A 45390-nucleotide genomic window follows, 5' to 3' on the forward strand; every position below is an offset into this window, starting at 1 on the left:
CGGCGTTGATCTGACGGCCGTTGCTGCCGAGTATCAGGTGGTCCCGTCAGTGCTGACCCGTTGGCAGCGGGAAGCCGAAAAGTTGAGGCAGCAAGGCTGGGTTACCTGGGATGGCCGGCACCTGACGTTGACGCCCAAAGCCTATCTTTTATCGAATGAGATCATGGAGCGCTTTCTTCCGTAAGGGGACTATTGACAACTGTAGATCGTGGTGGTATTTTTTATCCAAGAGTGTTAGCACTCAACTCTTGAGAGTGCTAACAGAAGGGGTGAACCGAGATGCAGATGGATGAGCGTAAGCAAAAAGTATTGTGGGCGATCATTCAAGATTACGTGTCTACGGCCGAACCCGTTGGCTCTCGAACACTGGCACGCAAGTACGACATTGGAGTTTCACCGGCAACGATTCGCAATGAAATGTCTGACTTGGAAGAGATGGGCTATATCGAGCAGCCGCATACTTCGGCGGGCCGGATTCCTTCCGACTTTGGATATCGTTATTTTGTCGATTGTTTGATGCAACGTGAAGCACTGCAAGAGTACCAGCGGCAGCAAATCCGCCATACCTTGATCGATAAGCTCCAGGAAGTCAACATGCTGATGCAGCAGACGACGACCATCTTATCGCAGTTGACCAACTATACGGCCATCGTTCTGGGGCCGCAGGTCGGCAAAACAACCTTCCAGCGGATTCAGTTGATTCCGATTCAGCCGAACAAAGTGGTGGTCGTCGTTGTCACTTCCGCCGGGATTATGGAAAGCCGGATCATCGATGTGCCCGATTCCGTTTCGGCCGATGATTTGCAACTCGTAGCGGACCTGATCAATTCCGAACTGGCCGGGCAGACGATGAAGCAAGTGCGCAACTCTCTCTATCGCAATTTGTCGCAACTGCTAAAAAAACAAAAACAAGTGCTGGTGCAATCGCTGGAACTGATCGATCAAGCGATGCAAGCCGAACGTGAAGAACAAGTGTATCTTGCCGGTACGCTCAATATCTTTAAACAACCGGAATTTAAAGATGTCGAAAAAATCCAGAATCTATTGGGTATACTGGAAGAGCATGATCTTGTGCGGAATCTGCTTCGTGGTGTCGAATCGGAAGGTGTTTCGATTAAGATCGGCACCGAAAATCACCATGAAGGGGTACGCAACTGCAGTATGATCACCGCCACCTACCAGGTGGACGGCGAAGTCCTCGGGGTCATTGGTTTGCTTGGACCTACGCGCATGGAATATTCCAAATCCCTGGCGGTTGTCGAAAATTTAACAGAACAGTTGTCAGTGGCGTTAAAGCGTTTGTTTGGTCGCTGATGAGGCTGGGGGCCCCTTAACGGGCCTCCACGCCAGCACGATGAAAGTTGGAGGCAGCACATTGAGTGTCAAACAAGTCAGTAACAATGCAGAAGTCGATGAGCGCTTAACGGCGCTGATCACCAATGCCAACGCGATCCGGGCGATCGCTTCGGCCGTGGAGGGCACCTTAGGTCCCAAAGGGCTCGATACGATGCTGGTCGATAAGTTCGGTGATGTGGTGATCACCAATGATGGCGTGACGATCCTGCAGTTGATGGAAGTCAACCATCCGGCAGCGCGCATGCTGATCAAGACGGCCAAAGCCCAACAAGCCGAGATTGGTGATGGCACAACGACGGCGACGGTGCTCGCCGGCAGCTTGGTTTCCGAAGGCGTAGAGCAGGCCCATAAAGGGGTGCCTGTATCGCGCGTCATCGAAGGACTGAAATCGGGTGTAAAAAGTGCCGTCGACATTTTGGCGCGCCATGCTCGGCCTGTTGAATCGATTGATGATCCCTATCTGAACAACGTAGCCCTCGTTGCCGGTCGGGAGCATACCGATATTGCCGACTTGGTCGTTTCCGCTGCCCGGCTGGTGGGACTGGAAAAATTGAAGGAAAACGGCTTCAAGCTTTCCGATTCCGTCTTTGCCCAAGAAGGTGCGGAAAACCTGGTTTTTTCCGGCGTAATCATCAACAAACGTCCCTTAAGCGAAGACATGCCCAAAGCGCTTACCGATGCGCCGGTGCTGATCATCGATGATGCCCTGGAACCGGAAGAACTGAGCAGTGAGGCCTTGAGCACCGAAGCCGGCTTTGCTTGGTACCGGGAAAAACAGCAAGAGTTTTTGGCCAATATCCGCAAGATCATCGACATGGGCGTTCGGGTCGTACTCGTCGACCGTGGTGTCGAAGACATTGCCCAGGAAATGCTGACCGATGCCGGCATTCTCGTGGTGCAGCGTGTGTCGAGCCGGGAACTGAAAAAAGCGGCCGAGCATACCGGTGCCCGCGCCGTCAAACGAACCGGTCTCTTGCGCGAACCGGCCGACTTGAACCGCTATCTCGGCCGCGCCGGGCAGGTGCTCGTTGATGACAAGCTGGAGCATGTCCGGATCATGGCCGGTCAAGGCAAACCGGTAGCGACGGTGCTTGTCGGCGCAGCCACGGAAGAAGTTGTCGGCGAGCGAGAACGCATCGCCAAAGACGCCGCCTCGGCGGTGCAAGCCGCCGTCAAAGGTGGCCTCATACCGGGCGGCGGCGCCATTGAACTGGCCGTAGCTCGCCAAGTGGAAGAAGTGCGCCGAGACATGCGCGGCATGTCGGCCTATGGTCTTGATTGTGTCGTGACAGCACTGAAGCGTCCCTTTGCCCAGATCGTCGCCAACGCCGGCTTTAACCCGTTGGAAAAGCTTGGCGATGTGATCGCCGCCCAGATGGAGCAAGGCAAAGACACCTTGTCAATCAACTGTGACAACGGTGAAGTGGCCGATATGTGGGAAATGGGCGTCATTGACCCGGCCCTCGTCAAGATTCATGCCTTACGGGCCGCCGGGGAAATTGCCGAGGCCATCTTGCGCATCAACACGATCATCAAAAAGCGGGAACAACGGCCCGAACATATGCAAAATGAATCAGGGGAGGGATCTTGGTGACCATAGAGAAGGATGTCCAGGAGGCGCAAGCCACCGCTTCTGCTGAACCGGCGGAAGTGACCGAAACAACGGAAACTGCCGAAGCGACCGAAGGGATCACTCCCGAGCAGCAGGCACAAATGGATGACGCCATGCGTCAATTTACCGAGTTCATGCAAGACATTCAACAGACCAAAACCGAGTTGGAAGCTGCGCGCAAAGAAGTGGAAGAAAGTGAAACCCGCTATGCGCGCCTGCAAGCTGACTTTGATAATTTCAAACGCCGTACCCGGCAGGAAAAAGAAGATCTGGCCCGCTTTGCCAGCGAGCAACTGATTGTGCAACTCCTGCCCGTTCTGGATAACTTTGACCGGGCCGTTGCCGCCATGGAAGCGCAAGGTGCCCAAAACCTCGTTTCCGGCTTGGCCATGATCCAGCGTCAAGTCCTGGATATCTTGAGCCGCGAAGGCCTGCAAGCCATGGATGCGGTAGGTCAGCCCTTTGACCCCAATTACCATGATGCCGTCATGCACGAGCCGGCCAACGAAGCCTTCCCCGATGGCACCGTCATGATGGAATTACAAAAAGGCTATGTCCTCAAAGACAAAGTGATTCGTCCGGCCATGGTCAAAGTGGCCCAAGACTAATACCCGGCGCAAGTGCAAGTAACTGCCAACGATAACGTGGCTAACTAAACAGGAGGTTAGAATTAAGATGGGTAAAATTATCGGTATTGACTTAGGTACAACGAACTCATGCGTATCCGTCATGGAAGGCGGCGAAGCTGCCGTTATCGCCAACAAAGAAGGCGCCCGCACGACCCCTTCGGTGGTCGGTTTCTCCAAAACCGGTGAGCGCCTGATCGGTCAAGTGGCCAAACGTCAAGCGATCACTAACCCGGACCGCACCATCGCTTCGATCAAACGGCACATGGGCACCGACTACAAAGTCACCATTGATGACAAAAAATACACACCCCAAGAAATCTCGGCCATGGTCCTGCAAAAACTCAAAGCCGATGCCGAAGCGTACTTAGGCGAAACAGTTACGCAAGCCGTCATCACCGTGCCGGCTTACTTCACCGACTCGCAGCGTCAAGCGACCAAAGACGCCGGTGCCATCGCCGGTCTGGAAGTGTTGCGTATCATTAACGAACCAACCGCAGCCGCCCTGGCTTACGGGATTGACAAAAGCGAAGACCACACCATTCTCGTCTATGACCTCGGCGGCGGTACCTTCGACGTATCGATCCTGGAACTGGGCGACGGCGTTTTCGAAGTCAAAGCAACCTCCGGTAACAACCGCCTCGGTGGTGACGACTTTGACGAGCGCGTCATCGACTGGATGGTCGCTGAGTTCAAAAAGAGCAACGGTGTGGACCTCAAATCCGACAAAATGGCGATGCAGCGCTTGAAAGAAGCCGCTGAAAAAGCCAAAATCGAGCTTTCCGGCGTCGTATCCAGCAACATTAACCTGCCCTTCATCACCGCTACCGCTGAAGGTCCCCAGCACTTGGATCTGACCTTGACCCGTGCAAAATTCGACGAACTGACGGCTGATCTGGTCGAAAAAACCATGGGGCCGACTCGTCAAGCCTTGGCCGATGCGGGACTTCAACCTTCCCAGATCGACAAAGTCATCCTCGTCGGCGGTTCCTCCCGGATCCCGGCTGTGCAAGAAGCGATCAAAAAATTCCTGGGCAAAGAGCCCTTCAAAGGTATCAACCCCGATGAAGTTGTCGCCATGGGCGCCGCTATCCAAGCCGGTGTGCTCGGCGGTGAAGTCAAAGGCATCGTTCTCGCCGACGTTACGCCTCTGTCCCTGGGGATTGAAACCCTCGGCGGCGTTTGCACCATCCTCATCGAGCGCAACTCCCGTATCCCCACCGAAAAAAGCGAAATCTTCACTACCGCTGCTGACAATCAAACGTCAGTGGAAGTACACGTGCTGCAAGGGGAGCGCAAAATCGCCGCGCAAAACAAAACACTCGGTCGTTTCCAACTGACCGGCATTCCTCCCGCACCCCGTGGCATTCCGCAGATCCAAGTGAAATTTGACATTGACCGTAACGGTATTGTCCATGTCAGCGCCAAAGATATGGCTTCCGGCAACGAGCAAAAAATCACCATTACCGCTTCCACCGGCCTTTCCAAAGACGAGATCGACCGCATGGTCAAAGATGCCGAACTCCATGCCGAAGAAGATAAAAAACGTCAAGAAGAAGTGGAAGTCAAAAACCGCGCCGACTCCCTCGTCTATCAGACCGAAAAAACCTTAAAAGACTTCGAAGGCAAAGCCGATGAAGCCGATGTCACCAAAATCAATGCCGCCAAAGACGAACTGAAAGCGGCCATCGACAGCAACAACTTCGAAGAGATCAAACAAAAAACCGAAGCGCTGACGACAGTGCTTTATGAACTGACTTCGAAAATGTATCAACAACCCGGCGCCGAAGGCGCACCGGGCGCAGCTGGTGCACCGGGCGCAGGCCAAGCGCCGCAAGACGATGTGGTCGACGCCGATTACACCGTTGTCGATGAAGACAAGAAAAAGTAGACAGTAGAAAACGATGACTGGGGGGCGAAAAGCCCCCCTCTTGATGCTTTTTTTACGGTAAGGGGGGGAACGAGATGAGCAAACGCGACTACTATGAGGTTATGGGCATCTCCAAAAATGCCGATGATAACGAGATCAAAAAGGCCTATCGCCAACTGGTCAAAAAGTATCATCCTGATATCCATCCGGACAAAGAACAAGCGGAAACCATGCTGAAAGAGATCAACGAAGCCTACGAAGTGTTGTCGGATCCGCAAAAACGCGCCCAATATGATCAGTTTGGTCATGTCGGTCCCGGCGGCGGTTTCGGTGCAGGCGGTCAGGACATGGGCGGCTTTGGCGATATTTTCGACATGTTTTTTGGTGGCGGTTTTGGCGGCGGCTCTTCGCCGACCGGTCCCCAGCGCGGCAACGATCTGCGCTTCAATATGGAAATCGCTTTTGAAGAAGCGGCTTTCGGCGTGGAAAAAGAAGTGGAACTGCCTCGTATGGAAGCTTGTGATGTCTGCGGCGGTAACGGTTCCGAACCGGGGACCAAGCCGAACGTTTGTAATACCTGTAAAGGCTCCGGCCAAGTTCGCACTGTGGCCAAGACGATGCTCGGCAATATCCAAACGATGCGTACCTGTCCCGATTGTCACGGCGAAGGGCAGATCATCACCAAGCCCTGCAAACACTGCAAGGGCAAAGGCCGTGTGCGTAAGTCGCGGCGCATTCGTGTGAACATTCCCGGCGGTGTTGATTCGGGCATGCGCATCCGCGTTCCCGGTGAAGGTGAAGGCGGTCAACGAGGCGGCCCGGCCGGCGATCTCTATGTTTTTGTCGAAGTTCGCCCCCATGCGCTTTTTGAACGAGAAGGCGAAGATGTGCTTTGTCATGTACCGATCAATATTGTGCAGGCCACCCTCGGTGGCGAGATCGAAATTCCTACGCTCGATGGCAAAGTTAACGTAAAAATCCCGGAAGGTACGCAAAACGGCACGGTGCAGCGGATTCGCGGCAAAGGCATCAAGCGCCTGCGTGGTACCGGACGAGGTGATCAACGTATTTACTTCCATGTCACCACGCCGACGAAGCTCACCGACAAGCAAAAAGAATTGCTTGAAGAGTTCGGGCGCACACTGAGCGATGATAATGCCAATACGGAAAAAGAAAAATCCTTTTTCCGAAAGGTCCGGGACCTTTTCGTGTAGAACTTATTCCTTATAGCCAACGTGGAATTCATCGTTGACAATTGCAGTACCGGATCGGTAGGAATCGAAACAGGGAAGGGTGTGGCTGGCTTGAAATGGCGCGAAATCACGATTACCACCCGGCAGGAAAATGCCGATGAAATGGCGGAACTGTTCGAAAGTGTCGGTGCCATGGGCATGGTCATTGAAGATCCACAGTTGATCGCTGACTACATCAAGCAAGATCTATGGGATTATCATGACGTGCAAATCCCTGATATTCCTGAAGGTATGATCCGCTTGATGGCCTATTTGCCTGTCGATGAGCGCTTAGGGGAACGGTTACAGCAACTCCAGGAAGAATTGTCGGCACGTGAGCGTTTGCAGGGTTGGCCTGCACATCCTTTGTCCCTGACCGATCTTCAAGAAGATGACTGGGCTCACGCTTGGAAGGCCTATTTTAAACCGGAAAAAGTAGGTCAGCGTATCGTCATTTGCCCCAGTTGGGAGGCTTATGAGCCCGGACCGGACGATGTGGTTTTGACGATTGATCCCGGCATGGCTTTTGGCACCGGAACGCACCCGACCACATCCATGTGCATTCAAGCGCTGGAAGAAGTGATCAATGGTGACGAATTGGTGCTTGATGTTGGTACCGGTTCCGGTGTGCTGGCGATTGCTGCGGCGCTGCTCGGCGCGAAGCAGGTGCTGGCCGTTGACAATGATTTGGTGGCCGTTCAGGTAGCCCGTGAAAATGTGGCCATGAATCATGTCGAAGATAAAGTGGAAGTGCGTCAAAATGATCTGCTGGCCGGTCTGCAAGAATCGCCGGATATCATTGTGGCCAATATTGTGGCCGATGTGATCTTACGCCTGGCGCCGGCGGCGGCGGAGCGTTTGGCACCGGGGAAAGTGCTCATTGCTTCCGGCATCATTCAACACCGCTTGGATGAAGTCAGCGATGGCTTAAGTGCGGCCGGTTTTTCCATTGATGAGTTGATCAGCCACGGCGAATGGGCCGCCATCGTCGCGCGCCGGGGGTAATCGTTCATGCATCGTTTTTGCTTTGATCCGGCCCAAAAAACGGGCAATCAAGTCCTGCTTGATGAAGAGGAAAGTAAGCATCTGCTCAAGGTATTGCGCCTGGAGCTGGGTGCGCCGGTGATCGCCTTTGACGGTGCCGGCCACGAGTATACCGCTGTGGTGCAGGCTGTTGCCAATCGCATGGTGCAGTTGGGCGACTTAACGCCAACAGGGGAAATGCGCGAAGCGCCGGTGGCTGTGACCTTGATTCAGGGCGTGGCCAAGGGCGAAAAGATGGACTGGATTGTCCAAAAGGCGACGGAACTCGGGGTGGCACGGATCGTACCGGTCTGGACGGAACGGACCGTCGTTCGCCTCGATGCTGCCCGTAGCGCCGAACGGGCGGAACGGTGGCAGAAGATCGCCCGGGAAGCGACGAAACAAAGCCGGCGCACCGTCGTGCCTACGATCGATCGGCCGTGCGCTTGGGCGGAAGCACTGGCGCGATGGCCGTCATCACAACCGCTGCTTGTACCTTGGGAAGATTGCCGAGGCACCGGGTTAGGACGGTTGTTGCGCTCGTGGTCACCGGCGCCGGCAGCGCTGGCCCTGGCGATTGGTCCCGAAGGCGGATTGACTGCTGCTGAGGTAGCCCAAGCGGAAGCGCTGGGCGCCCGCGCTGTAACGTTGGGTCCGCGGATTCTTCGCACCGAAACGGCAGCGCTGGCCGGCCTGGCGGCGATCATGATGGAACTGGGGGATTGGCGATGACAGACCGGCAGCGAACGGTCGCTTTTTATACACTGGGCTGCAAAGTCAATCAAGGGGAATCGGCGGCGATGGCTGGGATGTTTACTGCCCGGGGCTATCGCCTTGTTCCTTTTGAGGAGATGGCCGATGTTTATGTGATCAATACGTGTACGGTGACGCATCTCTCCGATCGCAAGTCGCGCCAGATGATCCGGCGGGCTCATCGCCATGCGCCGGAGGCCGTCATCGCCGTGGTAGGTTGCTATGCCCAGAGCTCACCGGAAGCGGTGGAAGCGCTGGAAGGCGTACAAGTGGTGGTCGGTACGGAACATCGCAGTCAACTGGTGGATCTGGTGGAAGCGGCGGCCCAGGCGCAGCAGGGGACGACGCGCTCCATCGTCGGTGATGTGCGCCAGCAGCGGGAATTTGAAGAATTTCCAGCCGTGGCGGAAACGGCACGCACCCGGGCAACCATCAAGATTCAAGACGGCTGCGATCTCTTTTGTACTTATTGTATTATTCCCCATGTGCGCGGTCCTGTGCGCAGTCGCCACCGGGAGCGCGTGCTGGCGGAAGCAGCCCGCTTGATCAATGAAGGTTTTCAGGAGATTGTCTTATCAGGGATTCATCTTGGTGCTTATGGCACCGATCATGGGACCGATCTGGCGTCCCTGATCAGGGAGCTTTGCGCCTTGCCGGGCTTGCCGCGATTGCGCATCGGTTCGGTGGAACCGCAGGAATTTACACCGGAACTGCTGGCGGCCATTGAAGCGCCGCAAGTGTGCCCGCATTTTCATATTCCGCTGCAATCGGGGGCCGATCCGGTTTTAAAACGGATGGGACGGCGCTACCGGCAACGAGATTTTGCCGATGTGCTGGCCAAGGTTCGTAAGCACAAACCGGGAGCAGCGATTACCTCGGACGTGCTGACGGGCTTTCCCGGTGAAACCGAAGCGGACGCCGAGGCCACCTTGGCTTTTTGCCGGGACATGGCGTTTGCGGCGCTCCATGTCTTTCCCTTTTCACCGCGGCAAGGCACACCGGCAGCCACTTTTGCTGATCCCGTGCCGCCGGCTGTTAAAGAAGCCCGGGCAGCCGAACTGGGTCGGCTGGCTCGTGAATTATCAACGGCTTACGCCGAGAGTTGGCTGGGCCGTACGGTGACGGTGCTGCTGGAAGAGCCTGTGGACGCTGGCTGGACGGGGCACAGTGAAAATTACCTTACCGTTCATGTGCCATTGCCGGCAACGGATGCCGGAAATCGGCCGACGGACACCGCGGAACTGCAGGGCAAGCCGGTTACGGTCCAACTGGACAAGTTGCTGCCGAATGGCCAACTGCAGGGACGATGGGTGCCATGACGCTGTAGAGGAGGTGATAAGCATGGACTCTTGTATTTTCTGTAAGATCGTTCGCGGTGAAATTCCGGCGAACAAAGTCTTCGAAAACGACCGTATCGTAGCTTTTCGTGATCTGAACCCGGTGGCACCGACTCATATCTTGATCATTCCTCGTGAGCACATTGCCAGCGTATCGGCCGCCACGGCGGACCATGAAGCGACTTTAGGCGCTTTGTTGCTGGCTGCGCGCACGATCGCCGCCGAACAAGGCTTGGAAGCGAACGGGTACCGTCTGGTGATCAACACCGGTAACGATGCCGGGCAAACGGTTTTTCATATTCATGTGCATCTCCTGGCCGGCCGGTACTTGGAGTGGCCTCCCGGTTAATTTATGCAGAGCAGTAGATTCTCTTGACGTTTGGCAGTTTCCGTTGTTATAATGTACTGTGTGGGTGTATCTCGTTTCATCGGTAGATCTGTTCGCCGCACTAAGCCTGGCCTGGACCCGGCATTATCGATACTAGCGGGGGGAGGGAGAGCGGGATGAGTGAGGTTAGAGTCGGAAAAAACGAAAGTTTGGATAGCGCCTTACGGAGGTTCAAACGTTCCTGTCAAAAATCAGGCGTGTTGTCGGAATGTCGTAAGCGTGAACACTATTTGAAACCAAGTGTAAAGCGTAAGAAAAAGTCAGAGGCAGCACGGAAACGGAAGTTCAACTAAGTTGTAGTTGAATGTAAGTGAAGAAAGGCTGTTTGTTTGTAATGTCACTGAAGGAACAACTGATGGCCGATCAGAAGCAGGCGATGAAAGAAAAAGAGGCGGGGAAATTTCGTCTCTCGGTGATTCGCATGGTTCGGTCGGCGATTCAAAAGGTTGAAATTGATCGGCGACGGGAATTGACTGAAGATGAAGTCCTGGAAGTTTTGGCCAAGGAGGTCAAACAGCGTCGGGACTCCGTCCTCGAGTTTGAGAAAGCCGGTCGTTCCGACGCCGTAGATGCTTTAAACGAGGAGATTCGTCTGCTCGTAGCTTACCTCCCCCAACAACTGACGGAAGACGAGATTCGCCAATTGGTACAGCAGGCTGTGTCCCAGACGGGCGCCCAAAGCGCTCGGGAGATGGGCAAAGTCATGGCGGTGCTCATGCCGAGTGTCAAAGGCCGTGCAGATGGCAAATTGGTCAACCAATTGGTGAAGGAAGCATTAAGCTAAAACCCACATATGTACAACATGAAGCACAAACCCCGGTGGTATAACCACCGGGGTTTTTTGCATATCTCCAAAGTACGCACGCATACATTGAGGACAAGGGATACAGGAGGGGGGCCTGGATCATGGCATGGGAACGGGGCAAGTTGCGCTTGCAGCGGGCGTTGTCAGGGCTGCTTGATATACCGAAAGATGTCATGCTGGATTTGCCGAAGGTGACGCTAACCGGAAATGTGGTCATGGTTCTCGAGAATCACCATGGAATTCTGGAATACGGTGAGAGCCGGTTACGCATTTTGGTGGCCGACGGGCAGATCGAGGTGGTGGGCGAGCAATTGGTGTTAAAAACGATCTTGCCGGAGGAACTGGTGATCGAAGGACGGATTGCTCAACTCAATTATGTGCGTTAGGGAGGGACGGTCATGTTACGGCAGTGGTGGCTTTTTTGGCTGGGTTTTTTACGTATCCGGGTAGAAGGGGAGAACTTGGAGAAATTCATTAACTTAGCGTCGAGCCGCGGTGTGCCGCTTTTTGATGTGTCGCGCAAGGGCGGCGACCGCTTGAGCGGGCAAGTGCGTCTCGATGGCTATCGTTCGCTTCGTCATGTGGCGCGGCGAACGAACAGCCGCATGCGCATTGAGCGGCGATCGGGTTTTCCTTTTTTGCTGGTGCCGTTCAAACGGCGCCGGTCCCTTTGGGTCGGTATGCTGTTGTTTGTGGCCGTGCTTTATGCGTTGGCGTCCCTGGTGTGGTCCGTAGAGATTACCGGAGCTGTTCGTTTGGACAAGCAGGCGATGCAGGAGCAAGTGCGGTCGATGGGATTACGGGTAGGCGCTTGGAAGCCCCTCATCGATACGAGACAAGCGGAGCAAGCGTTGCTGGCGGCCAATCCCGAACTGGAGTGGGTCGGTATCAAGCTGGAAGGTACAAGCTTGATCGTGGAATTGCAAGAAAAAATCTTGCCTTCCGTGCCGGTACCTGGTGCAACGCACATGGTGGCGGCCAAAGATGGCGTGGTACAGCGGGTGTTGGTGCTGGTGGGACAAGGCGTGGTGGAAGAAGGTGCAACCGTTGTCCGTGGCCAGCAGTTGATCGCCGGGGTATTGAAGCAGGAAGCCAAGGAGCAAGAACGGCCCGATCCCAAGGGAAAAGAGCCGAAGGAAAAAGCCGAAGAAATGATCTTTGTCCAGGCCAAAGGGGAAGTTTGGGCTAAAGTTCCCTATCAGGTGCGCTTGAATGAACCGGTGGCGCTGGAGGGAAAGTTACCCACCGGTCAAGTGAGCGGGCATTGGCGTATAAAGTGGGGGGAACGGGAGATGCTAATATATGGATCGGGGAAAAGTCCTTATCCAGATTTTGATCAATCGGTAACGGTGATGCCCCTGTCCATATGGAGGAATCTTCAGATTCCTGTCGAACTAGTCAAAGTCGAATTCCGTGAATTGCGCCCTTTTCGCCAGGAGCGCAGCCGCGAAGAAGCCTTGGCGACATTGACGGAGCAAGCCCGTCAACAAATTCGTAAGTCCCTGTCGCCAGGTGCACGTATTGTCAAAGAAACCGTCGTGACGGAGCCGGCAGCGCTTGGTCACGTGCAGGTAAGAATGGACGCCGAAGCCTATGAGAACATTGCGATGCCGCAGCCTGTGGATCGCTCCGTTCCGCCGGGCTGATCGCGTTACGGGAGGTTGGGTAAGCCGATTGACAGTCAGCCGTGAAGTGCGAATGTATCTGGAGGATAATGGAGAAGCTGTCCGCTTGTTTGGCCATCATGATGAGAATTTGCGCTTGATCGAGCGTATCAGTGGCAGTAAGGTGGTGGCCCGGGGCGCAGAATTGATGATCAGCGGTGAGCCGGCTGTGGTAGAGCAGACGGCCCATTTGTTTGAGCAATTGATCGCGATGCTGCGCGCTGGACAACCGGTGGGCCAAGCGGAGATTGAGTATGCGGCCCAGCGAATTCGTGACGGGCAACGTACCTTGATTGCCGAGGCCCTCGGTGACTATGTGCTGACGACGGTGCGGGGCAAGCAGATCCGGGCCAAAACACTGGGCCAGCATACCTATTTGCAAGCGATTCAACAGCATTCGATCGTCTTTGGCATTGGACCGGCCGGTACAGGCAAAACTTATTTGGCCGTGGTGATGGCCGTAGCTGCCTTGAAGAAAAAAGAGATTAACCGGATCATTTTGACGCGGCCGGCTGTGGAAGCCGGAGAACGGTTGGGTTTTTTGCCCGGCGACTTGCAGGACAAGGTGGATCCCTATTTGCGCCCGCTTTATGACGGTCTTTTTGATACGATCGGTATGGAGGCAGCGCAAAAATATATTGAACGCGGCGTGATTGAAATTGCGCCGCTGGCGTACATGCGCGGTCGGACCTTAGATGACTCTTTTATCATTCTTGATGAAGCGCAAAACACGACGCCGGAACAGATGAAGATGTTCTTAACGCGTATCGGCTTTGGATCGAAAGTCGTGGTTACCGGTGATATTACGCAGGTGGACTTGCCTCGTGGCGCCCATTCCGGTCTGGTAACGATTCAGTCCATTTTACGGGAGATTGATGGCATCTTTTTTCACATTTTTACTGCTGCCGATGTTGTTCGCAATCCCTTGGTTGGTCGAATCATTCGCGCTTATGAAGAGCACGAGAAGGCCCTGGAACGGGGGAAATGAGGTGACAAACGGTGCAGGTACGACGGATTTGGGAACTTTTCCGGCTGGCGCTACTAAAAGCGTGGCAACACGATACGTTGCGACGGGTGACCATTGTCAGCGGCTTTTTTCTGTTGTTGACGGCGATCTTAGCCTTTAATCATTTATCACCGTTAGAGTCGTTGGAAGTCGGTCAAATCAGCACGCGCAATATTGCCGCGCCGCTTAGCAAGGATATTGTTGATGAAGAAAAGACCCATCTGATGCGGGAGCAAAAAGTGCGGTCTACGCCGCCTGTGTATACCCACGATCCCAATGTGTTGGGCCGTACCCGCAACGAGATTGAACAACTGTTTCGCGTTGTCCTTGACAATCAAGGGGGGAGCCCCTGGGGTGAAGGCGGTACGGCCACGCTGGATTTGGCGGGTATCAAAGCCAACTATGGTGAGCGCTTTGAGCAGTTAAAGGCGCAAGTCGCTATGGTTGTTCCGGAAAAGACGCTGGCGTTGTTGGTGCAATTGCGGCCGGAATCGCTGGCTTTTTTGCAGATGGAAACAGACAACTTGATCTCGGAAATTATGACGCTACCGGGGTTAACCGAAAATAATCATGATTGGCCGGAAAATACGCTGGCTACGCGGGCGGCAGGTCGTGTCGTGCCGTATACCGTCAATGAAGCCAAAGCGATGGTGGAAGATCGCATTGATGCATCGAAGCTGCCTGCCGAAGCCAAGCAAGCGCTTCACGATCTGGTTCCGCTGTTTCTACACCCGAACGCGACGCTCGATGAAGATGCAACACGCCGTTTGCGTAACGAAGTGCGCCAGTCGGTGGCCCCCGTTACCATTCAGATTCGCCAAGGTGATCTGATTGTGCGCGAAGGGGAAGTGGTGACGGAAGATCAAGTGCGCATTTTGAGCCAACTGGGTTTGCTGCGCAGCGGTGCTACGTTGCTGCGACCGGCCGGGACAAGCTTGTTGATCTTGGTGAGTATGGCCGTTCTATTTGTTTATTTAAAACAGTTTCGGCGGGAACTGCTGGTGGATGAACGGCGGATGTGGCTGCTTGGCCTGCTGGCGACGATGACTTTATTGACGGCGCGAGTGATCACGTCGATTCGCTTTCATGATCAGCCGGAAGTGTTGCGGTTGATCTTTTATCTGGCACCGGTGGCGACGGGGCCCATGTTGATCGCGCTGCTACTCGATACGCGGGTCGCGATTTTCATGTCGGCTTTGCTCAGTTTGTGGATCGGTTTGATCACCGATTATTCGATCGCCCACGGAATGGTTGCTTTTCTCGGTTCGCTGGTCGGTATTTATGCCGTTTCGGGTTTAAGCCAACGTATGGATTTTGCCCGGTCCGGCTTGTATGTGGCCGCTGCCAATATCACGGGAGTGCTGGCGACGGGCCTGGCCATGGGTATCGATCTTCGGTTACTGCTGACCTATGGGTTGCCCATGGCCGGTCTGGGTGGGATCACGTCGGCGGTTTTTATGATCGGCTCGTTGCCGTACTTGGAATCAGCTTTTCAGATCACCACGTCGGTGAAGCTGTTGGAACTGACGAATCCCAACCATCCGCTGTTGCGCCGGTTGTTGATGGAAGCGCCGGGGACTTATCACCACAGTCTTTTGGTCGGTAACCTCGGCGAGGCTGCGGCGGAAGAGATCGGTGCTGACGCCTTACTGGTGCGTGCCGGTGCTTATTATCATGATATCGGGAAGATTCGCCGCCCGGCTTTTTTCATTGAGAATCAAGGCCGTGGCGAAAATCCCCATACGAAAATTGCACCGACCTTGAGCACATTGATCATTACATCGCATGTCAAAGACGGTGTGGAGCTTTGTACGGAAGCCAAGATTCCCCGTGCCGTTATCGATGTGGTGGAGCAGCATCACGGGGAAACGTTGGTGGCCTACTTCTACCACCGTGCCATGGAAATGGATCGCACCGAGTCGGTGCAGGAAAAGAATTTCCGCTATGAAGGGCCAAAGCCGCAGACGAAGGAAGCGGCGCTGGTGATGTTGGCCGATTCGGCCGAAGCGGCTGTTCGCTCGTTGACGCAACCCACTCATGGGAAGATCGAAGGGTTAGTGCGTAAGTTGATCAAGGACAAGCTCCATGACGGTCAACTGGAAGCCTGTGAGTTGACCTTTAAGGATCTTGATCGTATTGCCGAGTCTTTTTGCCGGGTCTTAAACGGGATTTATCATACGCGTATTGAATATCCGGAGCAAGTATCGAAGGACGCTGAAGGGAGCCGAGGACGTAGTGGAACTGTATATAGTGGATGAACGTGATGTTAATATGACGGAGGAAGAAGTGGAAGCCTGGCAGGAGATGTTGGAACAACTGGCGCTGCTTTGTTTGGAAGAAGTGGGCTATCCGCCGGAAGATGCGGAGATCAGTTTGTTGCTGACGACCGATCAGGGCATTGCGGTGCTGAATCAGCAGTATCGTGGGATGGAAGGCCCTACCGATGTGCTTTCCTTTGCGATGCGGGAAATGGGCGAAGGTGAGGAGCTTTTTGATATCGATGAGTTAAATGAAGACGATATGCTGGGCGATATTGTCATTTCCATCGATACGGCCATGCGCCAGGCGGAAGAATACGGTCATCCGCTGGAGCGGGAAGTGGGCTTTTTGTTTGTCCACGGTCTTCTGCACTTGCTGGGCTATGATCACAAAGGGGAAGAAGATACGGAATTGATGCAGGGATTGGAGCGTAAGGTCTTAAGCAGTTACGGGTTGACGCGGGAATGAATGGGCGCAAGTTAGCGTGGTCTTTCGTTTTTGCTTTCCGTGGCTTGGTTTGGACGTTACATACCCAGCAAAATATGCGCATCCATGGGGTGGCGACCTTTGTGGCGGTGGGGCTGCTTGCTTGGTTACGGCCGCCGCTCTGGCAAACCGCTTGGATTGTGCTTTCGATTTTTTTGGTCTTGGCTGGGGAGGCTTTGAATTCGGCGCTGGAAGCAGCAGTGGATCGCATCGGCAAGGAACAACATCCCTTGTCGGGGGCGGCCAAAGATGCGGCGGCCGGCGCCGTGCTTTTGCTGGCGCTGCAAGCGCTGATTGCCGGGATGGTTGTTTTCGGACCGCCCTTATGGAAGGTGTTCGAACCTCTTTGGTTTGGCCTAGGGCTGTGACGATAAAGCCAGGAGGAGGTGGGGGCACTGTTCACTGATTTGCCGGTAGCGTCAATGATCCAAGCGGCCCGGGAAGCGCGGACGCAGGCCTACGCGCCCTATTCCCGTTGGCAGGTAGGTGCGGCCTTGCTCGGTTCATCCGGGCGAATTTATCCAGGCTGCAATGTGGAAAATGCTTCTTTTGGCTTGACGAACTGTGCTGAACGAACGGCGTTGTTTTCGGCGGTGGCTCAAGGGGAACGGCAGTTTCGCTTGCTCGTGTTAACGTCGGATCAAGCGGCGCTGTTGACGCCTTGCGGTGCCTGTCGGCAAGTCCTGGCCGAGTTTGCCCCAACCATGCCCGTATTGATGGTCAATGATGCCGGTGAACAGCAGGTGATGACGGTGGCTGAACTGCTGCCGGGAGCCTTCGCTTTTACCGCGGCGGCAGGAAAAGAGGCAGAGACAGCGACTGAAAACGCAGCAGAGACAGCGAGTGAAAACGCAGCAAAGACGGCGACTGAAAAAGAAGCAGGGAAAGAAGTATGAGGTGAACCGGTTTTGACTGAAAAATTTCGTTTTGTCCGTCGTTATCAACGACCCAAAACAGTAAAACCCCAGATGAAGCCACCGGCGCCATCGGAACGGGCGGCGGCCCTTACCGGCAGCGGCACGGTGCCGATCGTCGCCCAAGGGCAGGAAAAACTATCGGGCTTTGTGGCCATCATCGGTCGTCCCAATGTGGGCAAATCGACCTTGATGAATGGCTTGATCGGTAAAAAAGTCGCGATCATGTCGGATAAACCACAAACGACGCGCAACCGGATCGTCGGCGTTTTGAATGATCAACGCGGGCAAGCGGTGTTTTTGGATACGCCGGGGATTCATAAGCCCAAGCATAAACTGGGCGAGATGATGGTGACGACGGCCAAAAAGACGCTCAGCGAAGTGGATCTGGTGCTTTATGTTGTCGACGCTACAGCTGAGCCCGGCGGTGGCGAAGCTTTTATTGCCGGCTTGCTCAAAGACATCCAAACGCCGGTGTTTTTGATCGTCAACAAGATGGATCTTTTGACGCAGGAAGCGGCACTGGCCCGGATCGGCACATACAGCCAACTGCTGGCCTGGCAGGAAGTGGTACCCGTTTCGGCGCTCAAAAAGTCCAACCTGGATACCTTGAAGGATCTGATCTTTGGCCGCTTGGAACCAGGGCCGCTTTATTATCCGCCTGATGCTGTGACGGACCAGTCGGAAAAAGTATTGATCGCCGAGTTGATCCGTGAAAAGCTGCTCAAGGTGACCCGTGAGGAAGTGCCTCATTCGCTCGCCGTGGTGATTGAGCACTGGGAAGAACGTAAAAATGGCACGTTAGCCATGTTTGCAACGATTTTTACGGAACGGGACTCGCAAAAGGGAATTTTGATCGGCAAAGGCGGTCAACTGCTCAAACAGATCGGCCAGGAAGCGCGGTTGGAGATCGAAAAATTGCTTGGCACCCAAGTGTTTCTGCAGTTGTGGGTCAAAGTAAAAAAAGATTGGCGCCAGCGTCCCGATGTTCTACGCTCCTTTGGCTTTGATGATCATAAGGATTGAGCAGTGTCTCCAAGGATTAAGCGGTGTCCAAAGGGATGGAGAAAGGAGCGACAGGTTACCGATGGAATTATGGACCAAAGAAAAAGTCGCCCAAATGATCGATCATACCTTATTAAAGCCGGAAGCGACGGAAGGGCAGATCGTGGACCTTTGCCGGGACGCTTGTGCCTATAAAGTGGCCGCCGTTTGTATCCATCCGATTTGGGTCAGTACGGCGGCATCGCTACTTACCGGTTCCGGTATCAAGGTAGCTACGGTCATCGGTTTTCCTACCGGCGCCACCCGCGTCAAAGCGCTGGAAGCGCGCGATGCCTTGCAAGCCGGTGCGCAGGAACTGGATATGGTCATGCAAGTGGGCTGGGCCAAGATGGGCCGCTGGGCCGATGTGGAAGCCGATATTCGCGCTGTCGTGGAAGAAGCGAAGCAAGTTCCGCAGAGCGTGGTGAAAGTGATTCTGGAGACGGCCTTATTGACTGATGAGGAAATCGTCGAAGCGTGCCGGTGCGCGGTGGCCGCCGGTGCCCACTTTGTCAAGACCTCTACCGGTTTTGGACCGTCCGGCGCCACGGCCCATCATGTGGCGCTGATGCGTCAAACGGTGGGTGCCGACGCACAGGTCAAAGCTTCCGGCGGGATTCGCACGGCCGCTGACGCTTTGGCGATGCTGCAAGCCGGCGCTACCCGGATCGGCACAAGCGCTACGGGAACGATTTTGGCTGGCTTTTAAATGCGCGCCGAACAACGAACCTACCGGGCCGAAGGATTGATTCTACGCAGCCGCGAATACAGTGAAGCCGATCATCTCCTGACGATCTTGACGCGGGAACGCGGTAAAATCGGCGCCATCGCCAAGGGGGTACGTAAGCCCTCGAGCCGCTTACGGGCGGGAACGCAAGTGTTGACCCACAGCCAACTGCTGCTGAGCACCGGACGCAACTTGCATGTAGTGACGCAGGCGGAGCCGGTGGAACTTTTTCAAGGCATGCAGGGACAGTTCGATCGCTACGCCTATGCGTCCTACATGGCCGAACTGGTCGATCGTTTCACCATGGAACAGGGCGGTAGCGACTTGTTTGTCTTGCTGTTGACCTGCTGGCACCTCCTGACCGGATACCGACCGGCGTTGGTGGCGCGGCTCTTTGAACTGCGGCTGCTCTTGCACCTCGGTTATGCGCCTGATCTGGCGGCTTGTGGCCATTGCGGGCGTCCACTGCAGCGGGAAACCGGCGTCGATGAAGTTTGGTTTTCCCGGGACCATGCCGGTCTTCTGGGCCGCTGTTGTGCCGCCGGCCTGCCGGGCCGGGAACGGATGATGGAGAACACCTGGTCTTTTTTACGCTACTTGGCAACCATGGATCCCCGCGATGTAGGCCGGTTGCGCGTCGGTGCTGCCGTAATGGCGCAAGCGACGGCCTTTTTGCAAGGGGCGATTCGTTTTCGTTTGGAAGGAACACTGCGTTCTTGGGCGGTGCTTGATGCTCTTTGTTTGGTTGACAGCAACGAGGAAAACTGATACATTTTCACATGATGCCGGCGATGTGCGTTGAAGGAAAAAAGTACGCTTGGGGCCAAGTCAGCGATCCGGGAAGTGGTGAGAGCCCGGTCTTGGGAAGGCAAGCGGAAAGGCATTCCGGAGCCAGGGGAAGAAAGCACGACTGTGCCAGTAAAGCCCTATCGTCGAATGAAGGTGGGCCATCTCGGTGGCCAAACAGGGTGGAACCGCGGGAAAGCAAACTCCCGTCCCTGGTCATAGACCAGGGGCAGGAGTTTTTTTATTGGGTTCCTGGTGCTGGAGGTTATAGTGATTTGGGAAGCTCTTGATGGGTAAGAAGAAGAAGGAGGATCGGTTATGACTTTTCAAGAAATGATCTTGTGCCTGAACCAGTTTTGGGGTGAGCAAGGGTGCATCATTCAGCAGCCTTATGACGTGGAAAAAGGCGCTGGTACGATGAACCCGGCCACGTTTTTGCGTGCCCTCGGTCCGGAACCGTGGAATGTGGCTTATGTAGAGCCGTCGCGCCGTCCCACCGACGGTCGCTACGGTGAAAACCCCAACCGGCTGCAGCATTACTATCAATATCAAGTGATCTTAAAGCCCTCGCCCAGCGATGTGATCGATATGTACTTAGACAGCCTGCGCCGACTGGGCATTGACCCGTTGAAACATGATATTCGCTTTGTGGAAGACAACTGGGAATCGCCCACCTTGGGTGCTTGGGGCCTGGGCTGGGAAGTCTGGCTGGATGGCATGGAAGTGACGCAGTTTACCTATTTCCAACAGTGCGGCGGTATTGACTGCAAACCGGTTTGCGCTGAAATTACCTACGGTATCGAGCGCTTGGCCATGTTTATCCAACAAGTGGACTCGGTCTATGATATTGAGTGGGTCAAAGGCGTTTCCTACGGCGATGTTCACCACCAAGGCGAAGTGGATTACTCGCACTACAACTTTACCGTCGCCAATACGGACATGCTTTTTCAACTGTTTGACCTTTATGAAAAAGAAGCGCTACAGGTCGTGGAAAAAGGCCTGGTGCAGCCGGCCTATGATTATGTCTTGAAATGTTCTCATACCTTTAACTTGCTTGATGCGCGCGGCGCCATTTCGGTGACGGAACGGACCGGCTTTATCCAGCGGGTTCGTAACCTGGCCCGGGCTTGTGCGCAAGGGTATGTGCAGCAGCGGGCCAAGTTAAACTATCCGCTGATCAAAGATCAGGCACTGCGCAAACAGTTGGGCCTCGATCTACCGGCGGCAGAGTGAAGATAAGCTGATTTGGCTGAAGGAGGATATGATTGTGGCAGTTCGTGATCTGCTTTTAGAGATTGGTTTAGAGGAAATGCCTGCGAAATTTATGCCGCCGGCACTGGCGCAACTGCGGGAATTGGCGGAAAAAGGCTTGCAATCTGCGCGGTTAACTTATGGCAAGGTTGAAGTGTTTGGGACTCCGCGTCGCCTGGCTATCCGCGTCGCTGATGTGGCGGAGATGCAAGCCGATGTGATCGTTGAGGCCAAAGGCCCGGCCAAAAAAGTTGCTTTTGATGGGCAAGGACAGCCGACGAAAGCCGCCTTGGGCTTTGCCCGCTCCCAAGGTGTGGACGTAGCCGACTTGACGGAACGGGAAATCGGTGGAGTTCCTTACTTGTATGCTTGCCGGACCGAAAAAGGCGGTCCTGCCGGGGCCGTGCTGACCTCCCTGCTTGCGTCCTGGATTCATGGGTTGACTTTCCCGAAGCCGATGCGCTGGGGTTGGGGCGAGATGCGTTTTGCCCGGCCGATTCGCTGGCTCGTCGCTTTGTTTGGCGCTGAAGTATTGCCTTTGACCTTGGAAGGTGTAACGGCCGGTAACAAGACCTTTGGCCACCGCTTTTTATCAGGTGCGCCGGTGGAAATTGCCGAGCCCACATGTTATGAAGAGGTGTTGGCGTCGGTCTATGTGATCGCCGCGCCGGAAAAACGGCAAGCGATGATCTGGTCGCAGATGCAAGAGTTGGCTGCTTCTGTCGGCGGACAGGTGGCGGAAGACGCCGATCTGTTGCAAGAGATCACTTATATTCTGGAGTACCCCACAGCGCTGCTGGGACAAGTGGATGGGTCCTTCATGCATTTGCCGGAACCGGTTTTGATTACGCCGATGAAAGAGCACCAGCGTTATTTTCCGGTCTACAACAGCGAAGGCCGCTTGATGGATCGTTTTATCGCTGTGCGTAACGGTACAGCGGACCACTTGGCTACCGTTCAGGCCGGCAATGAAAAAGTGCTGCGTGCTCGTCTTGCTGACGCTGCCTTTTTCTACGCGGAAGATCAAAAAGTTCGACTGGCTGACCGCAAACCCAAACTGGGCAAAATCGTTTTCCAAGAAACGCTCGGTACGGTGGAAGCACGGGTGGAACGGGAATGCCGTTTGACGACCTTTCTGGCGGAGCAATTGCAAGTGGCACCGGAAGTGCAAGCACGGGCTGGTCGCGCCGCTTTCTTGGCCAAAACCGATCTGGTCACCCACATGGTCTACGAATTCCCGGAACTGCAAGGGATTATGGGGGAACGCTACGCCCTTTTAGAAGGCGAAGATGCCGTCGTCGCTCAGGCGATTCGCGAACATTATCAGCCGCGCTTTGCCGGTGATGCCGTACCGTCCACGATGGAAGGCACCCTTGTTGCGCTGGCGGACAAGCTCGATGCGATCGTCGGCAGCTTTGCGATCGGCATTATTCCTACGGGATCGCAAGACCCCTATGCGCTGCGCCGGCAAGCCTTGGGGATTTGTCAAATCTTGATCCAGCAACAATTGCCCCTTTCCTTGTCTGCAGCGATTGCCAAAGCCTACGAGCTTTATGCCGATGCCATTACCTTAAAGCGTACGGCAGCGGAAGTGCAAGCTGATCTTGCGGACTTTTTCCAGCAGCGGTTGCGCTTTTTATTGACGGAAAAAGGTGTACGCTATGATGTGATCGATGCAGTTTTGGCCTCCGGTGCCGATGTACCGACCGATGTTGTTGCTCGCGCAGAAGCACTGACCGGATTCCGCCAGGCACCGGCTTTTGCTGCCTTAACGGCCGCTTATACCCGGGCGGCGAATTTGGTGAAAAAAGGCGGCAGCGGCGAAGTCAATGTTGCTTGCTTCCAGGAGTCTGTCGAAGGGAATCTCTGGTCTGCAGTGCAAAAAGCCCAAGCCGCTGTGGCGGCGGCCGGTCAGGACTATAGTGCTGCCTTGAGAGCGATCGCCGAAGTTCGCCCGGCTGTAGATGCCTTTTTTGATGGTGTCATGGTGATGGCCGAAGATGCGACGATTCGTCAAAATCGCCTGGCTTTACTTGGTGCTGTTGTTGGACTTACTGGCGGTATTGCCGATTTAAGTAAAATAGTTGAATAACTTGTCGTTAACATTAATTTTTTATTTTGAATAATCAGCAGGAATAATCGAATGGATATAGTATACATTTATTGTGGTCGAAAACGTATTTAGTATGGCATAATCAAAGTAGCGTAACGCTATACTGGTAGGGTGGTGACAATTATCGAATTGACGGATCGTCAGATGAAGATAGTGCAGATCGTCAAGGAACGAGGACCGATCACCGGAGAGCAAATCGCTGACATACTCAACCTGACCCGCGCTACATTGCGTCCGGATCTGGCCATATTAACGATGTCCGGGATTTTGGAAGCTCGTCCTCGAGTGGGGTACTATTTCAATCGACGATCTGCGAATACGCTGGTGTCACGTGCAATTGCCAAAATCCGGGTAAAAGACATCAAATCACTTCCCGTGATGATCCGAGAATCGCTCAGCGTCTATGATGCGGTGGTGACGATGTTCACCGAGGATGTGGGATCGCTCATTGTGACAAACGAAGACGGCTATCTGGCAGGAATTGTATCGCGCAAGGATTTGCTGAAGATGGCCATCGCAGGCGGCGACTTGCAGAAGATGCCTGTTGGGATGATCATGACGCGCATGCCCAATATCATCACCGTAACCCAGGAAGACACGATTCACATTGCAGCGCAGCGCCTACTTAACCATCAAATTGATGCGCTTCCTGTCGTTCGAACCTATATCATGCCCAATGGGGACGAGCGCCTTGAGGTTATCGGCCGGATCACCAAGACCAATATCGCACGATTGTTTGTGGAGCTAGGCGAAGGAGGTATGGACCATACGTAGCACCAATGGGCTCCGACCGATTGTCTATGTGGTTTCCGACTCCATCGGCGAAACAGCCGAATTTGTAGCACGTGCGGCTGCCAGTCAATTTGACGGCAATGGCGTGGAGATCAAGCGGGTTCCCTATGTGTCTGAAGAACAGCAATTGGTCAATATTGTCGAGGAAGCAAGTGAGAAAACAGCCGTCATCGCCCATACCTTAGTTGTCAATGAATTACGGGAGGCACTGATGCGGTTGGCTCGCGAAAAAGCGATCCCCACAGTGGATATTCTCGGTCCGATGATTCAAGGGATCGAGCTTGTGACCCTACGTGAACCTGTACGCAAGCCCGGTCTGCTCCACCAACTCGACGAGCAGTATTTCCGTAAGGTCGAAGCGATCGAATTTGCTGTTAAGTATGATGATGGAAAAGATCCCCGCGGAATTTTGCATGGCGATGTGGTGCTTGTTGGCATCTCGCGCACATCCAAAACACCGGTTTGCATGTATTTGGCCCACAAGCGGATCAAGGCATCGAATGTTCCCTTGGTACCGGAAGTACCGCCACCGGAAGAATTATTTCAACTGCCACGCCGTAAGATCATTGGTCTTACGATTTCGCCACGCATACTCAATGGAATCCGCAGTGAGCGCTTAAAGACACTGGGCCTGGTAGGCACTGCTGATTATGCCAGCATGGAGCGAATTCTCCGTGAACTGGATTATGCCGAATCGATCATGCGCCGTCTTGGCTGCCCGATTATCGATGTCAGTAACAAAGCTGTAGAAGAAACTGCAGCAAAAGTATTAGAGATATATTTCAGGGGGGAACGGAATGTCTAAAAAATGGGTGTATCTGTTCAGAGAAGGTAACGCCGAAATGAAATCGCTGCTGGGCGGCAAAGGGGCCAACCTCGCGGAAATGACCAATATTGGTTTACCTGTACCGCCGGGGCTCACGATTACGACGGAAGCTTGTAATGCCTACTATGCATGCAATTTGCAGTATCCCGAAGGCATGATGGAGCAAGTCAAAGCAGCCCTTGCCGACGTCGAGCAAGCTTGCGGTAAACAATTCGGCGACAAAGAGAATCCGTTGCTCGTTTCCGTTCGTTCCGGTGCGGTTTTCTCTATGCCTGGTATGATGGATACAATCCTGAACTTGGGCCTCAATGATGAAACGGTCCAAGGTTTGATCAAAGCGACGGGCAATGAACGTTTTGCCCTTGATTGCTATCGTCGTTTTATCCAAATGTACTCCGATGTTGTGCTTGGTGCTTCCCATGCGGAGTTTGAGCGGATTCTGGAAGAATGCCGGGAAAAACAAGGTGTTCATTTCGACAATGAATTGACGCCGGCGTCCCTGCAAGAGCTGATCGCCGCCTACAAAGAAATGGTCCAGCGCACGACCGGTCAAATGTTCCCGCAAGATCCGATGGATCAACTGGAAGGCGCCATCCTGGCTGTCTTCAAATCCTGGAACAATGATCGCGCCAATATCTATCGCGAACTGCATAAGATCCCCCATGACCTGGGCACGGCCGTTAACGTTCAGACGATGGTCTTTGGTAACATGGGTAACGATTGCGGTACCGGTGTTGCCTTTACCCGTAACCCGTCGACGGGCGAAAAGAAGCTTTACGGTGAATACTTAATCAACGCGCAAGGGGAAGATGTCGTTGCCGGCATCCGTACCCCGCAACATATCTCCAAACTGGCCGAAGAAATGCCTGTTGTATTCGAACAGTTCACCAATATCTGCGCTCTCTTGGAAAAACATTACCGGAACATGCAAGATATCGAATTCACCATTGAACGTGGCAAGCTTTACATGCTGCAAACGCGGAACGGTAAACGGACCGCTGCTGCTGCCGTCAAGTGCGCCGTTGACATGGTGGAAGAAGGACTGATCACTAAGTCGGAAGCGATCATGCGTGTGGAACCGGAGCATCTTGATCAACTGCTGCATCGCCGCATTGATCCCAGCGCCAAGCTGAAAGTCATTGCTACCGGCCTGCCCGCTTCGCCTGGCGCCGCTTCCGGTACGGTGGTCTTTGATGCGGACGAAGCCGATCGTCAAAACAAAGCCGGCAACAAAATTATCTTGGTGCGTACCGAAACCACTCCCGATGACATTCATGGTATCATTGCCGCGCAAGGTGTATTGACCAGCCGTGGCGGTATGACGTCCCACGCTGCTGTTGTGGCCCGTCAAATGGGCAAACCTTGTGTCTGCGGCTGTGAAGCGCTGCGCATCGATTATGCCAAAGAAGAGTTCGCTGCCCTGACCACAAGTGGCGAATTGATCGTCGTTAAAGCCGGCGATTTGGTCTCTATTGACGGTGCAACCGGTCGCGTCATCGACGGTGAAGTACCCATGCTTGAGCCGGAATTAACGAATGAATTCCAGAATTTACTTACTTGGGCCGATGAATTCCGGACGATCGGCGTACGCGCTAATGCCGATAAACCATCGGAAGCGGAACAAGCACGCGCCTTTGGTGCTGCCGGGATTGGCCTGACCCGTACCGAACATATGTTTATGGCCCAAGAACGGTTGCCTATCGTTCAAGAAATGATCTTGGCTCAATCGGTGGAAGAACGGGAAGTGGCTTTGGCCAAACTGCTGCCGATGCAACAAGAAGACTTCTATGGCATCCTCAAAGCGATGGCCGGGTTCCCTGTTTGTATCCGCTTGCTCGATCCGCCGCTTCATGAATTCTTGCCGAACCAAGAAGATTTACTCGTTGAAGTGACGAAACTGCGTTGCCAGTTGACCACTTGTGCCGATAGCGAAAAAGATGCGATTTGGGCAACTTTATGTGAAAACGAAGAAATGCTGAAAAAAGTGCGCAACCTCCATGAGTTCAACCCCATGCTGGGCCATCGTGGTTGCCGCTTAGGGATCACCTATCCGGAAATCTACCGGATGCAAGCTCGGGCGATTTTCCAAGCTGTGGCTCAATTGACCCAAGAAGGCTATCAAGTGGAGCCCGAAGTGGAAATTCCTTTGGTCGTTCATGTGAACGAACTGGCAGAACTTCGTCGCTTGGTCGATGCTACGGCTGCAGCAGTTATGGAAGAAACTGGCGTTAAATTCCACTATGCTGTAGGAACAATGATCGAAGTACCGCGCGCTGCGCTGACGGCCGATCAAATCGCGAAAGAAGCACAATTCTTCTCTTTTGGTACCAATGACCTTACGCAGACCAGCTTTGGTTTATCCCGTGATGATGCTGAAGGCAAGTTCCTGGGCTTCTACACGGAAAACAAAATCATCAAAGAAAATCCCTTTATTGTACTTGACCGGGAAGGCGTCGGCCAGTTGATGCAGATGGCTTGTGCCAAGGGCCGCAGCACCCGTCCCGACATCTTGTTGGGCATCTGTGGTGAACATGGCGGGGAGCCGTCGTCGATTGAGTTCTGCCACCTCATTGGTTTGAACTTTGTCTCCTGCTCGCCCTTCCGTGTGCCCATTGCCCGTTTGGCCGCAGCACAAGCGGCGATCCGTAACGCCAAATAAAAACCGAATCGATCGAATCTGTATGGAGGGGTGAAAACCCCTCTTTTTTGCTTATGACTTTGGCTTGGCGGGGCAAACTGTAGCTATGAAAAAATTAATTGATGAGTTAACCGCCATGACTGATGATCCTTTTCAAATGGAAATTCCGGGCGAGCGAACCCCTCTTGTTCAACAAAAAATCAGGAATGAGGAGGTAAATCAGAGAATCTTCGACATTAAGAAAAGAGAGGAGATGTAAGCAGGATTCTTTTTGCCTTCTCGCGAATGTAATTTAGACGCGAATGTAATGTAGAATGGATCGAGCTCACCAACAAGGACGGTGATGCGTAGATACCGGGTTGCAAGGAGGCGATAGCATGATGATCGAAGACGAATATGAAGTTTTTATTCGTAAAGTACACGCAAAAAGCGGACTGGATCTATCAAACTATAAACGCCCGCAAATGGAGCGGCGGATACGGACGCTAATGCGTTCCTACGGTGTTCAAGATTTGCTCAGTTATTTTGCGTTACTTGATCGGGATGCTGAAAAATATCGCAAATTCCTCGATCATTTGACGATTAACGTGTCGGAGTTTTTACGTAACCCCGGTCAATGGGATGTGTTGCGTAATCAGATTTTACCGACTTTGCTCCGAGAAAATTCGCAACTGAAGGTCTGGTCGGCCGGTTGCTCCACTGGCGAAGAGCCCTATAGCTTGGCCCTTACGATGATGGACATGCGTCTTGATTTGCGCCATAAAGTGCTTGCCAGTGATATTGATCCAGAAGTGTTGCGCAAAGCTCAAATTGCTCAATATACCGGTAAATCCTTAGCTAACGTACCACCGACGCTGGTCAATCGTTATTTCAACAAACAAGAAGGCGATGTATACCAGGTCAAAGATGAAGTGAAGCAAAATATTCGTTTTCAGCAGCATAATTTGCTTAAAGATCCCTTTGAAAACACTTTTGATTTGATTTTATGTCGAAATGTTGTTATTTATTTTACGGAAGAAACAAAAAGCCTGCTGTATCGACGCTTTCATCAAGCATTGCGCAAAGGGGGAATTTTATTTACCGGTTCTACAGAGCAAATTTTTCAAGCTAAAGAAATCGGTTTTACTACATCAGCGACGTTTTTCTATCAAAAGATGTAAATTTGTTTTCGGAGGCTGAAGCATGGCTGTTTATCCGCTTGGGGAGCACGTGCCACAAATTGATCCGGATACATATATCGCCCCTTCTGCGCTGGTGGCCGGTCAGGTCACCATTGCCCAAGGGGCGAGTGTTTGGTTTAATGTGGTGATGCGTGCTGATTGCGGTGTGCCGATCATCATCGGCCGAGGAAGCAATGTACAAGACAACAGTGTTCTTCATACCGACTATGTTACCCCGTTGAGTGTGGGGGACATGGTCACCATTGGACATGCCGTTGTCTTGCACAGTTGTTCCGTCGGTGACGGATGTTTGATCGGCATTGGAGCAATTATCCTTGATAACGCTGTAATCGGAGAGCATTCTGTTGTCGGCGCCCATAGTCTTGTGCCGCCGGGCAAGGTCTTTCCGCCCTACAGTTTGATCATGGGTAATCCGGCAAAGGTAGTGCGCACGTTATCGCCGGAGGAAGCACAGCGTTATGGTGCCACTGCCGAGCGCTATATAGCGAAATGGAAAGCTTATTATAAAGGTCATATTGAATAATTGTCATTTCCTTCACCGGGCCCAGACAAGCCGGTCTTCCGGTGGAGAACTGTTTTTCCAAGCCGGTTGAACTGCCGGCGGACTCAACAGATAAACCCGGAGTGATTGACGACCAAAATCGAGAGCCAATTGGTGGTCCGGGAGAAAAAAGTCCATACGACGGCCTTTGATTTTTCCGCCGATATCTTGTGCTTCGAATACGCGGCCCAAACTAGGTACGTAGATCTTGCTTCCCAACGGAATCACATCAGGGTCAACGGCGACGGTATACCACGGCGTAGCTTGCACACCTGTCTTCGTTATTCCGTCCGTTTTGCCGCAGCAAAGAACGCAGGCGTCATAAGCGGTGGCACTGATATCCAGTGGTGCAGAGATGCGGTAACCGAGCATGACGTGTTCGGTCATGGATGGATTCGGTGCTGCCATTGTCCCGCTTGCCGGAAACAAAATCGCGCTCACGGTGATCAAAAGCGGCAACCACCAACGGTACATAATGAATGACCATCTCCTTTATGGAATGTTGCAAGCTTAGTGTGCCCCAAGGCAGTGGGGATTATGTTTTCGTTGCCATTAAGTATCATTTTGGGTGACTACTACCAGAAGTAAGGCTGCAAATGGCAAATAAGAAGTGGGGGTTTATTGAAACATGGATGTTACTGCACGGGATGATCAAAACGGATTAATTTTTGCATTGGATATTGGAACACGGAGCGTCGTCGGTATCGTGGCCCGGCAAGCTGGGGACAAGCTGGAAGTCCTGCATACGGCCCAGGAAGAACACCGCCAGCGGGCGATGCTGGACGGACAAATTCATGACGTTAATCAAGTCGCCGAAGTGGTCCAAAATATCAAGGCCAAGCTGGAAAGTGAACTGGGTCAACCGTTAAAACGGGCCTCCATTGCTGCCGCCGGTCGTTCCTTATTGACGATGCGTGGACGTGCCACACGGCAATCGCCCGTTTACCGGGAGTTTTCCAAAGACGATGTACTGGCCATGGAATTGTCAGCCGTACAAAATGCGCAACAACAATTAAAAGGTAGCGAAGGGGAGTCCATTCGCCACTATCTTTGTGTAGGCTATAGTGTGGTCCAGTACTTCCTGGAAGGCACACCGATCGGTAACTTAGACGGTCACCGTGGCTTGCAAGGTGAAGTGGAAATTATCGGCACCTTCTTGCCCCGTATGATCGTTGATTCGCTCATGTCCGTGCTTAATCGCATCGGCCTGGAAATGGAAAGCTTAACCTTGGAACCGATTGCGGCGATCCAAGTGGTGATTCCGCCTAATATGCGCCAGTTGAACTTGGCCCTCGTCGATATCGGCGCCGGTACATCCGACATTGCCTTAACCGCGAATGGGATGATCATTGCTTATGCGATGGCGCCGATAGCCGGCGATGAAATGACCGAACAACTTTGCCAAAAATATCTCCTCGGTTTTGATGAAGGTGAGAAACTGAAACGGGAGATTCAGGCGTTGATGCCTGAGCGAAATGCGATCTGGCAAGGTGAGCCCCTGCCGGAATGTACGTTGCCGGTCTGTGATGTGATTGGCTTTGAACAGGAAGTACCTTTCAAGGACCTGTTGGAAACGATGATGCCCGGTGTGCAACAGTTATCGCAGCAAATTACAGAACGGATTGTGGAATTAAACGGCAAAGCGCCGCAGGCTGTGATCTTAGTCGGTGGCGGAGCGTTGACACCGATGCTGGCTGATCAGGTAGCAGAAGATCTTTCCTTGGCGAAAGAGCGCGTCGGTGTTCGCGGCCGCGAAAGTTTAAAAGGCCTGACGGGCAAACTTGATCAGATGATGGGTCCGGAATTTGTCACGCCTGTTGGTATTGCTGCTTCTTCGATTGCGCGCCAAACCTTGGGCTATTATGAAGTGATGGTCAACGGTGAAAAGGTTCGCATGTTTAACGCGCACCAGGGTACCGTTGGTGATGCCCTGTTGACGGCCGGTGTTAGCTTGAAAAATGTTCATGGATTACCGGGATTGGCGATGACGATTGAAGTCAATGGTCAATTGCGGATTCTTCCGGGAACGATGGGTGAACCGGCGGTCATTAAAGTCAACGGTGTGGAGCAAAAATTGGACACGATGGTGGCACCAGGTGATGTGATCGAGTATGTTGATGCGCGACCCGGTAAAAATGGCGGCGGTGTCGTCGGGGACATTTTCCCCACGCTGGCGCCGATGAACCTGGTGGTTAATGGACAACCGATTTGCTTGCAGCCTACGGTCCTACTCAATGGTGAGTTGGCTGAGGCGAGAACCCCCTTGATCGACGGAGCCCGCTTAGTTTACCGGCCCATCGCTACGATTGCCGATGTGCTCGATCTTACCGGTGATTTAGTGTCTTTGCAGGAATCAACTTCGATTCGTTATATTTTCAACGGTGAAGAAAAAATCGTAACGATTACGGAACCGGAAATCTTACTTAATGATCTGCCGGCCAGTTTGATGAATGCCATTCATGATGGCGATACATTGGTAGTGCGCATGGGTGAGCCGATCAAAGTGCGTGTGTCTGATGTGGTCGATGAATCGCAGTGGCAAAGCCGCCCCTTAGAGGTAACGGTGAATGACACGCTTTGGACCTTTGAAGGGCCCAAGAAGGTGCTCTTGCTCAACGGCAAACCAACTCACGGCGATGAAATCATTAAAAACGGTGATCGCCTCGATGTGGAAGCGGGCCGCTCTGTTGATCTGATTATGTCGGAACTGTTGATGCGCATCGGCTTTGATCCGACGCCGCCTCCCGGCATGAGCCGCCTGGAAGCTACGGTTAGCGGCTTGCCTGCGGATTATGCCACGCCGATTCCCAACCGTGGTATCGTCGAAGTAAAATGGCGCTAGATTTCTGAAGAAGGTTCTATCGCCAGGAATAACAACTTATATAAAAACTTATTATTAAACTTGTTTATTATAAAAAAAGGATCGAGAAAGAAATTTCTCGGTCCTTTTTTTATGAGTTTAACCGCTTTCAGCTTTGGCAATATTACAATTATAGCCTGTAAGCAGTAACTGCTGAACAGGTGAGGATACCTGTAAAGCCAAAGGAGAGACTATTTTATGATCCCCAATCGTTTTCTTGCTTTAATGGCCTTGCTTTTGCTGACCGGAGCATTAGTGAGTGAAGGTCAATGGGCAAGATTATTGCTAGTTTGGGCAACAATGGTTTTCACAGCAGCATTGGCGGTGACCGTTGCCAATGTGCTTAAGCAACAGGAGATAGCTAGGGCAGAAGCGGCCAAGGAGGCGCTAGTCAAGGCAGAAATGGCAATCGATAAGCCTGAATCGACAGATAATGTATCGACACAGAAGCCTACAGCAGAGAAGACTACAGCAATTACGGAGACCCAAGAGAAGATTGCCGCCGAGCGCAATGAAGCGGCGATGGCCCAGCGCAAGCAACAAAAGAAGTTACTTTCTGGTTTGCTGGGCGTGAGTGTATTTTTGATTGGTTTTGGTTGGTGGTGGGATCTGTTGCCGTACTATGGCAGTATAGCGCTGTTGAATCTTATTGCAGCCGGATGGCTATGGTGGACACAACTCAAAGGCGCCCCGCAGTCAGCGTCCTGATCATCGTAAAAACACCGTAATAAATACAAAAAGCAGTCATTGAGGATAATGACTGCTTTTTTATATTCGATGAACTAGCGAATGCCTGAGGAACTAGCTAATACCGAAAAACCATTGAAGAAAGACATAGAAGAGCCACGTAAGCAACGCAGCCACTGCCAGAGAGATAATATGTTGAATCGGTCCTTGTTTAAAGAAATTCAAATTCATGGTTTGGGCGGACTCCTTTCACCGTAGTGTCTTCTAGTATAAGCTAGTTTTATCGTCTTTTCAAACTGTTCAGGATGCAAAGAACGATTGTTCTAGGATGGGTTAAAATATAAAAGGCTTTTTGCCGAAACAAAAAGCCTAAACTATCTTTATATGGTGGGCGATAACGGAATCGAACCGCTGACCTCTTGCATGTCAAGCAAGCGCTCTAACCATCTGAGCTAATCGCCCTTAATTGGTAGCGGTGGTGGGATTCGAACCTACGACACTACGGGTATGAACCGTATGCTCTAGACCAACTGAGCTACACCGCCACAACAAACTGCGAAATTTATTGTAATGGAAAAAGGTTATGGAGTCAAGAACTATTTTTTCTATTTTTCGATACCTTCGATGCTATGGAGCAGGAAGACATCGGGAATTTGTCGAATAACATCTATTCGAAGAGAAATAGCTTCAAATCGTTCAGAAGGCGAGGGAAGATCGGTTGGAGAATTGGGCATTACAACCGGGAGAGCATCCGTACCGAATTATGCTAACCCATCCGGGACAAGATCCGGTGGCAGGGCAAAATAACAAAGGTGAATTGCAGGCTGTTCGTTTTTATACGAAGCAAAACAATCGTGGTGCCATTGATTGTTTATTGATCTACGAATATGCTGATCGCCAAGCGGTGCGGCAAGCAAAAGACTTTCCGCCCGATCAGTTTGAATATTTTTTTGAAGGTGTATGCACCCGTTGTCCCTTGACATATGAAGTCATTGATGGATTTACGCAAGAAGCGCAAGCACTGGCCCTATGGCAGGAATTCACGGCCCCGGAAGTAAAAGCTGCCGTCTAACTTCTATTGGGGTGGCCGTCTAACTTCATCGGGTTGATGGAAGCTTAGCATAATAAAAAGCTTACTGTAGAAACATGACGATGTTTCTGCAGTAAGCTTTTTTTTACATACGGCGGGAAATAAAAAAACTCAGCACTTTGCTGAGTTTACTACTCTTATGGTGCGAGAGGGGGGACTCGAACCCCCACGGTCGCCCACACGCCCCTCAAACGTGCGCGTCTGCCAGTTCCGCCACTCTCGCATCTGGAGCCACTGACCGGGATTGAACCGGTGACCTTATCCTTACCAAGGATACGCTCTACCTACTGAGCTACAGCGGCATGATCAGTTAACTGTTTGGAGCGGGTGATGGGAATCGAACCCACGCATCCAGCTTGGGAAGCTAGTGTTCTACCATTAAACTACACCCGCGAAAGAAATGGAGCGGGAAACGAGATTCGAACTCGCGACCCTCGCCTTGGCAAGGCGATGCTCTACCGCTGAGCTATTCCCGCAAATAAGTGGTGCCGAAGGCCGGGGTCGAACCGGCACGGGCTCACGCCCACAGGTTTTTGAGACCAGCGCGTCTGCCAATTCCGCCACTTCGGCACGATGGTGGGCGATGACGGGATCGAACCGCCGACCTCATGCATGTGAGGCATGCGCTCTAACCAGCTGAGCTAATCGCCCGATATTGATGGTCGGTGCAAGAAGGCTTAAATTCTCAACCCTTCTGTCCCGAACAAGAAGCATTCTATCACAAGATTTCGTTCGCTGTCAACACTAAAAATTAAAATTCCTTAACCAGACTTATACTTTGGGATAATCGAATGGAAAGGCACTGTCAAAGGTGACGGAAACAATGGCTTTAATTTTGCTTTCCTGGTTTAATTTTTGAATTCGGACGGGATAAATAAAAAAGCCCGCCGATGATGGCGGGCTTTTTGCAAGCTGATAGATTACCAGCGATTGTTGCGAGGTTGGGGTTGGAAGCAGTCGCGGCAATAAACGGGCTTGTCGCCACGCGGTTGGAAAGGAACCGTGGTTTCTTTACCGCAAGCAGAGCAGGTGACCGGGTACATTTCCCGTTCTTGACGATAGCCGCCACGATTGTTGTTGTTATTTTGAGCTTTCCGTGCTGCACGGCACTGGGGGCAACGGCCGGGTTCGTTGGTGAAACCTTTTTCAGCGTAGAACTCTTGTTCTGAAGCAGTAAACTCAAACTCGCAGCCACATTCTTTACAGGTTAATACTTTGTCTTGAAACATAAAAAAACCTCCTCTAATATTGCCCTGTCTAGGGATATTCGTTAAGTCTCCCTAGCCGTAGGCAATCGAGAAGAGTTAGCGTTTAACCAATTCAGGACTTATAAGCACATTATACGCGATCAAGGAAACTTTGGCAAGAGAATTCGCGGTTCAAATTCGTTTGACAAAAAAATCTCCGGGTAGACTTTGAGCAAGCGTTGGCAGAAGGCGTACATGCCATGCACATACAAGAACCCCGCTGTAGCCCGCCGAGGGCATAAAGCGGGGTTCTCTTTTTATCTGGAGAGAAATCCAACTCACGTAACCGACCCAAAAGCATTCTGAATGATCGGATAGGAAGCTTTCAACCGTTCATGGTACGTCGGCATTGTCCAGGTCGGCCAACTGTAGTTTTGCATTTGAATCGGTCCGGTAGGCACCACGCCGCTTTTGAGAATCGCGGCCCCCAGTGCCACCCCGTCCGTCTTCTCCGCTTTAAACCCTTGGTTTTTGTAGATATCCCCCATGACCGAACGGGTGGAAGGATCCATCACATTGAGTAATTGCCAGGGAATACGGATCTCCACTTGGCTGCCGCTGATTGCATAGTCCGTCAGCGAGTTGTAGAGAAGATGAGCCGGATTGGCGTTTCCCCGGACGAGTTTACCCGTCTCGAATTTATCCATGGGAAGTTGTTTCTTGTCTTCCGGCAAGTAAAGTGAGCGATTGAGGCAAAGGTATATGGGGTTGAAGGAGCCGCTGTTTTTTATCAAATTCTTTGGTTCTGGCGGAAGCTGCTTTAACCGTTCACCGTATAAGAAGTAAAACAAGTCATAGTAACCGTCGACAAGGATGCGAGCTTCTTGCGGACCGATGGTGATCAAGAAATCAGCCGCTCGTCCGAATTGCCAGTTCCGTCCGGAATCGGTCAAGTTACCTTGTCCGGTGATCGTATCGACCGGAATGACCACTGTGTCTGTTTGCGGATTATAGTTGCTGCCGTTGACCATCAGGTATAGGTATTTCTCGTCGGCTTTGGCGTAAAGCGTAGCCTGACTGTTGGTGATCACCGGCGTCGTACCGGACCATTCGGTTGTATCACCGTCCACGTAGCAAACGCTTTTTTCTTTGCCGGGATCGAAGGCGAGGATGCCAAAGGCTTGTTCGTTCGTTTGCGCGTTGGACCAGAAAGGCCGTTGATGGGCCAGATCAAAATCCATCGTGTTCCAAGTGCGCTTAAACCATTCATCTTGCCAGGCAAAGATCAAAGCGCCGGCGTACCCTTGTCCGTAGATGTCGCGGAACATCTTTGCATTGATCAGGCCTTGCGCTTGCTCACTAAGGTTGCCTTGATTGAAGTTCATGATATTGCGGTGAGCGATGCCCCGGGAAGCGGGAACACCGAATTCAGCGACGACAAGCGGTACGGTATGTTGCTTGTACAAGTCGCGCAAATAGGCTTGATAGGAATTCACTTTGCCGGTCTCATCTTTGTAATTGATGTATTCTTTTTGATAGTTAAGAAAATCGGGATAGTAAGGATAGACGTGATACGCTGCAAACAACCCAGGGACAAAGTTGCTCCGCGATTTGATCGTCTCTGTGTTGACGGATACCAAGTCTTCTTTCTCCAGCGGTTCGTTGGGATGCTTGAGGGGGTCGGTCGTTAACCAGTTAATGAAGCTTACAGGCCGTTGCATTTGATAACGCGATGTTTCATAACGGATTACGCGGTCGCCCACTTCGGCGAGAAAGGTTTCGAAGGCAGTCGCTCCCTGGGTGTACAGGAATTCTCCCTGGTAGCTGTTGCGGCCGGGATTGTTTTTCTGGGTCGTCTGTACAAAGTCCGGATCCCATTCAACGCCAAGGATCCAGCCGATCACATAGGGGGAGATGTCGCTTTTGTATTCGCCGCTGGCGAAGCCGGGCCGAGGTGGTAATGTGGCACGACCATGGATGATGTCGACTAGGTCGCAAGCGTCTTTGATGAAATCGTTTTTGCCTTTGCCTTGGTCGGCAAAGGCATCGTGAGTACGGGCGATGTCATCTTCATTGAGCCAGACGCCGTGCATCAGGTAGAGCGGTTGAGCCGATTGTTGATTGAATTCATAGAGTGCGTCGTAGAAATCCGGTCGCATGGTCGTATAGACACGAATGACATTGGCGTTCATGGCGCTGATCTGCTGGAACCAGCGCAAGTATTCCGCTTTGGTGATCGCCAGTTCGCCGGGAAAGGTACCGGGCTTTGCCGCGCCGATATTCACACCTTTCAAAAAGGTTTTTTGCCAAGTGTCTTTTTGCGGAAGATAAAAGAAGCGTCCCATGGTTTTCGCCGGGTAGTGTACCTCCGTTGCGGACCAGGCGGCTGTGCTGCTCATGCTGAGAAAGCAGAAACAAAGCATGATGAGCCAACTAATGTTTCTTTTAATCATTACAACACCTCACCAATTGATTTTGTATAGTAATCAATAATGCAATTATCCTGGATTTTCTGACAATATGCAAGGTAGCTGTAAATTTGCAGTTTGCTTTTTCTTTGAAGAACGTAACATTAAAAGTTATCATCAAGCAATAATTGGGCCTGTTGTGTTTTGCAAATTTGGACAAGATATAGAAGGAAAATGGGGGTAATCAAAGAATGTACTAAGGTAAGGTATTATTTACTAATTACTTCATCACTTGAAGACGAGCAAGGAGAACAGTACGTGCATGGAGGCTTCCCAAATTGCCGGTTTGCAACCGGATACAAAAAGTATCTATATTGAACTATGCAATCGGATATTAGAGCATTATTATGTAACTTTTGAGCCGGAAGAAGTGCGGCAAATTTTTGACGGCACTGATATTGTGCTTGATCGGGAGACTGGGCGGATCTGTGGTGGCAGTTCAGCGGACTGGCAACTTTGGAATCGCTTCTTTCAATTCATATTTGCCTTCAAAGGTATAAGCTGGTTGGTGATGATGGAACCGTTGGTGCGGGAGATGGCGGAGGAAAATCGAATCGAACTGCCCTACATCTACCAGTCTGTTTTTTTGCGTCTGCACGAAGAAAAAAGCATCCTCCAGAGGGAAAATCAGCAGTTAAAACAAACAATTGCGCAACTGCAAGATCATTATCAACAAACAGCCGATGCCGCCACTATCTGTCCGTTGACTCATCTTCACAATGAAAGCTTTTTTATGCAATTTTTGCTGAAGACCGTTCCGGAACACTTGAGCGATGACACCTTTCATTTGTTGATCATAGATATGGATAATATGCCGCGGATTAATATGAACTATGGTAAAGATGTAGGCGATGAGACATTACGCAATTTAGCCTATCTGATTAATGAGATGAAGCAGGACAACCACGTGCTTTTTCGCCTGGAAGGGCCGAAATTTGCCTATTGCATTCTGAACGAGACTTTTGGAGAAGCGCTGGCGATGGCGGAACGCATTCGCTATCAAGTGGAAAAGTCGGCTCTTTTTGTGGAGTCGGTGACGGTCTCGATTGGAGCTGTCGCCTTGTATGAGATCGGCCAAGAAGAAGCGGCTCCAGAACGCCTTGTACCGTTGCTGGTGAATATCGGCAAATTACGTGTGCGCTTGGCGAAAAACGAAGGGATGAACACGGTCTGTCATCGCTCCATGGTCACGGAATACGAGGAGCGTGTCGGCAAGGTGCTAATTGCCGATGCCGATCCTTTACATCGAGAGATTCTTCAGACGGCATTAGAACCGCTGCGGGTTCACCTGCTGCTTTGTCAAGACGGAGAAAGGGCCATGCAGATGATCGAAAGCGAACAGCCCGATGTGGTGCTTACGGAGATTCTGCTGCCGAAAGTCGATGGCTTTATGTTGCGGGAGAAGATGATGCACTCCTCTAATTTGCGTCAGATCCCCTTTATCATCATCTCCTTACAAAAGACGGAACAAAGTATTGAGCGGGCCTATGCGCTGCAAGTCACTCATTATTTTAAAAAGCCCTATATCATGGCGGAAGTGCTGGGCGCAGTTCGTAATTTGTTGCGTGTCCGTGACCGGGAAGTGGTCGAGTCACGGCTGGAACAAGTGCTAACGGGGCCCCGTGCCGAGCAGCCGGCGGCGGGATCGGAACAGGAAGAACCGGCCGCGATCGCTGCTCCTCGCCGTGCGGGGCGGGAGGCTGAACTTCGTTCGCACCTGAGACGAACTTCTTTACGGCTGGTCGGCGGTGCCTCGTCAGCTAAATCGAAAAACGACGCGCCCCGGCACCTACCGAAACGTTTTCGCAGCACCGTCAGCCGCACTTCAATGTTTGCTTCTGCTGCTTTACCTGATCAGGAATGGTCAGTTCCAGTATTCTACAAGGAGGTAGAACACTTTATGAAGCCGGAAGAATTAGAAGCGTATCTGAATGAAAAAGCATTGCAAAAAACTTTTCATGGCTATGAACCGGCCCAAGTCCGGGAAATGTTTCATGTGGTGACACAACTGTATCGTGATCTCTATACCCGGCAGTCCCAGTTGCTTCAAGAATTGGGTAACTATCGATGGAAAGAGGAGTTCATCCAAGCAGCACTTGTTCGTGCGGAGCAAACGGCTGCTGATATCGAAAAAGAAGCTAAATCTAAGGCACGGTTAATTCGCGCTACGGCCGATGCCGAAGCGGCAGCCCTGCGGAAAGAAGCGCAGAAGCAATTGTACACTGCCGAGAAGGCGATTGAGCAGCATCGTCTTCGATTTGAACAACAGATGGCCGAGTGGGAGCAGAAAATCCGCGCTTTCAGTGAAGGGGCCCGGCAGCGGATGCTAGCGCAGATTCGCTTGGCCGAAGCGGAAATCTTACAAGAAGCCGGACGCATGCTGGATGCCATTGAGGTCGAGTCGTTCATGCCTGGTTATCAGGATCGTGAGGAGAGTGCTTGATGATTGCAGGGCAGGGGTGGCTATGGACGGTTATCGCCGGTTTACTTGCTGCCAATACGGTAATGATCCTCTGGCTGATCGGACAGTATTGGTGGAATCGACGGCAACAAAAAGTGGCTCGGCAGGTTGAGCATTTTCTCGCCCATCAAGCGGAACAAGCATCCCCTGCGGAGCTGGACTGCTTTTTTCGGCGTTATCGTCGGACGATGATGCGTTATGTTGTAGCCTTCTGTCAGAATATCTCTGTTCATGATCATCGGGCACAGCGTTTGTTTCAGCAGTTAGCCCGTCTGGGCATGGATCGCTATTATATTAAACGGTTGGATTCTGCCTGGCGAAGTCGCCGAATGGAAGCCGCCGTAATGCTCGGTCTCTTTCCGTCGTCAGCAGTACGCGAAGCCCTAGAACAAGCGATCCGCCAGGAACGGGATCTGGTTGTGCGCCTCTATCTGGCGGTCGCGCTGTCAGAGATAGCCGATCGTTGTTCCTTGCCGGTATTGCTCGATACGCTGGTTGGTGCGCCGGCTTGGTATCGGGAGAAGGTGCAGGCGTTGCTCCATGACTTTGGCCAAGGGATCGTTGATTATTTTCCCCAGTGGGTGTTGCGTCCGGAAAAAGAAGTTCAGTTGGCGTTGGTTGATGTGGCGGCTGCCTATGCGACGGAAGAACTAAAGCGGTATTTATTATGGCAAAGTCGCTCGCCCTTGCCGGCCGTGGCCCATGCGGCCGTGCGCAGCATGCGCCACCATTATGCGCAGGAACTAGCAGCGCCCTTTTATTTGCAGCACGATGATCCGGTGATTCGCCAAGTAGCGATTGAAGCGCTGGCCCAGCTACCGTCACGGGCAACCGTCGAAATATTGATTGAGATCTTGCGCGATCGATCAATGAAGCCCACGACGGTCTATGCGCTTTCGACGATCTTACGGAAACGGCCGCGCTACATAGCGATGGTCGTTGAGCGATTTCAGAACGAAAACAATCCGGACATTAAAAACGGGTTGGCCGCTACCTTAGGGAACCGCATCGAATATTTTTTGGCCAAGCTCTTATCGTCGGAAAAAGCCGCGATGAAGGCGCTGCTCTATGAGATCATCAGTCTCGGGAAGATCAACAGCATCATCGGTTTTTTGAATAAAAATAAAAATATAGAAATTGAGGATGAACTGCTGCCGATTATTGGGCGGGTCATCGCCGAGAATGAGGAAGTACATAAAGAATTTTGCACTTATCTAAATGAACGGATCCTCCGTAAGCTGGGGCAAGCCAAGCTGGCAATACCGCGCGGTGCCCGAGAAGAGCCGAAAACGGAAGGGAAAATTCGCTTTCTTTATTTGATTTTGGCTTTGATTGTGATCTTTTTTCCTTCATTTCACGTGCTGCGTCATGGGGAGATGGTCGGGAATGCTTCATGGATGGAACATCTCTTTACCTATGTGATCGATTACAATTATTTCTTGATTTACTATACGTTCACGATCAATACCATCTATCTGCTGTTGCTGATTTTTTCGGTGCTGGGTGTGATGCAGCAAAACCGCCGTTGGCAGATCAAACGTTTTCCGACTTTGTTTCGTGACCGTATGCTGCCGTCGGTTTCGATCATTGCCCCTGCCTATAACGAAGAAGCGACGGTGGTGGAAAGTGTCAATTCACTGTTGAATCTTAACTATCCCGATTATGAATTGATCGTGGTCAATGACGGCTCCACCGATCAGACGCTGAACACGTTGATCCGGTATTTTTCTTTGGAGAAAGTTGATCGTATCACGGAGCAGCGGCTGCAGACAATGCCGGTGCGGGGCATCTATATGAATGAGTCCTTACCGAAATTATTGGTGATTGATAAGATTAACGGCGGTAAGGCGGACTCGTTGAATACGGGCATTAATTACGGAACGCGGGAATTTTTCTGCGGAATCGATGCTGATTCGTTGCTGGAGACCGATGCGCTTTTGCGGATCGCTTCGCTGACGATGGACGAGGCGAAGGAAACGATCGCGGCCGGTGGCAATATTTTTCCGATCAACGGTTGTACGGTGGAACGGGGGATGATCACGGCAACCCATATCCCTAAGGGGGAGATCGCCCGTATGCAGACGATCGAATACTTGCGTGCCTTTATCGTTGGACGGGTCGGCTGGGCTTTTATGCAATCGCTGCTGATCGTCTCGGGGGCATTTGGTCTGTTTAACCGTGAGCGGGTCATTGAAATTGGCGGCTATATGACGGCGAAAGAGCGTTTTCGCAAGGATACGGTCGGCGAGGATATGGAGATCGTCGTTCGTCTTAATCGGCACATGCGCGAGAAAAAACTGCCCCACGCTACGCTGTTTGCGTACAATGCCAATTGTTGGACGGAAGTGCCCGATTCACTGCGTATACTGGGACGGCAGCGTGATCGCTGGCAACGGGGCTTAATCGAAATTATGGCGCATCATAAGCGCTTGATTTTTAACCCGGTCTACGGGCGCATCGGCTTGATCGCCTTTCCCTATTTTTTATTTTTTGAGATGATTGGTCCGATTGTAGAGTTTCAGGGATATATCATGGTGCTTTTGGCCTTTTTGTTTGGGTTGCTTGATCTGTCTACGGCGGCACTGCTGTTTCTAGCAACCGTTTGCTATGGTATTTTGATCTCGATTGCTTCTCTGCTAGCTGCGGAAAGGCAAGTAAGCCATTTTTCCACCGGCGAACTGATCACGTTGATTGGTTACTCGTTGTTGGAAAACCTCGGTTATCGCCAGTTAATGAGTTATTATCGGGTGGCGGGTTTTTTCAGTTCCCTGCGGCGCACCGGCAGTTGGGGGAAGATGGAGCGCAAAGGGTTCGTTTCCTCGTTGACTGGTTCGCCAGCCATAGCCAAGCCAGCCATAGCCAAGCCGGACATACTGAAGCCGGCTGCACCGAAGCCGGATATACTACTGGAGTCGGCCGTAACGAATCCAGATACACTGAAGCCGGCCGCCCCGCCCTCGGCGGGGCCAAGTCGCTTAGAACGCTGGCGGCCGGTGTTGGCGGTGTTATTAATCATCGGGTTGCTGCTTTCACCGATCTATCTTTGGTGGAAGGAACCGATTCGTGCGACGGAGGCGTGGATCGTTGATTACACGGTGCCGAATCCGGAGCGGCGGGAGCATCTTGGCTTGGTATGGGTGATGAATCATTATAAATTTTTTCATCCCAATGGGCGGGCCTATATGCCGGAGCAGGATTACTATGGCTTTTTTCCGAAGACTGATGGTACCTTTTTTACCCGGCTGTTGCCGGAAGATGATCGGATTCCTGATATGCTTTATTTAGCCGATGCCTATGGTGTTTATTCGGACGATTTTTTGCTGACTAATCGTGCCGGTACGCGATCGGAATTGTTTTTCGGCGGCCTTCGTGAGGAAGACGAAAAGATCGTCCGGGCGAAGATGGAGCAGGGGACAACGGTAATTGCGGAGTTTAACACCCTGGCCTTGCCGACGGCCGGTGGCGTTCGGTCGCGGATGGAGCAACATTTGGGGATTCATCGCCAAGGTTGGATAGGGCGTTTTTTCCTTGATTTGTCCCGTGATGTGGAAGTACCGGTCTGGTTAGTGCAGAATTATGAAGCCCAATACAATTTGCCTTGGGATTTTCACGGTCCGGGATTTGCCTTTGTATCCGATACGGATCAGGTGCTTGTCCTTCGTAAGGGGATCGATACAGGCAAGCACGATTTGACCTTTCAATTCAGCGCTGAGCCGGGGCAGGAATTCGGCATTACCGAATCGATCCCGTATTATTACTGGTTTGAATGGATTGAACCTGCCGATCAGGCGGAAGTGCTTGCCGAGTATCATCTGGATGTGACGGAAGAAGGGTTGGTAGCGTTGCAACGGATGGGGTTGAAGCCGGATTTCCCGGCGATCATCCGGTATCAATCCGGATATAATCAAAATTACTATTTTGCCGGTGATTTTGCCGACAGCAGTCAAGTACCGCGATGGTGGCAGTATCAAGGTTTTGCTCAAGTGCGTAAGTTTTTCAGTGTGGACAAAAAAGGTGAAGGCGATGCCTTTTTCTGGCGCTGTTATGTACCGATGATGCATAAAATTCTCAACGATCAGTGGGCAAACAAACGAACGCACCTACCCGGCTATTGATCTTCACGTTGGTTTTCACGCTCCAAAACAGCCGGCTGCGATTTCATTTGTGTAACGATCACGGCCGTAAACATGAGCACACAGCCGATCAATTCTCTTGTGCCCATCGATTCTTCCAGCTACAGCGCACTGCTGACCACTGCAATTGAGTTGAAAAAATTCACAAAAACGCAAAAAGACCAGGACGTTCATCCTGGTCTTCGTTTTTACTCGATATTCAACTGTTTTGAAAACCCCGTAGGCGGCAGATTAGGCATTACTGTTGCCCCTTGCAGTATTATCCGTCCTCAATAGCACATTTTAGTTCTAAAGTTTGCTAGCCATTCTCTCCAGAATTTGCGATGTTGTACTTAATTGTTGTATGGATGCAGTTATTTCCTCTAAAGCACTTGCTTGCTCTTGCACTGTTTGATTACCTTTTTCGATATTAACAGCAATATTATTTACATGCATTTGTATATTTTTTAATGTATCTTCGATCTGCTTAATACTCTCATTACTGGATGAGGACAACTTTCTAATTTCTTCCGCTACTATCCCAAACCCTTTTCCATGTACACCTGCTCTAGCAGACTCTATCGCGGCATTCAAACCGAGTAAATTGGTCTTAACAGCTATCTTACGAATAAAAGAAATAACTTTATCCGTGTTTTTAGTAGCAGATTCAGTAATTCTTACTTCTTCCAACACATGATTATTACTTTCAGCAGTCTCTTGTACACCAGTATTAATATAAGAGATAGCCTCAGTTATTTGATCTAAAGAGACAGCTAAAGTTTGCGCTATTTCCAATAATTCGACTTGGTGTTTAATGCTTTTTCCGATGCCTATACCACCGATAACTTCACCTAACTCGTTTTTCACAGGTATCCCAACCGCTTTGAAAGGGATACCAAATATTTCCTTGGAAAGAACCATGCTTACTGGCTTTCCTAGTTTCATAGCCTCATAGATAGCATCTCCTTTTGGAAGAATATCTCCGGCTTTAATATTTGGCCGTAGATTTTGGCTTGGTGTGAATTTCAAAAACTTTTCTGTATCTGTGATGGCAAACATTATTTCATCTTCAAAAAAATGTGGTAAGAGATGAGAAACAGTATCAAAGGCATGAAGTATCTTGTTTTCGCTCAGTTCCATAACTTCCCCCCTAGATTTGAATATTTCGCTCTTGGAGAGCCAGTATGTCGGCAAAATAGAGCCATGTTCACGGAAAAATAGAGCCACCTTCACGGCGTAGAGATCCACCTGTTTTTTCACTCTATAATGGATTTATGCACATCCATATGTGTAAA

The 45390-nt window shown here is 51.9% G+C and carries 39 protein-coding genes and 8 tRNA genes (1 of these 47 cut by a window edge); 35 read left to right on the forward strand and 12 right to left on the reverse strand.

What is annotated here, in order from left to right:
- From hemW to EDD73_RS07750, 30 genes are all read left to right on the forward strand, one after another.
- Positions 1-184: the end of a radical SAM family heme chaperone HemW gene (gene hemW / locus EDD73_RS07605; protein WP_131919188.1), read on the forward strand. It extends 1085 nt beyond the left edge of the window; 184 of the gene's 1269 nt are visible here — the last part of the coding sequence; its start codon lies beyond the left edge, outside the window; its stop codon occupies positions 182-184.
- 95 nt (positions 185-279) lie between these two features.
- Positions 280-1314 carry a heat-inducible transcriptional repressor HrcA gene (gene hrcA / locus EDD73_RS07610; protein WP_131919189.1) on the forward strand — a complete coding sequence of 345 codons (1035 nt, stop codon included), beginning with the start codon at positions 280-282 and terminating at the stop codon, positions 1312-1314.
- A gap of 61 nt (positions 1315-1375) precedes the next feature.
- A complete protein-coding gene (locus tag EDD73_RS07615) occupies positions 1376-2950 on the forward strand; it encodes a TCP-1/cpn60 chaperonin family protein (RefSeq protein WP_131919190.1) in 1575 nt (524 codons plus the stop codon).
- Positions 2947-3576 carry a nucleotide exchange factor GrpE gene (grpE, locus tag EDD73_RS07620; RefSeq protein ID WP_131919191.1) on the forward strand — a complete coding sequence of 210 codons (630 nt, stop codon included), beginning with the start codon at positions 2947-2949 and terminating at the stop codon, positions 3574-3576. The genes EDD73_RS07615 and grpE overlap by 4 nt, the downstream gene beginning before the upstream one ends.
- 67 nt (positions 3577-3643) lie before the next feature.
- The gene (dnaK, locus tag EDD73_RS07625) at positions 3644-5485 is read left to right on the forward strand and encodes a molecular chaperone DnaK (protein ID WP_131919192.1); all 1842 of its coding nucleotides are present in this window, start codon (positions 3644-3646) and stop codon (positions 5483-5485) included.
- Positions 5486-5559: 74 nt separating this feature from the next.
- A complete protein-coding gene (dnaJ, locus tag EDD73_RS07630; protein WP_131919193.1) occupies positions 5560-6678 on the forward strand; it encodes a molecular chaperone DnaJ in 1119 nt (372 codons plus the stop codon).
- A gap of 90 nt (positions 6679-6768) precedes the next feature.
- Positions 6769-7701 (forward strand): 50S ribosomal protein L11 methyltransferase, encoded by a 933-nt coding sequence (gene prmA, locus EDD73_RS07635; protein ID WP_131919194.1) that lies wholly within the window; start codon positions 6769-6771, stop codon positions 7699-7701.
- Between the two features lie 6 nt (positions 7702-7707).
- Positions 7708-8451 (forward strand): 16S rRNA (uracil(1498)-N(3))-methyltransferase, encoded by a 744-nt coding sequence (locus EDD73_RS07640; RefSeq protein WP_131919195.1) that lies wholly within the window; start codon positions 7708-7710, stop codon positions 8449-8451.
- Positions 8448-9791 (forward strand): tRNA (N(6)-L-threonylcarbamoyladenosine(37)-C(2))-methylthiotransferase MtaB, encoded by a 1344-nt coding sequence (gene mtaB / locus EDD73_RS07645; RefSeq protein WP_131919196.1) that lies wholly within the window; start codon positions 8448-8450, stop codon positions 9789-9791. Before EDD73_RS07640 ends, mtaB begins: the two co-directional genes overlap by 4 nt.
- 22 nt (positions 9792-9813) lie before the next feature.
- Positions 9814-10158, forward strand: coding sequence for a histidine triad nucleotide-binding protein (locus EDD73_RS07650; protein WP_131919197.1), 345 nt, complete (start codon positions 9814-9816; stop codon positions 10156-10158).
- 155 nt (positions 10159-10313) lie between these two features.
- Positions 10314-10490 (forward strand): 30S ribosomal protein S21, encoded by a 177-nt coding sequence (rpsU, locus tag EDD73_RS07655; protein WP_131919198.1) that lies wholly within the window; start codon positions 10314-10316, stop codon positions 10488-10490.
- A 41-nt stretch (positions 10491-10531) separates the two neighbouring features.
- Positions 10532-10981 (forward strand): GatB/YqeY domain-containing protein, encoded by a 450-nt coding sequence (locus tag EDD73_RS07660; protein ID WP_131919199.1) that lies wholly within the window; start codon positions 10532-10534, stop codon positions 10979-10981.
- A 122-nt stretch (positions 10982-11103) separates the two neighbouring features.
- Positions 11104-11388, forward strand: a complete 285-nt coding sequence (gene yqfC / locus EDD73_RS07665) for a sporulation protein YqfC (protein ID WP_131919200.1) — start codon at positions 11104-11106, stop codon at positions 11386-11388.
- Between the two features lie 12 nt (positions 11389-11400).
- Positions 11401-12648 carry a sporulation protein YqfD gene (gene yqfD, locus EDD73_RS07670; protein WP_131919201.1) on the forward strand — a complete coding sequence of 416 codons (1248 nt, stop codon included), beginning with the start codon at positions 11401-11403 and terminating at the stop codon, positions 12646-12648.
- 52 nt (positions 12649-12700) lie between these two features.
- The gene (locus EDD73_RS07675; RefSeq protein WP_131919229.1) at positions 12701-13654 is read left to right on the forward strand and encodes a PhoH family protein; all 954 of its coding nucleotides are present in this window, start codon (positions 12701-12703) and stop codon (positions 13652-13654) included.
- An 11-nt stretch (positions 13655-13665) separates the two neighbouring features.
- Positions 13666-15930: an HD family phosphohydrolase gene (locus EDD73_RS07680; RefSeq protein WP_131919202.1), complete on the forward strand. Its 2265-nt coding sequence runs from the start codon at positions 13666-13668 to the stop codon at positions 15928-15930.
- Positions 15908-16399 (forward strand): rRNA maturation RNase YbeY, encoded by a 492-nt coding sequence (gene ybeY / locus EDD73_RS07685; RefSeq protein WP_131919203.1) that lies wholly within the window; start codon positions 15908-15910, stop codon positions 16397-16399. The genes EDD73_RS07680 and ybeY overlap by 23 nt, the downstream gene beginning before the upstream one ends.
- Positions 16396-16785 carry a diacylglycerol kinase gene (locus EDD73_RS07690; RefSeq protein ID WP_131919204.1) on the forward strand — a complete coding sequence of 130 codons (390 nt, stop codon included), beginning with the start codon at positions 16396-16398 and terminating at the stop codon, positions 16783-16785. The genes ybeY and EDD73_RS07690 overlap by 4 nt, the downstream gene beginning before the upstream one ends.
- Positions 16786-16803: 18 nt before the next feature.
- Positions 16804-17313 carry a cytidine deaminase gene (cdd, locus tag EDD73_RS07695; RefSeq protein WP_243116837.1) on the forward strand — a complete coding sequence of 170 codons (510 nt, stop codon included), beginning with the start codon at positions 16804-16806 and terminating at the stop codon, positions 17311-17313.
- A gap of 12 nt (positions 17314-17325) precedes the next feature.
- Entirely contained in the window at positions 17326-18357 is a 1032-nt protein-coding gene (gene era / locus EDD73_RS07700; RefSeq protein WP_243116838.1) for a GTPase Era, read from the forward strand.
- A 61-nt stretch (positions 18358-18418) separates the two neighbouring features.
- A complete protein-coding gene (deoC, locus tag EDD73_RS07705) occupies positions 18419-19084 on the forward strand; it encodes a deoxyribose-phosphate aldolase (RefSeq protein WP_165876385.1) in 666 nt (221 codons plus the stop codon).
- Positions 19085-19870 carry a DNA repair protein RecO gene (recO, locus tag EDD73_RS07710; RefSeq protein ID WP_131919206.1) on the forward strand — a complete coding sequence of 262 codons (786 nt, stop codon included), beginning with the start codon at positions 19085-19087 and terminating at the stop codon, positions 19868-19870.
- Between the two features lie 30 nt (positions 19871-19900).
- Positions 19901-20110 carry a hypothetical protein gene (locus EDD73_RS07715; protein WP_131919207.1) on the forward strand — a complete coding sequence of 70 codons (210 nt, stop codon included), beginning with the start codon at positions 19901-19903 and terminating at the stop codon, positions 20108-20110.
- A 96-nt stretch (positions 20111-20206) separates the two neighbouring features.
- A complete protein-coding gene (gene glyQ, locus EDD73_RS07720; RefSeq protein ID WP_131919208.1) occupies positions 20207-21121 on the forward strand; it encodes a glycine--tRNA ligase subunit alpha in 915 nt (304 codons plus the stop codon).
- Positions 21122-21149: 28 nt separating this feature from the next.
- Positions 21150-23231 (forward strand): glycine--tRNA ligase subunit beta, encoded by a 2082-nt coding sequence (gene glyS, locus EDD73_RS07725; protein WP_165876386.1) that lies wholly within the window; start codon positions 21150-21152, stop codon positions 23229-23231.
- Between the two features lie 144 nt (positions 23232-23375).
- The gene (ccpN, locus tag EDD73_RS07730; RefSeq protein ID WP_131919232.1) at positions 23376-24026 is read left to right on the forward strand and encodes a transcriptional regulator CcpN; all 651 of its coding nucleotides are present in this window, start codon (positions 23376-23378) and stop codon (positions 24024-24026) included.
- A gap of 19 nt (positions 24027-24045) precedes the next feature.
- Positions 24046-24849 carry a pyruvate, water dikinase regulatory protein gene (locus EDD73_RS07735; RefSeq protein ID WP_131919210.1) on the forward strand — a complete coding sequence of 268 codons (804 nt, stop codon included), beginning with the start codon at positions 24046-24048 and terminating at the stop codon, positions 24847-24849.
- Complete coding sequence (gene ppdK, locus EDD73_RS07740; RefSeq protein ID WP_131919211.1) at positions 24842-27529, forward strand: pyruvate, phosphate dikinase; 2688 nt, start codon at positions 24842-24844, stop codon at positions 27527-27529. Before EDD73_RS07735 ends, ppdK begins: the two co-directional genes overlap by 8 nt.
- Before the next feature lie 356 nt (positions 27530-27885).
- Positions 27886-28668: a CheR family methyltransferase gene (locus tag EDD73_RS07745; RefSeq protein WP_207668837.1), complete on the forward strand. Its 783-nt coding sequence runs from the start codon at positions 27886-27888 to the stop codon at positions 28666-28668.
- A gap of 22 nt (positions 28669-28690) precedes the next feature.
- Positions 28691-29212: a gamma carbonic anhydrase family protein gene (locus tag EDD73_RS07750; RefSeq protein ID WP_131919212.1), complete on the forward strand. Its 522-nt coding sequence runs from the start codon at positions 28691-28693 to the stop codon at positions 29210-29212.
- A gap of 12 nt (positions 29213-29224) precedes the next feature.
- On the opposite strand, the gene EDD73_RS07755 is transcribed toward EDD73_RS07750, so the two are convergent.
- On the reverse strand, positions 29225-29704 hold the full coding sequence (locus EDD73_RS07755) for a 3D domain-containing protein (RefSeq protein ID WP_131919213.1): 480 nt from the start codon (positions 29702-29704) through the stop codon (positions 29225-29227).
- 154 nt (positions 29705-29858) lie between these two features.
- Here EDD73_RS07755 and EDD73_RS07760 point away from each other — a divergent pair, with 154 nt between their 5' ends.
- Together EDD73_RS07760 and EDD73_RS07765 are read left to right on the forward strand one after the other, a co-directional pair.
- A complete protein-coding gene (locus EDD73_RS07760) occupies positions 29859-32072 on the forward strand; it encodes a cell division protein FtsA (protein ID WP_131919214.1) in 2214 nt (737 codons plus the stop codon).
- A 216-nt stretch (positions 32073-32288) separates the two neighbouring features.
- Entirely contained in the window at positions 32289-32798 is a 510-nt protein-coding gene (locus tag EDD73_RS07765) for a hypothetical protein (protein WP_131919215.1), read from the forward strand.
- A 364-nt stretch (positions 32799-33162) separates the two neighbouring features.
- On the opposite strand, the gene EDD73_RS07770 is transcribed toward EDD73_RS07765, so the two are convergent.
- A tRNA-Val gene (locus EDD73_RS07770) sits at positions 33163-33239 on the reverse strand.
- Positions 33240-33244: 5 nt separating this feature from the next.
- Positions 33245-33322 (reverse strand) — tRNA-Met (locus EDD73_RS07775).
- Between the two features lie 173 nt (positions 33323-33495).
- On the opposite strand from EDD73_RS07775, the gene EDD73_RS07780 reads away from it, so the two are divergent.
- Complete coding sequence (locus tag EDD73_RS07780; protein ID WP_131919216.1) at positions 33496-33849, forward strand: hypothetical protein; 354 nt, start codon at positions 33496-33498, stop codon at positions 33847-33849.
- 158 nt (positions 33850-34007) lie between these two features.
- Here EDD73_RS07780 and EDD73_RS07785 read toward each other — a convergent pair.
- The 8 genes from EDD73_RS07785 to EDD73_RS07820 all read right to left on the reverse strand — a co-directional run bounded on the left by EDD73_RS07785 (position 34008) and on the right by EDD73_RS07820 (position 37507).
- Positions 34008-34090, reverse strand: a tRNA-Leu gene (locus EDD73_RS07785).
- Positions 34091-34093: 3 nt separating this feature from the next.
- Positions 34094-34169 (reverse strand) — tRNA-Thr (locus EDD73_RS07790).
- Between the two features lie 17 nt (positions 34170-34186).
- Positions 34187-34260: transfer RNA gene (locus EDD73_RS07795), tRNA-Gly, on the reverse strand.
- Between the two features lie 8 nt (positions 34261-34268).
- Positions 34269-34343: transfer RNA gene (locus tag EDD73_RS07800), tRNA-Gly, on the reverse strand.
- 7 nt (positions 34344-34350) lie between these two features.
- Positions 34351-34437 (reverse strand) — tRNA-Leu (locus EDD73_RS07805).
- A 4-nt stretch (positions 34438-34441) separates the two neighbouring features.
- Positions 34442-34518 (reverse strand) — tRNA-Val (locus tag EDD73_RS07810).
- 269 nt (positions 34519-34787) lie between these two features.
- The gene (locus tag EDD73_RS07815; protein WP_131919217.1) at positions 34788-35096 is read right to left on the reverse strand and encodes a zinc-ribbon domain containing protein; all 309 of its coding nucleotides are present in this window, start codon (positions 35094-35096) and stop codon (positions 34788-34790) included.
- Positions 35097-35392: 296 nt separating this feature from the next.
- Positions 35393-37507 carry a family 2 glycosyl transferase gene (locus EDD73_RS07820; RefSeq protein ID WP_131919218.1) on the reverse strand — a complete coding sequence of 705 codons (2115 nt, stop codon included), beginning with the start codon at positions 37505-37507 and terminating at the stop codon, positions 35393-35395.
- A gap of 277 nt (positions 37508-37784) precedes the next feature.
- Between EDD73_RS07820 and EDD73_RS07825 the strand changes: the two genes are divergently transcribed.
- Together EDD73_RS07825 and EDD73_RS07830 are read left to right on the forward strand one after the other, a co-directional pair.
- Positions 37785-39965, forward strand: coding sequence for a diguanylate cyclase (locus tag EDD73_RS07825; protein ID WP_131919219.1), 2181 nt, complete (start codon positions 37785-37787; stop codon positions 39963-39965).
- A complete protein-coding gene (locus tag EDD73_RS07830; protein WP_131919220.1) occupies positions 39965-44098 on the forward strand; it encodes a glycosyltransferase in 4134 nt (1377 codons plus the stop codon). The genes EDD73_RS07825 and EDD73_RS07830 overlap by 1 nt, the downstream gene beginning before the upstream one ends.
- A 306-nt stretch (positions 44099-44404) precedes the next feature.
- On the opposite strand, the gene EDD73_RS07835 is transcribed toward EDD73_RS07830, so the two are convergent.
- Positions 44405-45235 (reverse strand): methyl-accepting chemotaxis protein, encoded by an 831-nt coding sequence (locus EDD73_RS07835; protein ID WP_131919221.1) that lies wholly within the window; start codon positions 45233-45235, stop codon positions 44405-44407.
- Positions 45236-45390 lie beyond the last annotated feature (155 nt).

The organism is Heliophilum fasciatum (genome assembly GCF_004341395.1).
GTDB classification, from domain to species: domain Bacteria; phylum Bacillota; class Desulfitobacteriia; order Heliobacteriales; family Heliobacteriaceae; genus Heliophilum; species Heliophilum fasciatum.

Coding starts and splice junctions, on each gene's coding strand:
- hrcA (WP_131919189.1), top strand. CDS start 280: ATGCAGATGGATGAGCGTAAGCAAAAAGTATTGTGGGCGATCATTCAA.
- dnaK (WP_131919192.1), top strand. CDS start 3,644: ATGGGTAAAATTATCGGTATTGACTTAGGTACAACGAACTCATGCGTA.
- dnaJ (WP_131919193.1), top strand. CDS start 5,560: ATGAGCAAACGCGACTACTATGAGGTTATGGGCATCTCCAAAAATGCC.
- EDD73_RS07640 (WP_131919195.1), top strand. CDS start 7,708: ATGCATCGTTTTTGCTTTGATCCGGCCCAAAAAACGGGCAATCAAGTC.
- mtaB (WP_131919196.1), top strand. CDS start 8,448: ATGACAGACCGGCAGCGAACGGTCGCTTTTTATACACTGGGCTGCAAA.
- EDD73_RS07650 (WP_131919197.1), top strand. CDS start 9,814: ATGGACTCTTGTATTTTCTGTAAGATCGTTCGCGGTGAAATTCCGGCG.
- rpsU (WP_131919198.1), top strand. CDS start 10,314: ATGAGTGAGGTTAGAGTCGGAAAAAACGAAAGTTTGGATAGCGCCTTA.
- EDD73_RS07660 (WP_131919199.1), top strand. CDS start 10,532: ATGTCACTGAAGGAACAACTGATGGCCGATCAGAAGCAGGCGATGAAA.
- yqfC (WP_131919200.1), top strand. CDS start 11,104: ATGGCATGGGAACGGGGCAAGTTGCGCTTGCAGCGGGCGTTGTCAGGG.
- yqfD (WP_131919201.1), top strand. CDS start 11,401: ATGTTACGGCAGTGGTGGCTTTTTTGGCTGGGTTTTTTACGTATCCGG.
- EDD73_RS07675 (WP_131919229.1), top strand. CDS start 12,701: ATGTATCTGGAGGATAATGGAGAAGCTGTCCGCTTGTTTGGCCATCAT.
- EDD73_RS07690 (WP_131919204.1), top strand. CDS start 16,396: ATGAATGGGCGCAAGTTAGCGTGGTCTTTCGTTTTTGCTTTCCGTGGC.
- deoC (WP_165876385.1), top strand. CDS start 18,419: ATGGAATTATGGACCAAAGAAAAAGTCGCCCAAATGATCGATCATACC.
- recO (WP_131919206.1), top strand. CDS start 19,085: ATGCGCGCCGAACAACGAACCTACCGGGCCGAAGGATTGATTCTACGC.
- glyQ (WP_131919208.1), top strand. CDS start 20,207: ATGACTTTTCAAGAAATGATCTTGTGCCTGAACCAGTTTTGGGGTGAG.
- glyS (WP_165876386.1), top strand. CDS start 21,150: ATGATTGTGGCAGTTCGTGATCTGCTTTTAGAGATTGGTTTAGAGGAA.
- ppdK (WP_131919211.1), top strand. CDS start 24,842: ATGTCTAAAAAATGGGTGTATCTGTTCAGAGAAGGTAACGCCGAAATG.
- EDD73_RS07745 (WP_207668837.1), top strand. CDS start 27,886: ATGATGATCGAAGACGAATATGAAGTTTTTATTCGTAAAGTACACGCA.
- EDD73_RS07750 (WP_131919212.1), top strand. CDS start 28,691: ATGGCTGTTTATCCGCTTGGGGAGCACGTGCCACAAATTGATCCGGAT.
- EDD73_RS07755 (WP_131919213.1), bottom strand. CDS start 29,704: ATGTACCGTTGGTGGTTGCCGCTTTTGATCACCGTGAGCGCGATTTTG.
- EDD73_RS07760 (WP_131919214.1), top strand. CDS start 29,859: ATGGATGTTACTGCACGGGATGATCAAAACGGATTAATTTTTGCATTG.
- EDD73_RS07765 (WP_131919215.1), top strand. CDS start 32,289: ATGATCCCCAATCGTTTTCTTGCTTTAATGGCCTTGCTTTTGCTGACC.
- EDD73_RS07815 (WP_131919217.1), bottom strand. CDS start 35,096: ATGTTTCAAGACAAAGTATTAACCTGTAAAGAATGTGGCTGCGAGTTT.
- EDD73_RS07820 (WP_131919218.1), bottom strand. CDS start 37,507: ATGATTAAAAGAAACATTAGTTGGCTCATCATGCTTTGTTTCTGCTTT.
- EDD73_RS07825 (WP_131919219.1), top strand. CDS start 37,785: ATGGAGGCTTCCCAAATTGCCGGTTTGCAACCGGATACAAAAAGTATC.
- EDD73_RS07830 (WP_131919220.1), top strand. CDS start 39,965: ATGATTGCAGGGCAGGGGTGGCTATGGACGGTTATCGCCGGTTTACTT.
- EDD73_RS07835 (WP_131919221.1), bottom strand. CDS start 45,235: ATGGAACTGAGCGAAAACAAGATACTTCATGCCTTTGATACTGTTTCT.